Genomic DNA, 57,671 nt, shown 5'->3' with positions numbered 1-57,671 from the left:
CTTTCCTACCGAAACAGTTTACGGGTTGGGAGCAAATGGATTTGATGCTAAAGCAGTAGCAAAAATCTTTGAAGCAAAAAAACGACCATCTTTCGATCCGTTAATTCTACACATCTCTTCCACAGAGCAACTGGAATCCGTATTCAAAACTCCTGTACCAGCATTGATTACGCGTTTAGCAGAAAAGTACTGGCCTGGACCGTTTACAATTGTGGCTCCAAAATCAAGGAAAGTCCCAGCTATTGTTACTGCGGGACTTAAAACTGTGGCTGTAAGAATGCCGAAACATCCTGTTGCGCTTAAACTAATTAAACAAGCAGGTGTGCCGGTGGCTGCTCCCAGCGCCAATTTATTTGGACGGTTGAGCCCTACAGAACCTGAGCATGTAAGAGAACAACTCACTACAATTGATTATTTAGTGGAAGGCGGCAAAACCAACTATGGAATTGAGTCTACTATTGTCTCTGTAAATGGTAATAACATTGAGGTTTTGCGACATGGAGCCATTACTCCGGAACAAATTAAAACTGATTTTCCCGATACCAATGTATCCATATCCAGTACAGAAAACCATATTCAGGCACCTGGACAATTAAAGAGTCACTACTCTCCTCGAAAGCCACTCTATTTATTGGATGAAATGCCCGATGAAATTCCGGAGTATGTGCGATTAATGCTTTTTGAACCACACGAGGTACCAGAAGGAGTCGAGCAGCGAATCAGATTGCTCTCCGATAAAGGAGATTTACTTGAGGCTGCTTCAAATATGTTTACCGTATTGCATGATCTGGAATCTGATCCCGAGGTAGAACAGATTTATGCACTAAAAGTTAAGACGGAAGGAATTGGTTTAGCCATCATGGATCGGATGAACAAAGCGGCTTACAGGTACAGTACCCTAGCATCTGATGATGAAATTCAAATCTGATTTTTTTTGCATAGGTCATACAGTAGTTTATGGTAGAAAGGTGACAGGGAGAAATGGAAGCGGAAAACTGGAGACAGGAGTGTGCAAATTGCAAAGCCTTTGAGAAAAATGAATGCCGCCGTAGGTGGCAAATGTTGACAGAATAAATGTTTCGTTGAGAAAAAGCACGCCGGAGGTGTGCTTTTTAAATCACACAATCCACACAAGGTCAATGTTTAATGTTCTATGTTTTCCGCTCAATGTTTTCAAACCGAAAACCTTAAATTTAAAACCTCGAACCTCGAACTTTGAACCTCGAACTTCAAAACCATAACCTCAGAAATATTGAACCTATTGGTACTTCGCTGTGTCTAATTACCGGAGAACCTTGTCACCCTTGAACCTTCCAACCTCAAATAAACGAATCAGAAAGTGCATCCACCATTTTCTTGAATGAGCCGTTTTTGCTCATGAGCTCTTCATAAGAACCTGTCTCAGTAACTTGTTCTCCCTCCAGAACAATCACACGATCGGCCATCCGAATGGTTGACAATCGGTGAGATATGATTAACGCCGTGCGGTTTTCTGTAACCGAACGAATATATTTTAATAATTTAGCCTCAGAGAAGGCATCCAATGAACTGGTGGGTTCATCAAGGATGATGAGTTGAGAATTGTTGTAGAAAGAGCGCGCCAACGCAAGTCGTTGCCATTGGCCCGGACTCATCTGCTCACTCCCTTCAAAAACAGTTCCTAAGGTCGTATTATACCCCTTCTCGAAACCCTCAATCACGTTGTTGATTCCGGCACGGTTAGCAGCCTGTTTTATCAGATCATCATCGGCAGGTTTTTGAGCGTCTCCAAACCAGATATTCTCTCGTGCCGTAACATTATAGAGGATAAAATCCTGAAAAATAACGCTGATGTTTGCCACTCGTTGGGAATCTACTATTTTACTCAAGGGAATGTCATCCACCAATATCTCCCCTTCCACAGGCTGATAAAGACTGCACAAAAGCTTGACAATGGTTGATTTTCCGGTACCGTTAGCACCAACAAGCGCTATGGTTTCACCAGGTAATATTTTGAGGTTTAAATTTCGTAATATCCACCGGTTATTGGATGGATAATGAAACCCTGTGTTTCGAAACTCAATCCCGCTTTGAATGGGAGACGGAAATGAGAGTGACGCTTTACTCTCAACAGCCTTTGACTCTTCACGAAGATCAATAAACTCAAATAAGTTATCCAGAAACAGTGAGTCCTGATATAATGAAGAAGAACGGCCAAGAAACTCCTGTAAATAGGCATATCCTCTTTGCATGGCCAGAAAATATAGAACCACCTCCCCAATGGAAATCTGTCCGTCGAAGGCTTTCCAGGCTATCAAACCATAAACCAAAAAGAAACAGGTCGCAGCCAGAAGTTGCACAACTATTTCACGACGTGTTTTATTTACCAGCATCGAAAATTGAGTTTGCCTCCATTTTCTTTTCCTGTTAAAAAAACGGCGCCGAAACAAACCGCTCAAGTCAAAGGCTCTAACCTCTTTTGCAAATTCCGGAGCTGTAATTAAACGGTTGTAATAATTGACCTCCCGCTCAAGAAGGGTGTTATCTTTTTTAAACCGGAACAGATCTCTTGCATGTCTTAAACGAATCCAGGAAACAGGAAGTGTAATCAACAACAGGATTACAGAAACAGACCAATGAACCATTAACAATACGCCACCCATTACCAGAATGGTAATGAAATTCTGAATTACCCCAAGTACTCCGTAAAAAATACGCGAAGGACGAAAAGATGCCTCATTTAGCGCCCGATAGAAAATACTCTGATATTCGGGATGTTCAAAATAACCGTATTCCAGGCTGGTTGTTTTATCGTGAATCAGATTATCGAAAAAATCAGAAATGACATACGATTGTCTTTCTCTCACCAATAAACCCAGAGATGCTGTCAACGCATTGATTAAAAAAATGACGCCGGCTGCAATCAAGACCGTTAATAGAAGACTAAAATCCCTTTCATCCAGAGGCAATGCAGCAATGGTCTGAATCTCGTCAACGAGGAGTTTAACCAAATAGAGCAGAAGCAGTGGTAAAACTCCGCGAATCAAAACCAGAAGGATGTTCAGAACAGTCCACCCTGGTGAACTGTTCCAAACATACTTTAATATGGTGCGAATATGTTTCCAGGAATTCTTCAAATCTTATTGGGTTATACCTGGGTTTTCAAGTCCGTAACCTTGTAATTTATCCGCTTGTTTGAGCTTATATGCTAACCAGGCTGAAATCACCCCCAGCAAAGCCAGCATCAGAACAGGTATAGTGTAATCATAAGCTGCCGTTTCGGCTTCTATGTCAGATAATCGGTGACGATTTACAAAGTCCAGAAGAGCTCCAATCCCCCAGAAAAAAGCTGCAAGCCCCCAGTTTTGTAAAGTGAACATGGTGCCATATGCAGTTCCCAACCGGTTTTCGGCAACAATTCGCGCAACGGCAGGCCACATGGCTGCCGGTACCAGTGAAAAAGCAATTCCAAGGCTGATTAATCCCAAGTAACCAAGATATACGTGATTAAACACCGACAGGGAAAGGTACGCAAAAACAAGCAAAGCAGATCCAATCATCATAAGAGTGGCAGCTTTTCCTCGCTTATCTACAATGCTTCCGAAAATTGGTGTGAACAATATGGTTCCCATGGGAATTAAAGAGGCTGTTTTTGGACCATTCACCAGCCATTCAGAGAAAACATCACGCAGAATATAAACGTATCCCAAAAATAACACAGAGATTACCATAAAACTTAACAGCTTATGTCCATTTTTTTTCAATGATCGGGGGATCATTGAAAAACTGAGCCCGAAAATGAGCAACAGTACAAAAATGAAAGCTGTACCAAGTACGGCACTACCAAACATGGCAAATTCCCCTTGCGATCCCATTTCATAAGAAAACCCGTATTTATTGACCAACAAATCCGGTGCATATGCCAACAGAGGAAACACTGCCGAATAAAACACCATGCACAACAGAGCGATGTATATAAACGATCGGTTGGTAATCAGCTTCCTGAAATCCGCAAAACGGAACTTTTCTTCATCAACCTCTCCCTCCGTAACTATTCCTGATTCAGAACGCTGTTTGTCAATTTTTAAATCGAAAAAGATATAAATGATAAAAAACACCAATGATATGCCGATAAGAATGGCTGCGAAACTGAACGCCGGACTAATAGATCCACCTGCGGCCAAATCGGGAGCCACGGCCATTCCCATGGCCGTTCCTAAACGGCCAAATCCGATATTTAAGGCCATGGCCAGTGCCATTTCATAACCCATGAACCATTTCACAATGGTACGGGTTACCATCACACACACCACCTCCATTCCAATTCCAAAAAGAACCCTTCCGGTAATCGACCATATCAACATGGTTGATTTATCATCGCCAAACCAACCGGCCACAGCAGCGGCTGAAATAATTGCTCCTAAAAATGATAATCCCCCAAACACCAGACCGGCCAGACGTATTCCCCAACGGTCGAGAATGATTCCTCCCAGAATGATCATCCCAATAACATTGGCAAATGTGGTAGACGACATAATGCGGCCATACTCCTCACTGGAAATTCCCATCTCCCGTTCCATAAGACCTTTAATACCGCCATAAAAATCATAAAACCAATAAGTTGAAAACAGAAGACTGCTTATCAGAATCAGAACCAGCCACCTCAATGCAGCCGAATCGCGTAGTGTTTTTTGCATAAAATATTTAATTAATGACTTATTTACCTGCTTCCTTCAACATTGCAGCGAGGTACTCCCAGAACTTTTCGACGCTTGCAATATCAACCTTTTCATCTGGTGAATGCGGGAATCGGATGGTAGGGCCAAAAGATATCATATCCCAATGTGGATAAGCACTTCCCAAAATTCCGCACTCCAAACCGGCATGAATGGCTTTAATTTCAGGGGTTACTCCCCATTTTTGATTATAAACCTCCTGCATGGTTTTTAAAATACCGCTTTGCAAATTGGGTTTCCAGCCCGGGTAATGACCATCGAACCATATTTCGGCTCCAGCCAAGCGAAAAAGGCTCTCCAATGAAGATTCCAAATCCTCTTTGGTACTCTCCACAGAACTTCGCAACAATGCAAGGGCTTTTACCTCGTGACCTTCTGTTTTTACAATGGCCAGATTCAAAGAAGTTTCAACCAACCCCTCCATATCGGCACTCATTCGAATCACTCCATTCGGGCAGGCCTGAATTGCGTTGATTAAATCATCCTGAACAATTTCCTCAATGACAAAGGCTGGGATATCTGTTTCCTCAATTTTAAATAAAATATCTGGTTCGGAGGTATTGTATTCCTGACAAAACTGAACTTCAAAATTGTGTACTTCTTCAACAAATTCAACAACCTCCTCCTTTGGCACGGTTAACACGGCAAAAGCCTCACGTGGAATGGCGTTGCGAAGGCTACCTCCGTCAACATCAGCTAATCTGGCTCCCAGGTGTATAACAGCATGTTTGATAAATCTGAACAGTAATTTATTGGCATTGGCTCGTCCTCGGTTTATATCTAGTCCTGAATGACCACCCTTCAAACCTGTTAGTGAGATTCTGAATGCAACGTGATCATCAGGTACAGGTTCTTCTCTGAATGAGAAAATCATATTGGCATTGGTTCCGCCTGCACACCCTACATACAATTCTCCTTCATCTTCCGAATCAAGATTTAGAAGTATCTCACCATTCAAAAGACCCGGTTTTAAACGATGAGCACCAGTCATCCCGGCCTCCTCATCAATGGTAAATAAACCTTCCACAGGTCCGTGCTGAAGATCATCGGAGGCCAAAACAGCTAAAATTGCAGCCACACCAATGCCATTATCGGCACCTAATGTGGTTCCCCGGGCTTTTACCCATCCATTCTCAATGTATGTTTCAATGGGGTCGGTTTCAAAGTTATGGTTGTTATCGCTGTTTTTTTGAGGAACCATATCAAGATGCGATTGCAGAATCACTCCTTTGCGATCTTCAAAACCTGCAGTGGCAGGTTTTCGGATGATGACATTACCAACCTCATCAACTATGGTCTCCAAACCCAGTTTTTCTCCAAAATTCTTCACGTATTCCACCACCTTTTCCTCTTTTTTAGATGGACGAGGAATGGTGGTCAGGTTGTAAAACTGCTCCCAAAGCTTATCCGGTTTTAGAGACTTCAATGGATGTGTCATATTATCTGTTTTTTGTGGTTATTATTACCCCTGTTGTAACATGGAGGTATTATATTTTCAACTGTGATGCTCCGTGATTTCTCCTAATTACACGGAGAAAGCACGGTGATAAACTAAGTTATGTTTTCCCTCTGTCTATTCTCCGTGAAACTCCGTGATACTTTCTTACTAAATTGGAGCAAGCAACTATTTATATGAGATCCTTTTCAATGCGCCGGTACTCACGTCCATCTCAACAACCACATTGTTTGCATCCAACAGATCGGCCGGCATGCGCATCAATTGACCAAACTGAGCCAGATTCACCTTTTGCTCGTTAAGCAAAAGGGTTCTGTCAATAACCCTGACAACTGCCTCAACAGGATTACAATAAACCATCCCGCGCCGGTTTGGACTTTTGTCATGCTCATCCTTTAAAAAATTATGAGCGACCTGCTCATGAACATCGACTTCAATATAAACCGGAGTTCCACTCACATCCATCGAATCAAGAAATCCGTTCTGATGAGAGAAACGCAAAAGAACCATATTTAATGACCTGCCAGGTCTGGGCACAAATTCATACACTCGGCTTACCTTTTGAGTTCTTGTTCGTCCGGTAAACAGCTCTAAATATGATTGTTCTTTTCGGTCAATTTCAGCCATAACAATGGCATAAGAACCTTCATCGGGCGGCAACAAATCTACATCCCCTTCAAGAATATTAGAACGCATTTGGCGCAGTCTGTAAATCTCCCTTGCAACCTCCTCAGCCATGGCAGTACTGCTGGTTCTAATCAATTGGTCTTCGGTAAAAGGTACATCGTTAAAATTGATATCGGCCAGACTAATAACGGGTTGATCAGATTTTGCAGGTTTGGCAATACCATGAGCAACAAAAGGTACATTTATGCCATGTAAAACGCCGCCTTCAGAAAGAGTTAAAGCGGTAACCGAAGGGTTGCCGCTGGCTTCAACTCTAAACAGCCGGGTTTTATCAGGTCGTCCAATTGTAGTAACCTTCGCCCCCACAATGCGCCACTCTTCCTTATTCTCGGTAATCACATCCGAAACATTCAAAAATCTCTGGGAAAACCGGAAAAAAGGACCCGAACGGGCAACAGTTTTTTCTGCAATGATTTCAACTTGTATGACCGTTTCCGGTAAATAATACCACAATCCGTGTCCGGTTGGATAATCGCTGTTGACTTGTTCTACACTTCCATGGGTTAGAGTCTCTTTGGATGAGCAACCTCCAAAAAGTATAGCTATCAATAAAAATAATCCTATCTGCTTCATTTGAAAATAGTTAAATTGTTTTAGGGTAAAAATCAATTACTTTGTATTTATAAACGCTTTTCCAAGTGAATTTATGATGTCTGATGCAATTAAAGCCTCTTCACCTTCTGTTGAGCAAGCAATATCTCCGGCAAGGCCATGAATATACACCCCGGCCACAGCAGCTTTCCAGGCATCCATCTTCCGTCCCAACATAGCAAGAATTATGCCTGTGAGTACATCTCCGCTTCCTGCAGTCGCCATGCCTGCATTTCCGGTTGAGTTAAAGTAACAAACACCTGAAGGCAGCACAACAGTTGTATAGGCTCCTTTTAAAACCAGTATAATCTTATTTTGTGTAGCAAAATCCTTAGCCTTCTCCAACCGTTCAAATTCGTTGTTCCACTCCCCGACCAAACGCTTGAATTCTCCGGGATGTGGAGTCAAAATCGCATCAGGCGGGAGTTTCTCTTTCATATATGGATTTTGGGCAATGATGTTGATGGCATCTGCATCCAGAACCAAAGGAATATCACCTATGGACTCCAATAGTGCATCCAATGCTTTAACAGCATTGGATCGAACGCCAATTCCGGGACCCACACCAACTGCTGAGAAGGTAGAAAGTTCAGGAAACTCAGTGAACATTAAATCCGACCTATCGATGTTAACCATGGCTTCAGGAACTGCTGCATGCATAACCTGGCAGGTATCGTGAGGCACCTGAACTGTCAGTAGTCCCGTACCCGATTTGAGACAGGCACGCGCTGATAACACGGCAGCGCCCATTTTCCCATAACTCCCGGCAATCAACAAAGTATGCCCCATGATTCCTTTGTGATCGAAACAACTTCGCTGTGGAAGAAGTTCCCTGCAAATATCCCTGTCAATGAAATACCATGAATTGTTAAGTTCGGCGATTTTTTCAGGGTGCAACCCAATATCTATGATCTCCCATTGCCCGGTATATTTGTGGTTTTCAGGGAAAAGAAATGATAGTTTTGGAAATTGAAACGTAAAAGTCCTGCGGGCTTTTACTATTCCATCCGGGTTGTTACCGGAATTATCTTCACCCATCAATCCTGAAGGAATATCAATTGCTACAATCTCAACATTCAATCCATTCATCCATTGCACCAATTCCAATGCTTTTCCTTCTAATGGGCGGTTTAAACCAGAACCAAAAAGACCATCAACAATCACATGATTTGATGAGATGCTTGGTAAATCCTCTAAAGATTGGTACAAAATAACTTTAGATTGCCGAATGTGTTTTAATCTCTCAAAATTTAATGCGGTGTCGGTCGATAAACCATCCGTTTTTAGCAAAAGAATGGTTGTATCATACCCGGCCAGAAGCAACATTCTAGAGAGAGCCAGAGCATCTCCTCCATTGTTCCCTGCTCCTGCAACTACCACAAAAGGACGATCCCGGTATATTGAATCTATTTTATCAAATAACCGACGGGATGCTCTCTCCATCAGGTTTATAGACAGTATCGGTTCATTTTCAACGGTATATTGATCTATTTCAGCTATGGTTTTTACAGGAAATATCTTCATTTAATATTGATAATTTTATGATGCTTTCCAAAAACAGAAAATGATTGAAATTTTCAACATTAACAAATTTAAAAAGAATAGTTGACAGAAACATTATGAAACATAGATAAAACAAACAGTCCTGCTCCAAAAAAGGAGCAGGACTGTTTGTTTAGTTATATGCTAAAAGAGAAAGGCAATGATTAGATTGCAACAATCTGCTTATATCATTTCTATAATCAGGGATTATAATAAATGGGGCCTTGAATACCCAATGGTAAATTAAGCATGATCCAAGCCACAAACATTGGTATTCTTACAATCATAAATGCGATGGCGTATGGCAACATCATTGAAATAAGCGTTCCGATTCCCACATTTTTAACATACTTCTGTGCAAATACAATTACCAGAGGGAAGTATGGAAGCAAAGGAGTAAGTATATTGGAATATGAATCACCGATACGATATGCCGCCTGTGTAGTTTCGGGAGAATATCCCATCAGCATCAGCATAGGGACAAAAATCGGTGCCAATAAAGCCCATTTAGCTGAAGCACTTCCCATCACAAGGTTAACCAACGACGATATCAGGATAAAGCCAACCAACAGCGGAATTCCTGTAAAACCTATGGCTTGCAAACCATCAGAACCTTTCACTGCCAGAACACTTCCCAGATTTGACCAGTTGAAATAAGCTACAAACTGTGCTGCAACAAATGCAATCACAATATACAATCCCATGGTTGACATGGATTTGGCCGTCATATCGGAAACATCCTTATCGGTTTTAATGGTTTTGGCTACAATGCCATATACTAAACCAGCCACAAAAAAGATGATGAACATGATTGGCACCAAAGAACTATAAAATGGCTGAAAACTGTTTGTACCTAAAACTTCATCAAAGTCTCCTCGCAACAATCCGTTTTCTGGAGCAATGGCCAGCACAACCAGACCAATCAGGGCAAGCACCGAAATCATGGACCACATCAGGGCTTTTTTCTCAGTACGGGTTACATCATTGGTTTGCTCTTCCAGATCAAGTCCTTCTTCGGGTGTGTATAATCCCAAACGAGGAACAAGAATTTTCTCGGTAACCCAAGTTCCGGCAATACCAACCAATGGTACGGACGCAGCCATAAGGTACCAGTTAGAAAGGGGGTTTACAGTGTATGCAGGATCAATGAGGTTAGCAGCAGGCTCTGTAAAGGCTGCTATCATCGGATCCAGTCCGGTTGGCAGGAAATTGGCTCCAAAACCTCCGGAAACACCTGCAAAAGCAGCTGCAATTCCTGCGAGGGGATGCCGCCCCATTCCTAAAAAGATGGCTCCACCCATGGGAATCAGCACCACATAACCAGCATCGGCAGCAACCGAGCTGATCATACCGGCTACAACAATCGAAAAGGTTATTAAATATTTAGGAACCTTAGAAACAAACACCTTAAGAGCAACGGCAATCATCCCTGTGTGCTCAGCAACACCAATACCCAGCATAACCACCAACACCAATCCCAGTGGGGGAAAAGTGGCAAAAACATCCACCATGTTGGTAAACACCTGCTGTAAACCATCCTTGGTTAACAGATTTTTAACCTTGATGTATTCAGCTGCAACACCGGTATCAGCTCCGGTTCCAGGCTTCAATACTGAAGTTCCTTCTATTAGCCAGGGAATTCCGCCACCAAATATCCATGACAGAATCAAGACTATCCCCATCAGTATAGCAAATAAAGTTACCGGCTGTGGCAGCTTGTTACCTATCACCTCCACTTTATCGAGGACTCTTTTAAAGAATCCATCTTTCTTGGTTTCACTCATAACTATAATTTTCTTTTGCAGTTACTATATCAATAAAACCCTGTTTAATAACAGGATTAATACTTGCTTCAGGACAAACAAAGTTTCAAAAATAAGATATTTTTTGCAGCCTGATTCTAACAAATATCAGATTTAATCTCCATTATCCGCAAAAGAAAACAAAAAACTCACTACCGGGCATGCAGAATTACCATTGGGAATTGTGGATGCATCACCATTTTTTTTGTCAGACTGGGATGAAAAAGCCTCTCAAAAAAACTGTAGTTATGTCGAACCATTACAACCATTTCAGCAGCATTTTCCTCGGTAAAATCACAAATGCTTCGGCATACATCATCTCCATCCACAAAATGGAAGCTAAGTTTTACGCCTGGGAAAAAAGATGCCACCCGTCTTTCGGATGAGAGTCTGTCTATCTCTTCTTCCTGTATGGCATTGACAAAAAGCAGTTCGGAGTTAAACATATTGACCAGATCCAGAACAGGGGTTGCGATTTTCTGATCAATGGTCTTGAAATCAGTGACAAACACCACTTTATCAGGAGACCGGTATTGTGCTGTTTTAGGTACTGCCATCATTGGATTATGAACGTGCTTGATGACATCATAGGCGTTACTACCTAAAAGAAAATTTTCCAGGGCGCTTTCACCTCTACAACCAAAAACAATAAATTCAGGATCGATGCCATCTTCATGATTTTCTTTGATTAGCACATCAACCAATGGACCAAATCGACTGGCGAGTTCAACCCTGGCATTTGGGTAATCGGAGTGCAGTTCTTCGAGTTCTCTTTTAAGGCCACGTAGACTTTCCTCGGCCATTTCTTCCTTAACTTGCATCACATATGGGCTCCCTCCGAACTCGGCATCATAGGCATTGAGCAGATAAAACTGCACTTTGTGATTCTGAAACATCTCCAATGCATAACGACATGCATTCCTGGCTGTTTCAGAAAAATCTGTCAATAATAGAATTCGTTTCATAATGTAACAGTTCTGAGTTCAACTTACTTCAACTATGCTGTACTATTAATTTGCATAGCCGGGTCAAGCCATCGGGAAACCCCGTTTTACTGTTACTTAATTTAAGAAGAATTACGCAAAAATCAAAGAAAACATCAAGTTTTATAAATACTACTTGTAACGCTCCATCACAAATATTCCAGAAACCCCCTCCGCATCAATGGTACTTCCAACGATCTGACCAAGTTCATTGATAACTCCTTCTCGGCTTTCAGGCAGATACTCATCACCTTCCTTACCAAGTAATAATTTAGTTTTTAGATCTTTGAACTCAAGTTTATTCCCTTTTAAAGAACCTTCAAGATGACAACGCACCATGATGAATTCTTCGTTTTCATCCCACTCCTTAAACACCAGAATACCTGATATATCTTCTCCATCCTGAAACAGTCGCACCTCACCAACTTTACGACCATAGTCAAACTCTTCGTTAAACCTCCAAAAGCCATTGACATTTTCCATGACAAGAAACCTTTTTTAGACAACTAAATTTAATCACTTCTGTCCAATATCCCTTCGATAGAAGTCAATTATTTGCCGAATGGACTCACTGCAAATTTGTGAGTTATCAATTTTATGAGGTGCAATGAACTCGAATCCTGAAATATCATCATGAAACCCGATGCCATCAAAAGTCTTTACTTCACAAACAAACCCAAGGTCGATGGTAAAAACCGTGTACCCTGAAAAAACATACCGATTGGGCCACGAAACCAAATACCTTAGTGAAGTAACTTCCAGATTAAGTTCCTCGTCAATTTCCCGGATAAGAGCATCTTCAACCTTTTCACCTGGATCTACAAATCCACCCGGCAAATCAAGCATCCCTTTATTTGGATTCAATGCCCGACGTGTTAACAGAAGCTCTCCCTTTTCGTTTAAAATGAGCGCGGCCACTGCCGCTGCGGAATTCACGTAAAAATTAAATCCACATACCCCACAGGTAAAAGATTTTTTATCATCGGAGTAAAATTCCGATGATCCACATTTGGGACAATACTTAATTACGTCAACAGGATCGGTCATTACGAGAGATTCTTAAAAGATTATATTATTGACAATAGATCGTTTCCCGATGCATCGGGATTAGAAATTTAGATGCTAGACGATGGCATATGCTTGGTTATAAATATTTACGCACTTAGTCGATAGTTTTGCATATACCTGAAAATCAAATCCAGGCACTTAAAAGCCATTCAGATCCATGGTAACTGTTGGAATTAATAATAAGAATCCCAAAACGCCAAGAATAATGATCAGTGGAGCAATCCATTTAGCCCATTTCACATAAGGAATTTTTGCAACTCCTAACACGCCGATTAACACACCGGAGGTGGGTGTAATCATATTTGTAAAGCCATCACCAAACTGAAAAGCCATTACGGTGGCTTGTCGGGATAACCCTATTAAATCGCTGAATGGTGCCATAATTGGCATGGTAAGTGCTGCCTTTGCTGATCCACTTGGAATGACAACGTTTATGACCGTTTGAATGACGTACATAACTCCTACCGAAGCAACATCTCCTAAATCACTCATTCCGCCTGCCATGGCGTGTAGGATGGTGTGAATAATTCTTCCTTCTTCCAAAATAACAATGATACCACCGGCCAGACCGACAATGAGAGCTGCCGCCATGATGTCTCTGGCTCCATCAAGAAAAAGATTGGTAATTTGATCGGCTGTTTTATTCATGGCCAACCCGGACAAAATCCCCATTGCAAAGAATAGGGCCGCGATTTCCATAATATACCACTGATACCCCATCACCCCAACAATGAGGAAAACAATTGTATAAGCCAGCAGGTTTAGAACAAAAACCGGCGATGAAACCCTTAGGGATAAATATCCTGTAACAGCAAAAAGCACCGTGATTAAAGGGATGAAATACCATGTAAAACCGGAACCGCCACCAATTACAAGGGTGGTTTCAGGATGGGAAAATGAAAAAATAATCAACGCAATTAGGGTAATACCCCATGTAATCCAGGATGATTTATATGTAACAGATTCATCATTATCCACATCATTGATGTGGATATGCTCACGCCAATAAGCATCTTCTTCATAAACCGGAGAATTTTCGGGACGGCGCTTTACACGATTGGCATGCCACAGAATAAATGAGATTCCAACGATATTGATGACCACCCAACAAAACAAACGATATTCAAACCCCGAGAATAATGGCAACCCTGCCAGTCCCTGCGCAATGCCTATGGTAAATGGATTGAGAACCGCCCCGGCAAAACCGAGACCCGCAGCCACAAAAACCATTCCTACACCGGTAATCGAGTCATATCCCAAAGAGATAGCCAGTGGCACCAGGATAATTATAAAGGCAATGGTCTCTTCACTCATACCAAAAACTGCCCCGAAAACCGAAAACATCAGCATGATGAACACGATGATGATGTTGCCGGTTCCAAGCCATCTCATTATCCGGTATTTATCCAGTTGCGAGGTAAATTTCAGAAAAGAACGGATGCCTACATCAATGGCTCTGGATTCGTTAAGAATCCAGAATGCTCCACCAATCATCAGAATAAACACGATGATGCCTGCTTGCCGCTCAAAGCCCTGAAACATGGCAGCAAAAACCTCCCAGGTTTGTGGTTGATTATCGATGGATTCAAAAACCAGCATCCCCTCCTGAACAACACCTTGGTCATTCACAACTGGAACGTACTGTCCACCGGGAACAAACCAAGTTGCAACAGCTGAGATCAAAATCAGGGAAAAGACGATTACATAAGTATGGGGTACCTTTCGAAGCATAAATTATTATTTTTGAATTTCAAAAATAATAAAATTCAAACCAAACACTGATTTTTTCGTATATATTACGGGTCGATGGTTTTTGAAAAAGCCAGTTCAGATCAATTCATCAACTAAAACTTAATTATTTCATATGCGTATTTATACTTGTAAACCAGTCCTTTATTTTTTTTCACTGCTACTTCTGCTGCTGACTATTTCCGGCTGCGGTTCTAAAAGACACCTCAAACAGGCTCTGGAACTTGAAAATTCAGGTTTATTTCAGGATGCCGCAGACAGCTACATGCGTGCTTTGTCATCCAACCGCAACAATGTGGATGCCCGATTGGGACTTATGAGAACCGGACAATTAATGGTTGACACCAAATTAAGAGACTTCATGGCATTTCACAGAAATAACCAGCATGCCGAAGCCGTTAATGCCTTTATGGAAGTTGAAGCATACAGAGCCCGGGTAGCCAATTTGGGAGTGAGGCTGGACATTGACTCCGACTATCAGGTTTTTTTCAACGATTCAAAAGAGAGCCATCTGGAAGATTTATATCAGGATGGTCTGAGAGCCATTGATCTGGAAAACTTCTCTTCAGCTCGTTCAATTTTTCAGGAAATACTGAGCATTGATAACCGATACAAAGATGCTGCCGACCATTTAAAAACAGCAACATTTGAACCTGTTTATCGGGACGGTCTGGAATTAATGGCCAACGGTCTTTACAGAAGTGCCTATAATACTTTTCATTCCATCATTACCAGAACAGGCAATTATAAAAACGCATTACAACTGAGAGAAGAAGCTCTCAAGGAAGCCATGATGCACATCACCGTGATACCATTTATGGCTGTAGAAAGAGAGCACAGACCCAAAGCCAGAGAACTTCAAACCAAAACAATTGGTTCAATTAACCGGCTTGAAAGCCCGTTCTACCGGCTCATCAATGAGCCGGCACTGGCATCCGCCTTTCAAAATCAGAACTTCAGCGATCCTTTGTTGGCCATTGATTATATCAATCGCCGGGGAATTACAATCAATACCGATTACATTTTGCTGGGTAGAATAACCAGAATGTCAGAACAGACAAGCCCCGTACGCAGAACCACACAAAGAGCTTACCTTCAGCACAGCAGAGAAGTAGAAAACGAAGACGGAACAACAGAAAAAATCACTGAATACAGCAAAACAAGCTATACCAAAATTGAAAGAAGAAGTATCGCAAATTTGGGTATTGAGTTTTCTCTTGTTAACTTTAAAACCGGTGAAATTTTGATCAGTGAATCCATCAGCCTTGAAGAGAGGGATCAGATTGAATATGGCGATTTCAGCGGAAATCACAAACATTTAGTTCCCGGAACCTGGAGAGATGCCGATAAGGATCACGAATCCGACCGCGTTGAAACCGGAAGCAGAGCCATCAGGTCATTGCAGGAGCTTTTTGAGGCCAGGAAAGAGATCAAACCGGGAACCGCGTTACTTGAAGAACTTCTAAACTCATCAGCATCCACCATAGCCCGCGAGATAGAACGGTATAACCCCGAAAATTAAACTTTAAAAGACTCATAAATCATGCATATTGCTATGAGATCATCATGCTTTCTTATAACCATAATGCTCTTGGCATTATTAAACAGTTGTGGATCATCCAGAAAAGCCGAAGCAGAATTTGCTTCGCAGCCCGAATGGCTGCGAAGCCGTCCAATCGACAGACAATATTATCATGGAATAGGTTCTGTACCAAAAGCAGGATCACCTCAACTATACCGTGACAGAGCTCGTCAGGCTGCTCTGGACGACCTGGCGGCACAAATCAGAACTCAACTGACCTCTACTACCACTGTTTATCAGGCCGAGGATCGATTTGGAGCCAGAGAGTTTCTGCAAAGCCGCATCGAAACCGTAACCAATGAACACCTGGAAGGTTATGAATTTGTTGACAGATGGGAAAGTGCTGATTATATTCACAAATACTACAGGTTATCGGTATCAGAATACAGCTACCATCAAAACAGGAGAAGAAACGAAGCTTTAACCAGCGCCAGAACAAGATTTGAGCAAGCGGTCATTTATGAACATACCTTCAACTATGCCAGGGCATTTTCCCTTTATACAGAGTGCCTTGAATTGGTAAAGGATTATCTGCACACCGGCACTACCATTGCCATTACCGATGACACCTCCGTTGACATTGGAACTGAATCTTTATCCAGGCTTCATAGAATTTCCAGAAGTCTTAATATTAAAACCGAGACCGAATCAGCAACCGATCGGCAACGCACCGAACAAAACAACAGGCATTTCATCATAGTGAATGAAGATGATCAGCCCATTGCAGATATCCCTGTGCGTTTTGATTATACCGGGAGTTATTTATCAAGAAACCGTGCTGTGAGTAATCAACAAGGGTTGATTGCTTTTCCTGAATTAAGAACCATCAGGGATCGATCTGAGAGGCTAACAGCCACCATAGATCTGCGATTGATGGTGCGTCAGGCCACTTCTGATCTGGAAATCCGAAGAATGGTAGAGAACTGGCAGGGTGCATCTACCGAAATCGTCATCACTGCCGGTGATAACAATTAACGCCGGATGCTATGCCCTTTCATGGCATAGTAGAGAATATAGATGTATGCCGGGATAAAAATCCAGTATGCTCGCTGGTAATCCACTACAGTTGCTGCATCACCTATGGCGAATGCATCTACCAATACGCCGAAAATCAGCGGAAGAACCGCCCCTCCAACAATCCCCATCACAAGAAGTGAGGATCCTGTTTTGGTAAATCGTCCCAAGTCGGCAATGGCCAACGGCCAAATGGCAGGCCACATAAGAGAGTTTGCAAAACTAGCCAAGGCAAGTGCGTAAACTCCATATTCGCCCGGAAGCATGATGAGACAAAGTGATGCAACAATTCCGATGAGAGAGAATACAGTCAATGCTTTCGTCTGCGAGATAAATCGAGGGATGGCGATAACTCCGAAAATATAGCCAAGAACCAAACCAAGCGTCACATACACCGAGAAACTCTCCACAGCAACATCGTGACCAAATACCATTCGGGCGTAACTTACGATAGATGCCATAGGAAGTGTTTCTACTCCAACATAAAGAAATAAAGCCAATACGCCTAGAAGTAGGTGCGGAAACTGAAAAATAGAGGTTTTACCTGCTGCATAAGAAGAACCATCGGCTCCTTCCTCTTCATCCTCACCTTCAGCTTTCACCTCAGGAAGGGGAGCAAAAAAGATAAAAACAGCTAAAACCAACAGTATAATTGTAATCAGGTAAAAAGGTTGAACAACATCGGCCAGATTGGCATTGCTCAAATCCAGAAACATACCCAGAAACAGCGACGATATCCACCAGGCTGTTTTATTGAAAATCCCCATCAGACATATGCGCATCGCAGCACTATCCTGCGGCCCGATAATGGTGATGTATGGATTAATGGCCGTTTGCAGCAGTGTATTTCCCATACCGCCAATAAACAACGCCACCAAAAACATAGGAAAACTTAACATTCGTGCAGAGGGAACAAACAAAAACATTCCCAGAGCCATTAGCAAAAAAGCAACAGCCAAACCGGGACGATAACCTATCTTTTTAAGAATAAAACCAGAAGGTGCACCGAATATAACAAAGGCTGAAAAAATGGCGGCAGTAACAAGATAAGATTGCGCATTGCTGAGTTGAAATGCATTTTGCAGAAATGGAATGAGCATACCACTGATTCCGACACCAAAACCGGTTACGAAAAAAACGATGCTGATGATGCCCATGGCAATCAGAAAATTCTTTTTTATCATGTTCAATTCTTTTTTAAGAAATGTTATTACCTAATTTTGATCTTGGTATTAAAAACAATAGATCGTTTCCCGATAATATCGGGATTAGATTATTAGATATTAGACACAAGCAAGCTTCTTATTATCAGTTAATTGTGCGGCATGACAACAAATCCATATACATTTGACAATCAGATGAATAAAAAAGTTTAACGAACTATTAAAATGCAAATAAATTGATTATAATTTACGCCACTAAGAGTTTTTAAAGATATCCTCTTAGCCGATAAACTGCAATACCAACCCACTCTTTAAGAATCAACTCCCAGGAGCCAAAAACTCCTGCCGATGGCACAATGAACGTTGCCGGGGTGATTGGACTATTTGGATAAAGCGGATCGGCTCCTATTGGTAAAACATCAAAACCCTGTTTTTCAAAAACAGCCTTAGCCCTTTTCATATGCCAGGCTGATGTTACCAGAACGATTTCATTATCCCAACCCGAATCATTAAAAATTTGTGCCGTATAAAAAGAGTTTTCATAAGTATTTCTGGATAGTGAATCCACAACAATCTCCACTCCATCAAGGCTCAAATTCTTTATAAACTCCGACAGGAAAGCTCCTTCTCCCCTCTCCTTGTACATAACAGCAGCAGAACCTCCTGAAATGACTATTCGCTCAACAGGATTCTGATGAACCAACAAAAGGGTTTGCATCAACCGGTCGCCACTTTGCCAAAACCGAATTCGTTCCGACTCCTCATACCACGAACTCATGCCTCCAAGAACCACAATCTGCCTGATGTTTGCATCATTAACCGGCAATGGTTCAGGCGAATCCTCCCATAGAACAACAACTGTACGAAATATCAGCGGATTACTAAAAAACAAACCAACAAAAAGTGCGATATACCAAAGTTTTTTCCTCTGTTTTCGAAAGAAAAATGAAGCCAACAGACAGAGAAGAACCAGATTTAATGGAGACAATAGAAAACCCAAAACTTTGGATAATACGAAGAACATATTATGCAGATGTATTAAATATTCCGGCTGCATCATAAAATGATACAGCCGGAAATGTATTATTAGTCAGTTCTTTTCTGTCTAAAAATAATCTTCACCATACTTTTCAACCACAAAATCCATATCCTTATCACCTCGTCCGCTTAGGTTTACAAGTATGGAGGCTTGAGGTTCCTTTTGCGCCAGCTTTACGGCATAAGCCACGGCATGAGCACTTTCCAAAGCGGGAATAATCCCTTCCAGACGGCTCAATTCAAAAAAGGCATCAATGGCTGCTTTATCATCAATCACATCATAGGTGACCTTTTTCATATCCTTCAACATACTGTGCTCGGGTCCAACGCCCGGGTAATCAAGTCCGCTGGCTACGGAATAAACCGGAGCCGGTTCACCTTTCTCGTCCTGCAACATATAACATTTAAACCCGTGAATAACGCCGGGTTTACCTAAAGTCATGGTTGCAGCATGCTCTCCATTATCCATGGAACGTCCTCCGGGTTCAATTCCATATAGTTTGCACTCATCATCATCCAAAAATCCTGAGAAAAGTCCCATGGCGTTACTACCTCCTCCTACACACGCCACAACGCTGTCGGGTAATTCACCAGTCATGTCAAGAAATTGCTCACGTGCTTCAATTCCAACAACTCGTTGAAAATCTCTCACCATCATCGGGAAAGGATGTGGTCCAACCACGGAGCCAATGCAGTAAATAGTAGAAATCGGATCCTTCAAATAGGATTGAAATGCTGAATCCACTGCTTCCTTAAGGGTTCTTAATCCATGCGACACAGGAACAACCGTTGCACCCAGTACTTTCATTCGCATTACGTTTGGATGTTCCTTTGCAATATCCACTTCTCCCATATGGATTTCGCATTCAAGGCCAAAATAAGCTGCGGCAGTGGCCAATGCCACCCCATGCTGTCCTGCGCCAGTTTCAGCTATCAGCTTCTTTTTGCCCAGATACTTGGCCAAAAGCGCCTCTCCCATACAGTGGTTCAACTTATGCGCACCTGTATGATTAAGGTCTTCTCGCTTAAGATAGATGCGACCTCCATATTTTTCTGAAAGTCGGTTGCAAAAATAGACTGGTGTTGGACGTCCCTGGTAATGTTTCCGGATGCTTCGCAACTCTGAAATAAAATTGTGTGATTTACTGATGGCATAATAAGCATCATTGATTTTTTTCATTTCCTCCTCTAGAACAGGAGGAATAAATGCGCCACCATACTCTTTATAAAATCCATCCTTGGAAGGATATTTCTTGAAATAGTTCTCAGACATAATTTTAATGTTTTTTGATGCTTAAAAGTAATAAATAAAAATTAAAAAGCGTATTATTTATATCAAACAAAAAGCAAACCCCATGAATTACTATATAAAAACAAAAGGAGAAACCTGTAATGGTTTCTCCTTTTTGACTGCATTTAGATAATATTCTATGCTTCCTTATCCATCTCTTTCCATACAAGAGCACTGGCTCCGACGATGGCAGCATCTCCCGCTTTAAGTTTCGAAGGTAAAATCTTAATTTTATTCTTAAAGATTGGCAAAAGGTGCTGTTCCATGCTTGCAATGGTGGGTTTAAAAATGTAATCGCCCGCAGCAGTAGGCCCGCCAAAAAGGAAAATGGCTTCGGGTGCCAAATGGTGTACAGTGTCAGCAAGTCCCTGTCCAAGATATTTTCCGGTCAGTTCAAAAACCTCCTGCGCTACCTTATCTCCCTTCTCGGCAGCATCATATATCATTTTAGAATCAAGTTCCTTAAAAGATTTGTCAGCCAGTAAACTGTCAGCAGCATTATATTTGGCCATCAATTCAAAAGCTGTTCGTTTCATTCCTGGAGCTGAGCAATATGCCTCCAGGTGCCCCAATGCACCGCAACCACAGAGTCTTCCTCCTGGAATAAGGGTGGTATGGCCGCATTCACCGGCAAATCCATCGTGTCCGTAAACCAAATCACCATTAACAATGATTCCACTTCCTACGCCAGTTCCCAGCGTGTACATCACAAAGTTTTTCATTTCCTTTGCTCCGCCATAAATCATTTCACCAAGAGCTGCGGCATTGGCATCATTGGTAAGCGCAAGATACTTATATTCAGGAAATTGCGCTTTTAGAAGGTCAATCAGATGCACAACCCCTTTAAAAGAAAGGTTTGGTGCGTATTCTATGGTTCCACTATAATAGTTTCCGTTTGGAGCTCCAAGTCCAATCCCAAGGATCTCAGAATCAGGATTTGTAAGTTTTACAGACTTTGCCATCTCTTTAACGGCATCTGCCATCTCTTTAACATACTTGTCAATATCGCCATGCGATGGGGTATCAATTCCGCCTTTTACAAGCACATTGCCATCTTCATCCACAATTCCTATAGCGGTATTGGTACCGCCAATATCTATTCCTACTGAGAATTTCTTCATGATTATAGGGGTTTTAATGTGATTATTTCGAAAATTACCATTAAAGATAAGAATCTATCGGAACAGATTCAACAATTAAAAAACCCATCACCGCAATATCGGTGATGGGTTTAATTTTAAAAAAGTATTATGACATCGATGCCGGACGAATCTTGCTTCCTTTAACAGCGAAGAAGAAAATATATAGGTAACACAATGCAGGAACAATGTATGCATAAGTGTAACCATAGTTATCGGCAATTGATCCCATCAATGGAGGAATAATTGCACCTCCAATAATAAGTGCATTAATAATTCCGGAAGCTGAACCTAACTCACCACCTTTAAGGTCTTTAACTGCCAGTGAGAAAATATTGGGGAACATGATTGAATTAAATAAACCAATAGAAACCACAGTCCAAAGCGCTACATGTCCGGTTGTAAAGGTTGTTACCAAACCAAGAATACCGGCCATAAGTGCGAATATTGCCAAAGTACGTGCAGGTTTTCCGCAACCAAACTGCATAATAATAAAATTAACCAGCGCTACTCCGGTGAATATTCCACCAATCTGCCAGTTCCAGTCAGTTACAAAGGCTCCGGAAACCAAAGCCAGTATTAATACCAGAACTGCAAGCATATATTTTTTAGATTTTGCTGCAATATCGGAGAACATAATTGATCCGAAGAAACGGCCAACCATTGCTCCCCCCCAGTAAATAGCGGCATAAGTAGAAGCCATCTCGGCCGAGAGACCAAGGGTGCCACCTCTTAAGTAATTCACCATTAACCCGGCGTTACCAACTTCGGCTCCAACATAACAGAAAATACCAAAAGCACCCATTAAAACATGGGGATAACGGTAAACACTTGCTGGAGCAGTATCCTTTTTATCCACGGCAATAACAGGTAATTTGATCATGAATAAAACCACGGCAACAAAGGCCACAATCAGAGCCATTACAATAAACGGGAAAGGAATTCGTGTTGCAACCTCAAGTCCATAGACAAGTTCCTCGGCTTCGGTTGGCAGAGCAGGGAGTTCCAAACCCCGGAAAATAACTACTGCGATAAGCCAGGGTGCAACCATGGTTGCAATGGAGTTTAATGCCTGAGTTAGATTCAGGCGACTGGAAGCGCCGCTTTCAGGTCCAATGGCAGTAACATAAGGATTGGCAGAAACCTGAAGAAATACAACACCAGTTGCCAGAATAAAAGTAGCCATCAGAAATAAGGGGTAGGATGGGATTTTTGCAGCAGGTATAAATACCAAACTACCAATTGCCATTAAAATCAACCCCATGCTCACAGTCCATTTATACCCAATGCGATTAATCAACATCCCTGTTGGAATAGACATGATTGGATAAGCAATAAAAAAGGAGGAGGTTAATAACTGAGCCTGAAACTCAGTAAGGTTAAAAACCGCCATTACCGGCGCACTCAACTGAATAATAAACGTGGTGGCAAAACCAAAGATAAAAAATATGGCTCCGAATACGGACATGCCCACCAGAACATTGTTGCTCTTCTTTTCCATAGTAAATAATTGTTAGATGTGTTTTGCAATGATACTTTAAATTTAATTTTTTCACAAAATTTCAATATTGGAATTTCATTCTCTAAAAAAAAATAATCTTTTCTTAAATATAGCACAACACCCGTTATACAAGCGCTTCTTGTTATTGATAATGATTTAATTCAGGAACACCGCCAACAGCAATTAACAATATTTAACCACTAATTTTGAATTTACTTACTGTCTATAGCGATATTTGTATGGGGATTTAATAAAAACCTGAATTTAGTTAATCGGTTTTTTATGAAAGGATGATCATCGAAAGATGGCATCCTTTCTTTTTTATCAGATTATTAAGTTTAATTAACCTCATTTCAAAGATTTTCACCGATTTAGAGCATATATTTGTAGTAGATTTTTTTTCATAGATTTGGATTTGGTTAACAAAGGCTGATTTAAGGGGAAAGGACAGATTTTCGAATCTGTCCTTTTTTTATGCAAAACATCGACCTATCATGTCTTAATAAACTGGAAAAGCGTAATCACGCAGTTCCCTAAGAGATAATTATTTCCACTATTAGCGTTTTACCTTAGCTTGTCCTCTAAAAGGCATCACGGTTAAAGCTCCTATTTATAAAGCTCCAAAAGTGTTGAAATTTGATAGCGATTCTAAATGATATTTTGTAGATTTCGTGTTGTTCAATTTCTTATTTCAAAATTATTTTCAAATGAAAAACAGATACTTTGACATCCACGGCCCTGTTTTTTGGCCGGCAACCATCCTAATCATCCTCTTTATAGGCATAACTCTAATTGTTGGTGAGCCTATGGCGCAAATATTCTCCAGCACTCAAAGTGCTATTTCAAGCAATTTTGGTTGGTTGTTCATCATTGCCGTCAACTTCTTCTTCATCTTCAGTTTATACATTGGTTTTGGCAAGTATGGAAACATACGTCTTGGAGGAGATGATGCCGAAAAAGAATTTTCGACTCCGGCATGGTTTGCCATGCTTTTCAGTGCCGGGATGGGAATTGGAATCCTGTTTTGGGGAGTAGCAGAACCTGTTTTTCATTACATGAATCCGCCATTTGGAGAAGGCAGCACGTTAGAATCTGCGGAAAAGGCTATGAATCTTACTTTCCTGCATTGGGGGTTTCATGCATGGGGCATTTATGCTTTGGTGGGACTTTCACTGGCTTTTTTCGCTTTTAACCGCAAACAACCGCTTACAATCCGTTCTGTTTTCCTTCCATTGCTCGGAAAACGGGTAAATGGGCCTATCGGTAATATTATAGATGTTTTTGCTGTACTTGCAACCCTTTTCGGTCTGGCAACTTCTTTAGGACTGGGTGTAAAACAGGTTAGCGGAGGGTTACATCACGTATTTGGCACGCCAAATACAGTAGCAATGCAGGTTTTTCTGATCATAGGAATTACCCTTATTGCAACCATATCGGTGGTAACCGGTATAAAAAAAGGTGTACGCTTTTTAAGTGAATGGAATTTAAGAATTGCGGCCATCCTATTGCTTCTGGTTTTGATTGTTGGCCCTACATTGTTCATATTTAAGTCATTCATTCAAAACATTGGTAACTATCTTAATGAAATGCTCCTGGTTTCAACATGGACAGAGGCATACCGCGATCGTGGCTGGCAGGGTAGCTGGACGGTGTTTTACTGGGCATGGTGGATTTCCTGGTCGCCATTTGTGGGGATGTTTATTGCCAGAGTCTCCAAAGGAAGAACCATACGGGAGTTTATTTTTGGAGTGCTACTGGTACCATCATTAATTACCTTTTTATGGCTTACGGCCTTTGGAGGCTCCGCCATCTGGCTCGATTTAAAAGGAGTTGTTCCCGGCCTGGGAGAACGCATTGTAGCAGACGAGTCAACGGCTCTCTTCGTCTTTTTTGAGAATTTCCCTCTATCAACAATTGCCTCTATCATTGGAATTCTTTTGGTTATGAGCTTTTTTGTCACCTCATCAGACTCCGGCTCTCTGGTTATTGATTCCATTACCGCCGGAGGAAAACTTGATGCTCCTGTGGGACAGCGCATCTTTTGGGCCAACACCGAAGGAGCAGTAGCGGCAGTTCTTTTAATTGGTGGCGGACTAACAGCATTGCAAACAGCGGCAGTTACAACCGGTCTCCCATTTCTCATTATTTTATTGGTTATGATTTATAGTTTAAACAAAGGCTTAAAATCGGAAATGGCAAGAACCATCTACCTATCCAAAAGTGAAGACAAAAAATCGTATGAGAAGAAAATTGCCGGCATGATTGCCAAACGATTAATAAAAAAAGAGTCAAAAAAATAGATTGAAACATCTGTTCCCGCAATTCATTACGCGTATGCGTAATGAATTGCTGTCCATTATAGGAAAACCAAAAACATCAGAAAAATGAAGAATGCAAACATCGCCATATTAATCGACATGTCCGAAATGGACAATATCATACTGAACTATGCAAAACGGCTGGATGAAAGCCATCATTTCAACTCCATTCACCTGGTACATTTTGTGGAGGTAACAGAATTTCCCAAAGAAATTCTGGAAATGTATCCCGATCTTGACCAACCCATAGAAAACATGATTGCCGAAGAGATTGAAGAGTATAAAAATGACTGCCTTCCCCATTGTCAGGAAAAAATAAAAATTCATGTTCACGGAGGAGGCGATATGGAAACGTTTCTTGAGTGGATGGAAGAACATTCGTTCGATCTGGTTATTATTGGGAAAAAATCAGGCTCACATGGATCAGGTATATTTTCAGGAAAAATGGTTAGACTACTGAGCAGCAATACATTGTTTGTAACTGAAATGGCCAGAGGTGATATTCATAAAATCATGGTGCCCATTGATTTTTCGAACTACACCCAAAAAGTACTAAGTTTAGCTAAAACAAGCGCAAGTCTGATAAATGCAGAGTTGGTTCCGGTTCACGCATTAAAAATGAGCCTGCAGTACTATCCTTTTGTTAAAAACAAGGAAGAACTGGAAAAGATGCTTCAAAAAGAGGTCGAAAAAAAGTATGAGAAACTGAAACAAAAAACCGGGATTTCAGAGAGTTGTCTGGTTGTAAATGCAGGCGAACAGCACATATCCAAAGCCATTTACGATCAGGCCATATTCCAAAGCATTGATTTAATCATTTTAGGAAATAAAGGCAAAGCAGACGACAGCGACCTGTTGATTGGAAGTGTTGCAGAAAGAATGATCGCACAAGACAGAAACATTCCGGTAATGATTGTTAATAAGTGATTTTATCGAGTTAATAGTTTTTAGTTGATAGTTCATTCCTGTAAAACTATAAACCTTAAACTATTACCCATATCATATATGCCTTCTGTGGTAAAACCCAACCACGGAGTTCACAACGATTTACATAAAGTACGCAATGACTTTATAGTGGTCTCTGTGTCGTCTTTGTGCATATTGTGAACCTTATGTGCCGTATGTGGATTAGATTGTAAACCTACGGTGTGCCTTTTCACTTTGAAACATTCTATTCTATCGACATTTACCACCTACGACGGCACTAATTGCTCTCATAGGGTTCGGAAATTGTTACGCTCCGGTTCCGCTGTGCGGAATTCCATTCAGCAATACATCTAATGACCTATCAAACCAATTCACCCTACCAGGGGGAGTTGTGTTGCACTCACCTCAACTTTTAACCATCAGAACTTCACTGTACTCAGCAACAAAACCAAAACTATCAACAACCTCTATCTAAAGAGAATCTTCAACATTCCAAACATAAGCTCGGAGTCCTTGCATTTTTGTTTTAGAGTCAAGTTTTCTGAGAGTTTCCATAAGTTCCTTTACTTTTTCATCTGGAACAATGGTTAAAATTGTATCATTAAGAGCCGGCCAGGTATGTGTTCCCATGTGGGGTTCGCCATCTTCGCTTCCTCTTCCCTGAACCTGATTCCATCGTGTATAACCCCGAATTTTCATTCGGTCAAGAATAAACTCCACCTTTTCGGTTAAAGCCTGATTATATGCTATAAATACTGCCTTCATTTGACAATCTGTTTTTATCTGTTATTAACTATTGTTGATCTATTTGAGCCTGTCTCATAATTAAATTCCAGCTATCCTCATCCTTCAAATCGTAAATTCCTCCTAGATAATTCACCCCTAAATCCCCCAAGTGGGACTTTAAACCTCCCACTTGGGGGAGGTTTAGAGGGATGAATATGAGGCTGCTTATAATTTGGAAGTATTTAATATAGTATCTACTTCTTAAGCAGCCTCATTATACCCTTCTATTTTCTATTGAAGTTCCAACTCCATCATTTCCAAACGCTTTTGCTCACGCTTCATACGATTGGCTCCAAACAAGGTATAAACCACAGGAATAAGAATCAATGTAATAAGTGTAGAGAACATCAATCCACCAATGATACTTACCCCCATCGGTTGCCAAATTTCTGAACCTTCGCCAATACCCATTGCAAGAGGTATCATGGCCAATGCTGTTGTTAATGTTGTCATTAACACTGGACGCAGACGGGATTTCCCAGCTGTTACAACAGCCTCTTTCAATGGCAATCCTCTATCGCGCATCAGATTGGTATAATCTACCAAAACAATACCATTTTTCACAACAATTCCCACCAACATCACCGAACCAATAAGAGAGATCAGATTAAGAGTGTGCCCGGTAACAAACAGAGCCAAAAACACACCGGTGAATGCAAACGGCAAAGTGAGCATTATTATAAATGGTGAGCGTAAGGACTCAAACTGAGATGCCATGACAATGTAAACAAGAATGATAACCAGACCAAGTAATAGAAAAATATCTGCAAAAGCTTCCTGTTGTTCCTCAACAGTTCCTCCAATATCCATTCCTATGCCGGCCGGCACATCCATTTTCGCGAATTCGGCACGAATATCCCTTACAACATCGGTAAGTGAAGCATTGAAAATGGATGCCGTAACTCGAATAACCCGCTGCCTGTTTTCTCTTTCGATGGATGGAGGGGAGAAATATTCCTGCAAACCACCAATTTCGCTTAATCGGATAAAGACTCCCTGACTATTCGGGATCATAATGTTTTCAACATGATCCAAAGATGTACGGAACTGCTCATCGTATCGAACCACAATGTCGTACTCTTCACCATCTTCGCGAAACTGAGCAGCAGTTAATCCCTGGATGCGGTTGCGCAGTGCATTGGCAACCTGTGAAGTATTCAGACCATGCAACGCCATTTTTTCTCTGTCAAGAACCAACTGATATTCCACGCTTGATCGATCTCGACTGATTTCAACATCTCTGAGACCGTCCATATTATTCATGGCTTCGGCCATCTGGTCGGCCAAATCACCCGTAATATCAAGGTCAAAACCTGAGATAATAACTTCAACGGTGCTAGCTCCACTTCCCAGTCCACCACCACCTCCTCCAGGATCGACTCTAAAATTATCAATTTCGGGGATGGATGAGAGATCGGCGCGCATCAAATCACCTATTTCATAAATATCCCGGTCTCGCTCCGTACTGGGGGACATTCGCATGGTGAAATTGATGATGTGTGAGCCGTTGTCACTGAAAGCGGCAAAAATATTTCCGTCATCCGCCACTCCGGCACTGGTAGAGATAACCTCAACTTCAGGATACTTTTCAAGAAAAGTGTTTTCTATCTGCCTGGCAACGACCTTGGTTTTTTCCAGCCCAACGCCCATGGGCAACTCAACTGATACTTCCATTCTGGCATTATCGGCCGGTGGGAAAAACTCAACACCTACAATTGGTAATAAGAATAAACTTCCAAAAAACAGTCCAACGGAAGAAACCACTACCAGCCATCGTCGGCGAACAGCAAATCTCAATGTATTCTCGTAAATATCATCCAACCAACCGAGAAACTTCTCTATTTGATCAAAAATCACTTTTATTACACCCGTTTTCCTCGGAGGTTGGGCACGCATCATTTGCGAAGCCAACATGGGCGTAAGCGTTAAGGCTGCCAAAGTAGAAACAATCACCACCAAGGTCACAATCATCCCCAATTGACGAAACATAATTCCACTCAACCCCTGAATCAATGTCAACGGAAAGAAAACCGCCACCACAGTGAGAGTTGTAGCAACCACAGCCAATCCCACTTCATTGGTTCCGTAGATGGCAGCCTCACGTGGTGAGGCGCCTTTCTCAATATGAGAAGTGATGTTCTCCAAAACCACAATGGCATCATCAACCACCATCCCAATGGCAATAGATAAGGATGAAAGAGAAATGATATTCAGAGTATTACCTGTAACGTAGAGATAAATAAACGACACAATTAGCGACACCGGAATGGTGAGTATGATGATGAAAGTTGCTCTCCATCGTCCAAGGAAGAACAACACCACCAAAACCACGAAGACACCTGCATACAATATGGTGGTAGCTAAACTGTTAATGGAATTTTCTATAAATTCAGAAGTATCAAAAATCATATTCAGCTGTACGTCGGCAGGAAGCGACTCCATTAAAGATGGCAACATGGCATTCACCTCTTTGGCAATTTCAACGGCATTACCTCCCGATTGTTGCTGAATGATGATTCTGGCACCTTGTCGTCCGTTGCTCCGTTCATCAATGGTCATTTTGGCGATGGTATCCTTTACAACAGCCACGTCACGCATCCTTACGGTGCGTCCCTCAAAATTCCCTACAACTAAGTTTGCTATCTCATCGGCTCCTTTATATTCGCCTTCTACCCTGATGGGATATGAAAAGCTTCCGATATCCAAAGTTCCTCCTGGAAGGTTTAAATTCTCCTGCCTAATTAGATTTCCAAGCTGTTCAACCGACACATTATATGCTTCCAATTTACCGGGATCAACATTCACCTGTATTTCTCGTTTAGGACCTCCGGAAAGTGATACCGCTCCAATTCCCTCTACCCGGTTAAGGGGATTAACAATGGCATCGTCAAGCAATTTAGTCAATGCCGGATAACTCTCTTCGGCGGTTGCCGATAACATCATGATTGGAATCATGCTGGTGCTGAACTTAAAAAGAATTGGCTTATCGGCATCTTCAGGTAAAAAAGCCTCCGCCCTTCCAAGAACATCCCGAATATCATTGGTGGCTTCATCGAGGTTTGAGCCCCATTCAAATTCCAACATCAAGACGGAAATGTTGTCTCGCGATGTAGAAGTTAATTTTTTAAGATTATTTACCGTATTCAATTGATCCTCCAACAAACGTGTTACGTTTGTTTCTATATCAATGGCACTGGCACCCTGGTAGAAAGTAAAAACAGTAACTATGGGTGGTTCAATTTCGGGGTACAAATCAATGGGCAGATATCTCAATGAAAAGAGCCCAAAAATCACTACCCCAAAGAATATTAGTATTGTAGTAACCGGCTTTTTAACAGCCGTTTCATATATCCTCATGGTTCTATAATTTTATAATAACAGAATAAACCAGACCTATTCAAATCTCACAGAAGTTCCATCCAACAATCTGGAGTGCCCGGCGGTTACCACTTCTTCCCCATCAGCTATCCCGCTGATGATTTCGTAGGCATTACCAATTCTTCGTCCAACTCTTACTGTTTTTCTTACAGCTATTCCGTTTTCGACGACGAAAACAAATCGTTCACTTGTGCCTTGTTGTCGAAGCACAGCAAGGTCTGGTGCAACCACTCTTTCAACCTCTCCAAAACCTAATGTCACTCTGCCAAACATTCCGGGACGAATCACCTGATCTCTGTTTGGGAACTGCAACTCTACGGTAAAAGTTCTGGTAACCGGATCAATGGTTGGATGCTTTAAGTGCACAGAGCCATCAAAAGTTTTTCCGGGGTAAACATCCAAAGCCAGCGAAATATTTAAATCTTTATCAACTCTGGGAAAATATTGCTCACTCACGTTCACAGTCACTTTAACAGGATGAATCTGCTCTACAGTTAAAATGGCTGCTCTATTATCCACCACGGGAGAGCCGCTGAACATTTCTCCGTTCTCAAAGAATCTTCCGGTCACAACGCCATGAATCGGAGAACGTAACTGAGTGTTTTCCTGAAGATTTTCGAAGGCAGTTCTCGCCACTTCCAACTCGGTACTGATTTGATCGAGCTGCTGTTGAGAAACACTCCCTACTTTATACAATGTATCCAGTCTGGTAAACTCACGTTCGAGTATTTCAAGCTGAGCCTTTGCCTGGCGATAATTGGATGCATCCATTTGTACAAGCAGTTCACCTTTTCGTACCACATCACCCACTTCTTTGTAAATTCTGGAAACTCTGGAAGGAGTTGCAGGACTGATATAAGCCTTCTCGAAAGGTTCCACATTGCCTGTAAACTGGTCGCGTTGCTCAACTTGTTGCAATGCGACCCGCTCCGTTTTAACCAACACCTTTTCCTCACCTGCATCTTCTGAAGTTTCTGTACTGCTTCCACATGCCATCATAACAAACATGGACATGACCACTGATGACATTATAAAAAACTGCCTTACATTCTTTTTCATTCGTTTTCTGTTTAATTGACAGGTTTGACTTTCTTTTTGGCTGCACATTTTAACCAATAAGGAATAACCTTGTTTTCTGTATGTTAAATATGACTCTTTCATAATATCTTTAAGAGATTTGCTCCGTTCTGCATCAAAGAGGCCGAACAGTTAAAAATTATTATTTTCAATTCCTCTGATACATCCCTAATGATTAGCAACATCATCCATTCCTATAATTCTTCGATAGTCCGACTCAGCAGTTAGGAAATCGTACAACGACTGATTCAGGTTGAGATGAGCCTGTGTGAGTGCCATTTCGGCATCATTCAACTCAAGAAAGGTACCTGAGCCTGTTTGGTAACGAGTTTGTGCAATTACATATCCACGCTCCGCCTGTCTGACCCCTTCGCGGTTTGATTCGATTTGATCAAAAGCTGTTTCCATCTCATTATAGGCATTCTGTAACTGCATTTGAATATTTCTGTCCATATATTCCATCTGCATTTGCATCTGCTCAATGCCAATTGAGACCTGTTGTTCCTGATTTCGAATGGAAAAGCCATTAAAAACAGGTATCTGCAACTGAATCCCGGCCATAATCGGATTGGCCCACTGATAGTTGCTGAATCTAAAATCGTTGGCTTGTGTCATATATTGAAAATTACCAAATGCCGCTAGTGTAGGAAAGCGCTGAGCGCGTATAACCTGAAATTGTGTATGCATGCGATTGATTTCCAGATTCAGTTGACGCAAGTCTGGATTATTGGTCAAATCCAGCCCCGCACTGTTGGCATGCAATAAACTTCCTTCATTGTATGATTCCAAATCATCTTCCGTTACAATAACTACACCCTCGTCAATTCCCAATAGAACGCGTACCATCAACTCGGCCATACGTACTCCGTTTCGCGCCTGCAATAAAGATGGACGTAAATTCCGTACCTGAACTTCACTGCGAATAAGATCGTACTCAGCAACCATTCCCTGGTTAAACATCTTTCGAACATCTTCAAGATTTTTCTCAGCATTTTCCATGCTTTGGGACATGACACGATATGAATCTGCTGCCAACAAAAGACCAAAGTAAGCTTTCCGAACCTCTGATACCATGTTAACCCTTGAAGCTCTGGCCGATTCAATCGCAAGAGCCACGTCATGTTCAGTTAATCTGATGTTTTGATATATTGAATACGAAAACAATGGAAGCGAGGCCGTTAATCCAGCTGTATAACTGTTATCAAATCCCATTTCCATTGCACCACCTGAACCCGGACCAAATATCCCATCAGGAAGATACATAACTTGCTTTTTGAAGTTACGTGAAAAATTCCCCTCGGCATTTAAAGAAGGGAGTAATGCATTTCTGGCAGTTCGCAAGGAATAGTCCACTCTCTCTATTTCCCTATCCGCGATTTTTATCATCGGGTTTTCGGACAAAGCAATTTCAATGGCATGATCAAGTGTTAAAGGCAACACCTCGTCATTACCGGCAGCTGAATTCAGTGCCGGAACCATCAGTCCTAAAACAACCCAAAACGTGAGGCTTCGTCTCACGGATTTAATCCGGCAAAAGCATTTCATAAACGAAAATCTCATTTTTTTCATACTCATATTTATCATTACTTCAATTTCGACAATAATAACTCCTCAAGTTTTTTAATTCCGGCATAGGTTGAAATACCTCTTATATAATTTAAAAAAAGTGTCTCGAAAAGCTCGGCAGCAGGATATTCATGTGCTGGAAAAACATCTCTTCGATGCATGGCATTCATTTGTTCGATAAAAATTTTAGCAACCAAGGGAACATTTAACTTTTCCCGAAAGAATCCCTCTTGAATCCCCTGATTAACCAAGTTCTGAAAGTCATGATAGCTTTCCTGTTTCCGACGGTACATGGTCTCATTCCACAATTCCGGATAATAAAGTTCCAAATCCTCAAAATAGACAGGGTTTACTTCATTTATAGCTTTTATTCCAAACTCAAATGCCCCTACAATCAACTCCATACTATTGGCCGAACGTTCCTTAAGTTCATTCAATTCCAATTCATTCTTCGCTATTAAGTCTGCAATACTGGCTCTTAATATCTCATTTTTATCTTTAAAAATTTCGTATATGGTTCGCTTAGACATTCCCATTTTGCGGGCAATGGCATCCATCGTAACCCTGCGTATTCCCTCAGTAAAGAACATTTTACCGGCTGTATCCAGAATTCTTTCTCTTATTTCCATTATTCGATTTTTTGAACAATACAAAGCTATGATAGAAAACTCATAAAACCTATTCGGTTTTCTTGTTTTATAACTCTTTAACAATCGGCTTACAATGATCAATTCTGGTGGCAAATTAATAAACTATAGAGCATGAGGTAGCCTAACATCTGCACAATTGCACATATTTGATGCTGAACTGCAAATACACATCACTGAAATGGAAAATAATGAAAGTCCAGTAAAAAAAGTTTAATACTGAAAACAATAAACTTACCATTAACAATTTAGTATCTTTGTACCGGCAATCAATTAATATCTCATGAAGAAAAAGATTCTTTTTATTATAAACCCAATATCAGGCATTGGACGTCAAAAGTCTATGGAAGGAATCATTCATCAAGAGATGAACATGGATGAATGGCTCGTTGAAATCGCATATACCGAATATAAAAACCATGCCTTTGAAATCAGCTCTGAAGCCGCAGATTCTTATGACGTGGTGGTTGCCGTAGGTGGAGATGGCACAGTTAACGAAGTAGGGCGGGGACTAATTAATTCAGAAAGTGCTCTTGGTATAATCCCCACCGGTTCGGGGAACGGACTGGCAAGGCATTTGGAAGTTCCATTTAAGATAAACAGAGCCCTAAAAGCCTTAAACCAGTGCAACTTCCGTAAAATTGACGCCATAAAAGTTAATGACCATTTCTCCCTGAATGTTGCAGGAATAGGTTTTGATGCATTTATCAGTCATAAATTTGCAAAAAAGAAAAATAGAGGCCCACTGGCTTACATGCAGTTAATTTCGAAAGAGTTTGCCAACTACAAAAGCGCAAAATACAAAGTAACCATTGATGGCCAAACGCAACTGTGGGATGCTTTTTTGATAAGCTTCGCCAATTCAACACAATATGGAAACAATTTCCATATTGCCCCTCAGGCTCGTATAGACGATGGGTTAATCGATGTTTGCCTGATTCGTGATTTCCCGAAAGTAACAGCCCCGGCTCTTCTCATCAGCATGCTTGACCGAAGCATTGATAAAAACAGATATGACATCATTGTGAAAGCAGTAAAAATCAACATAGAGCATGACTCCAATCTGCTGGGACATGTAGATGGCGAGCCCGTCATTCTTGGCAATAAAGCAGAAGTAAAAATTCTCCCCCTGGCATTAAAAGTGGCCATTCCACCAAAACATTTAAAACAAACTCAGAACATCTTATCTCCGCTTCTGGAGATGCTGCCGGCTATAAAATAGCTTTCAATTTAAAGTATTAATTCAACACCTTTCCAAACTCATATGCCACCAAAAAAGATTGATGCGTCAATTGTATTGGTTTTTGAGATTAGTTGACAGGAGTTATTCCGTTCCTTTTTCACTAAAATATGGAAACACATCCATAATAGGGCTCTCGACAATCGCAGTAACCTCAAAATCCACTGTCATCCCCGATAACGAATCCATAAGATTTTCATACGCTTCTTTTAAATCGTTCCCCATAACAAGCATTTGAGATGAAACCTTCTTCTCTTTGCCGGCATTCTCATCAATGGAAACATATGCCACTTTACATTTATACCATCTGTCAGCATTATCGTTTGGGAAAATATCAGAATAGTCAGCCTTGCGAATATTGGTAACATGGAACTCTCCACGAATCATCTGCTCCAACTCCTTGTGAATTCTGCTTTCTGCCTCGGTAAAAGATACAGCGTCGACCAAATAGGGCTCAGACACTTTCTTCTCCTTTCCGGTAGTTTCGTCAATTTTAATGTACTTCACCTTACATTCAAACCAGGTATGCATGATAATAAATTTTGAAATTAAACGGTCAAAGATAAGAAGTCAAAGAATACAAATCTGATCATAAGAGAGGAAGTTATCAACAACATGAGCAAATCAGAAATTTCAAACAAACCAAAAAAAAATTCACATTCTTAATACGTGTCAAATAGAGTTTGATTGTCATATTATCAAATAACAGAAAACAAACAGATATGAATTGCAAAAACATAAGAAGGAATTTATACCGCGTATTAAGAAAGACCGGAGTTCCAAGGGAGAGAATAGCTGAGGATTCTTCATTCTCAATGGATTTGATGATGGATGAGATTGATATGACTTGTTTTTTATTTTATCTGGAAACCAGTTTTAATGTGAACATTGACAATGATGCGCTACCTCGCATCAACTCAGTTCCATCAACCATTGATTATTTGCAGCAACGCTGCGCATAGAATCTGTTCAATCAGCAAAAGGCAGCTCCTGCATTGAAGCGTTATGCATCAGGATATTAATCTTTTAATATCCCCGTGTTTAAGGTGGACTTTGCAGGATTTTTATATTCTTAATCCAACCTAAACACCTTCTCGAGGGTTTCGTCTGGCTGAATGATGTTATATTCCTTCCAAAATTCGGGATCAAAGTCCCCAAGATGCTCAGAAAGCACATAAGAGGGGCGAAAAGTTTCAGCCCAACGAATCCGATGTTGACTGGCTGCACGGGTATGATCACTTACCAACATTTCGGATACCGTATGGAAAACTGTTCTTTGACGTCTATTCCGATCAACTACACGCAAATTCACTTCGCCCTTTACCCTTGACAACACCCATAAATCACCCCATGGGCGATATTCGACTAGATACCTGGCAAACAAAGGAGTCGTCCGGAAACGACGCGCATCTCTCTGAACCAAATAACTTCGGCTCCGACGTATGGAAGCAGAGGTTAGTTCAAATTCAATGCTCACCAATGCATAAGATTCAGCATCAATTCGCATTTCTCCTTTATAAAAAAGGGACTCTGTATCGTTAATAGGTTCAAATCCCACCCGATAAACCATCCGATCAAATACAATATCAACACCGTTAAAAATATATTCGTATTGCGAATACCCGTCATCATTATAAAAGAAATCTCCATTCCTCACCACATCTAATCTTGAGAAATGATATGGCCCACCTACCAATCTGAAATTAATCAAATCCATATCAACGGTTTCTCTTCCCTTTCTTCCTCTGATAAAGCGGACTCTTTCCTGATCAAATACATTTTGATATGAAGGTTTTAAAATCTCCACGACAGCCTCCGAAACATCTACAAAACGGTCATCCTGTTGTATGGTTTCCCTGAAAAATGCTGTTAAAAAAGTGGGGAAACCCGGGTAGTTTTCAACGACCCTTTGTGATGCCAACCGCATAATCACATCAGCATCCTGATAAAGAATGTTAACTTCCGGTAAACTCACAGATGATGAGGCCAGGCTCACAACCACCATGGTGTCGCGAGAAGGAACTATTAATTTTTCGCCAATATATCCGAGGTGAGAAAAAACCATTTGTTCTCCTTTGAATTGTTCCGGCACCAGAAACTCAAAATAACCGGCATCGTTTGTAATTGTACCCATGGGTTTTCCGATTAGTCCAATATTTACCATGGGCATTGGTTCTCCGGATAGAGCCTCCTCAACTCTTCCACTAATTCTGACTGCCTCTGAGGAGAGAATCCGCCCCCTTCTGCGACCAATGATTACCTGGTTGTTAATGAGACGCACTTCAACACCATCACGGCCAAAGACCTCCTCTAACCATTGTTCCGAAATATTATAAGGTACTTCAATATTGCGTTTTTCTGATCCGTTAAGAATATCGGCATCGTAGGCGAAATCAAGAGAATGGATAGTGGTGAGAGAGTCGATTAAATCAGAGGTGGAAATATTATTTAAGATTATTAAGGAATCGCGTTGATGATCGCCGGACCAGACAGCACCAATTGAAAATATTGAGAGCACACAGATGACAATCAGTTTTTTTCGAAAGAAAAAACTGATTACGCCTAAAATCCTTATGAAGCTTAATCTTGTCACCCCATCACTATTCAATGCATTAATCGATTTGGAATTACAATCTTTATTTAGAAAATAAAAAGCCGAAAGTTAAAGAACCGGGATGCTGACCAAATAGGTTACAAACCTAATTTGCATTTAGCCTCTTTACCAGGACAAACTCATCGGACTTTACCTGGGTCAGGTTAAAAGTTAAACACACAACATCCAGGATGTAATCAAAAGTATTCTGAGAAAATGAAGCAACCAGTTTTTCATCCAATATTGAGGGGTCTTCTGTCACAATTCTGATATGGTATGTTTGTTCAAGAGCATTAAAGACCTCATACAATGAAACATCATTAAACCTTAGTTCCCCTGTTTTCCATGCCAGATTATTGGGATATAGCGATCGCTTAACAATTGTCCCGGATGGAACATAAAAATCGGCTCCATCTCCTGCTTCCAGTTTTAACGGGTCTAAATCAGACAACAATGAAACAACTTCGACAACTCCTTTGTTTACATCGACCTGGCAAAGTTCAAGATGTTCGTATGAACGAACATTAAAAGAGGTACCCAACACTCTTACTTCAAACCCCCCAGCTTCAACAATAAAAACATTTTGCTTGTCAGAGGTTACTTCAAACCAAGCTTCTCCTGACAACAAAATCCGTCGCTCAGTGTCACCAAAGTTTTCCGGATAACTGATGCTGCTACCACTATTTAGCGCTACAAGCGTCCCATCAGGTAAAACAATCTCAGAACTGTCTGAATGAGTTATATATGTAACCTGTTCAGCCTGCTGGTATGATGCCGGAAGCAGGAAATAGAGCAGCCCCCCAATCAGCACGATTGCAGCAACAATTGCAGCGGCGTATTGATAGATAGCAATCAGTCGGTTTTTAGAAGTTGGTTTAGCCTTTATTCTGGCACTAACTTGTTGCCATGCATTGTCTGTATTGATTTGATCGCATTGCGCAGCAGTTCCGGCAAGCATCCATGACTCCCTGAGTTCATTCCATATTTTATGATTCCCCTCATCAATTTTGAGCCAGGCTTCCAGAAAGTCCATGTCTTCACTGGTCGCCTCATCCGACAACACCCTGCATAACTGATTGTAATTTATATTGTCTGAAAATTTCATTTGCAATAATTCTATAGCATTCCTGTTATATTGACAACTTTAATTGGAAAAACCCTTACCACTCTCTTTAATTTTTATCGGCAATTGTTCTCTCAGGAATTGAAGAGCTTTTCCCATCTGAGCTTCAACAGTTTTAACAGAAAGACCTAATCTCTCTGCGATCTCCTTATATTTCATTCCTTCGAAGCGACTCATGCGAAAGATCTTTTGCCTCTGTTCCGGCAGCATTGATATTACTGATTGCACTTCTGCAATCAGTGATTCATCCGGAATATCCTGATCAACCTCGGGAATCTGAAAATCATCCACATCATAAAACAATTTTTTGGATTTCAACTCATTAAAACACCGATTTGTGACAGCTCGCATGAGGTATGCCCGGGGATTATCCACCTTTAAAGCCTCCCTTTTTTCCCAAATGCTGACAAACATTTCCTGAACAACGTTTTCAGCAATCTCCCGATCATTCAAATATTTCACAGCGTAATTCACCAGCATAGGGTAAAACAACCGAAAAAGCTTTTCGAAAGCTTTTTCATCTCCATTGGCTATTTGCGCGAATAGTTTTTTTTCAGGATATGGAGGTTGTTGCATATATCAGATTATTGATCGTCCCATTTAAAAGAAACAACAACTGCTGCATGATCAGAAGGGAAACCTGGTTCAAACTGATCTATAACACGACTCCAGGATGCATTAAATCCGGGGCCTTTGTAATAGATAAAATTAATCCTGTCCTGCATGACTTCTTTATATCTGGGTGACCAGGTAAAACCGGGATTTTTTACTTCATTAGGATAAATATAACGAAAAGCATCTATAAAACCAGCATCCTCTATGGTTTTACTCACAGGATGCTCTATAACAAGACCAAACCGGTTCTCACGATTAGCTTCTGTCCAGTCGAGATGTGACCCTGAGTTAAAATCACCTGCTAATATGATGGGATAATCGCTGTACGAATTTTGGATAGATTGCATTTCCCACATAATAAAACGAATTTCGCTTCCTCTTGATTGCATTTCCCGGATAATTACTGAATCCGCTCTGGCGTGACCAGACATAATATAGGGACCAAGATTGGGAAGGTAGCTTAAGGCAACGGGAACCATTACAATCTGGTTATCCCTGGGAAGATTTACCACAACAGCCCCAGAGTGTCTTGGACGATAAACATTGTAAGTTCGTCCAAACGGATAACGACTTAAAATGCTCAGACCAGGACTTCGCTGATAGTAATAAAAGCCAAGTATGTCTGCAATCATTTCGCCACTGTCGAAGGCTTCCTGCAAAGAAATAATATCGGCTCCCGATTCTTGAATGATCTCTGCAACCCTTTGTGGCCCTGCAAAAAGACCATCAGCACGACCACCATTCCATATATTCCAGGTCATAATTGTTAACGAATCGGGTCTCGCTTCTCTTCGTCTTCTCGTTAAATGCCTTTCATCACCGCAAAGAGTTTTAATCTGCTCAGGAGTTAACACCCTGCTCCATATGGTAAATTCATCTATCAACCCATGAAAAGCATCTCTAATTGGGTTGGTCGAAAAAGGATGACCACCTATATAAATGTCTCCCTTGAATATATCAAGGTTGAAATTTTGCAAACAAAACACAGCGACATTCTCTCCATTGTAATAAACTCTGGCCTCTTTTCTGGCAAAATCAAGTGTATAACCAAGCAGATGCCATTCGTCGTTAGCTACAGGTTGACGAATGCTGGTTGGCTCGTAAACAGCCTCGTTAAGACCATCGGTTAACATCCATCTGTATGAACCGGAAGTTGTTTTCCCGAACAGCCACCCTTGGGGCGCCAATTCATCATCGGCCAGTTGAGAGATAATGGTATATTCATAAGGATCACCCGGATGAGCCTTAACCCAAAAAAAGATCGATAATCCAGGGTAGTCGTTGAACGACTGCCCATCACCTTTTACAACAACTACAGGTTTACGAAATTTTGCAGCCGATGTCAGATCTAAGGAATAATTAGAAACTCCGTCATTAGAGAAAGAGACATTTTCGTCGCCTCTGAAAGTTACAGGCAAAACCCCTTCATTGGAAATTTTGTTATCAAATTCAAGATGGATTAACGGCATAGACGGCACTTCGGTAACAGGAATTCTGTTGCAACCAAAAAGAAGCACCAAAAACAGAAGAAAACGAGAGATCCATAGTACACAGAGCAATTTCTTCATATGATTAAATTTCAGTTTATTAAACAACAGATTGTCAGCTATCAAAGTCTAAATAATAGTTTGCACCCATCTTTTGGATTAACAGCATGCAAAAGTTTTACGAACTAACCAAAAGCTGATACAAATACCAGATCAACTATTTAAACATCGAACGACAATCACAATCATTCAAAATGTGCATCATCTCATATTATTGTAATTCTGATATGTGCTCTAACCGTGTTACCATTTCTTTAACCTGCTCCTTTAATTCTCCAGCCAGCTTTACAAACTCATCGGACTGGCTTTTAAATGCGCTTTCTGTTTTAATGGCCAAATCATATAAGTCCGTCGCGTCCATCGTTCCCACAATTCCTTTGAGAGAGTGGAGCAACCTGTAAATACTGTCGTTGTCATTTTCACCCAACAGATCATCAAGACTACTGCCAAAGTTTTTATAATCATGGCAAAACCCTTTAAGCAAACGTTTATAAAGATCAGACCGTCCACCCATACGACGAATGCCATGATGCACCTTAAGACCCTTTATATCAGGGAAGTCAAACCTCTCCATAGAATCTTCGGCCATCACCTGTCTGTCATTTAAATCATGCACGCCAAAAACCAAACCATAAATTACCCGGAATAGGTCTTCAGGATCAATTGGTTTTGCAACCATTCCAGTCATTCCTGCCTGCAGACACAGTGATTCAACATCACCAAAAGCTTCAGCGGTCATTGCAGCCACTGGCACCTCTTCCCATCCGGGCATTTTTTTCAATCTTCTGGTGGTGGCATACCCATCCATTCCCGGCATGTTAATATCCATTAAAACAAGATCGTACGGACAATCACTATTGAATCGCGAAGCAAGTTCCAGAGCTTCGGGGCCACCTGTAACCACTTCAGTTTTAATGTTTGCCATATCGAGTAATTCTACTGCCAGCATCCTGTTGCTGGCAGTATCATCAACGACAAGAATCTTCAACGGAGATTTCTCCTTAAGCAGCTCTCTGTATATTTTTCTCTTGCCAGCCGAAGCTGTTGTTCCAATAACATCACCTCCCAAAACATCCATAAAACAGTCAAATAGAGAAGAATAGTTCGCAGGTTTATTGAGCCGTGCGATTTTCTCATTGTTGACAAAAAAATCGGCGTAACGATTTTCATTAAATGGTGTTGTAAGAAAAACCAAATGTTCAAATTCTCCTGTGCTCTTAACTATTTTCTGTATTTCGATGTCAGAATGTGTTTTAAATATCTCCGGATCAAGGAATAAAATTCCAAATGGAGTAACCATTTCAGAACGCTCTAACTCTTGCCAAAGGGCTCTTGAAGAACTACATCTTTTCACACTAAATCCAAAATCCTGTAACATGTGCTGCAAACTTTTTGCAGAAGCCTTGTTTCCATCGGCAATTAAAACGGTATCACCTGTACCTTCAAAGGCATTGCGCATCTGTTCCTTTTTCTGGGTAGATTGCATCCCCAGTGATACCGTAAAAGAGAAAACACTTCCCACTCCATACTCACTCTCCACCCAAATTTCGCCTTCCATCAAACTGGTCAGTCTCTTGCATATCGCCAATCCAAGACCGGTACCTCCATATTTTCGGGTTATGGAAACATCGGCCTGTGAAAATGCTTTAAACAAGTGGTTTTTCTGTTCTTCTTTTAAACCAATACCGGTATCGGAAACTGAGAACAAAAGTTTTACCTGATCACCATCTTTTCGTTTAACCCGAACTTTGACAACCACCTCTCCCTTATCGGTAAACTTAATGGCATTATTAACAAGGTTAACCAAAACCTGCTCAATCCTTAAAGGGTCGCCCACAAGGCTTAAAGGAACATTTGGAGCGTAATCGAAAACCAGATCAAGGCCTTTTTCGTTTGCTCTAAACATGACAATATCGGCCAGGTTTTGCATGACCGCCTCCAAATCAAAATCAATTTCCTCCAATTCAAGCCTACCGGCTTCTATTTTCGAGAAATCGAGAATATCATTAATAATACCCAGAAGTGATCTTGACGAGGATTGAATTCGTTTGAGGTAATCAGAATGTCCGGGGATATTCAGTTTCTCCAGCCCCAAATGAGTCCAGCCGATGATGGCATTTAATGGAGTACGAATTTCATGGCTCATACGAGCCAGAAAATCGCTCTTAGCACGAGTGGCAGCTTCGGCAGCCTCCTTGGCTTTCTGCAGTTCAATGGCGCCTTCGTTTCTGGCCAGCACAATTCCAAGTGTTCCTGCAAATGCCTTAAAAAGAGTGTTGTGAGATTCATTCCAATCGCCGCTTCTGGTTCCCAATCCAAACCCGATAAATCCCCAAAATCGCTCATGAACAAATACCGGTATAAGCATTGCTGATGCTGATTTCATGGTTTTGAGAAACTGCATTTCTCCAGGCTCTGCATTTCTTTGAGAAACAACGACCTCCTTTTTTTCGCTTAACCTGTAAAACCAGGTGGTGGATATTTCCTCATAGGACACATTATCAAACTCATTGCGGCTAACTGGTTCCAAAATAATCCTGTCCCATTCCACAATATGACGTAATATCAACTTCCCTGTTTTAGGAGATTTCTCGTTGGTAAAAGCAAAAGCTCTGTCAACTGCCGCTCCCTGCCCCATCACGCGCAATGCTTTTAGCAATGCTTCTTCAGGCTCGGCAGTCATGATCAGCTCTTTGACGGCTTCGGATACCCCTTCAAGCAACTTATCACGAAGCATCAACTCAGTCATGGCTTCTTTTTGTGCGGTAATATCTATGATTACACCCTGCAGCGTTACTTTGGTTGATTCCTTTTCATAGACAGGCAAGCCTTTCTCATACACCCACTTTCGATGGCCAAACAAATCACGAATGCGATATTCAATCTCATAAGGACGCTGTCTGAGCACTGCACTTCTGATGGTCTCCCGAACCTTTTGAACATCTTCATTGTCAACAAATGGCATCATTGACTGTCCTTCTGCAATGAAAGCATCAACACCCAGACCAATTAGTTTTTCAACCCCTCCACTAATAAAAAGCATGGTTCTTCGGGTATCGTTCTGGCAGTGATAAACAACACCGGGAACATTGGATACAATGTTCCGGTAGTTTTCCCGGCTGAGTTCCAGCTCCGATAAAGCCTGACGTAAAGGAGTAATATCTGTGGAAACACATACAAGAGAGGTAATTTCCCCATCGTGGTTTTGGATTGGGAATTTATTGGAGAGAAAAGTCCGTCTTTTGCCCGAGGATGGCAAAAACTCCTCTATTTGAACCGGCTCTCCTTTTCTCAGAACATCCTGATCATTTTTCTGTAGTGCAAGTGCATACTCAGAAGGAAAAATCTGATCATCAGCCTTCCCTATGATTCTGTGGGCTTCCATGCCCAGAATCTCCTCCATCTGTTGATTAATGAGGGTATATTTCCCACGCAAATCTTTTACATAAATAAGAGATGCACTATTGTTTATAATATCATTCAAAAGTTTTCGATTCTCCTGCAACAGTTGATCTTTCACAGCGCGGTTTCTCTCATCCTTATCAACTTTACGCATAAAGATATATGCCATCCAAAACCCAACAATAATGGCCAGAGCCATGATGGTAATTAGTGCATACAAACTATAGAGCGATAGCCGCTCCATGGCTCTGTTTTGTTGATCGTTGGCACGCTCACCGGCATTCTGAATGGCTTCAGCACTGCTGATCATCAATCCCTGAGCACTATGTAACTCATGTATGGCAAAAACCAATTCGTTTATTACGGACTGATAAGAAGCAAGATCTGTTTTTAATTGTCGTATTGTCTCTCCCGCTCGGGTACCGGGAGGAACAAGATCAGATGGAGGTAGTAGTCTACGGATTCGCAAAAATATCATATCCACAGAATCCCGATGGACGATCTCAAGCGGAAAATTCCATATTCGTTTTTCCAGCTCCTTGAGGTGTAGAAGCTGAAACAAAAGATCGTTGTGGGTATCTGCTCCAGAAACCTGCGCTGCTCCACGAAAAAGCCTCGGAAAAGGTTCCCTGGCATTTATGAAAATTTGTTGAAACAAGCGATCCATTCTCTCCTCCGCATCAAACCTCTTTTGTTTTAAGTCAATAAACATTAACCAATATTGGTTGAACTCCTCCATCCAAACGTTCACGTTCTCTAATTCACTGCGGCTTTTTGAGTATAGTCTGCTGTTCTCTGCTGCATACAAAGCATTGCTTATTTCAATGGCCAAACTATCAACCTGTGATGCGTGGGTGGTATCACTGCTTAAGCTAAAACCTTTGGCCTCTATCCGTGCAAGATATATTTGATGTAGTAGTTTATCTACCTTTTCGGTACTATCAATCCATTCATGCAAACGCTGAACCCCCCAAACCGTTGCACCTGAAACCATTACCAATAGTAACAAATTGACAATGTATCCCCGGAACACCCGCTTGCTAATTGAACTGTTATTTTCCTTATGGGTAAAAAACGACATTAATAACTGTTAAAGTCACGACTTAATTACAAACAACAAAAATCGCAAAAAAATGCGGAACTATATCATTTTTGGTTCCAATTAATTTATACATGCTTTATAACATTAGGTTGCGTTTTTTAACAAAAACAAAAAGCCCTATATTTTTGTTTGTAAATAGTTAAATAACGATTGTTCATAGAATATAAGTGATTTAGAAATGCCCCACACTCAACGAAAAAAAAAGGATCTAAACCCCAGCCTTATTCTTGGCAAAAAGGAAATTGCTGATGGCGTATTCACCATTGATACAGAGAAAAAGTTCAGTTTTATCCCCGGGCAAGTCATTGCATTAGCGCTTAATCCCGAAGATGAGCCCCGCTTATACAGCATTGCATCGGGGAATGAAGGAAAAGCTCTGCGTATTCTTTTCGACATCAACCCGGAGGGTCAACTTACTCCTGCGCTGTCCAAATGTCGGATTGGTGATACAGTATTTGTTTCAGAGCCTTTCGGGAAGTTTATCGGAACTCAGGAACAGGCATTCTGGATAGCCACAGGAACAGGCATTGCGCCATTTATCAGCATGCTGGAATCCGGTTTGGCTATAAATAAAACACTATTGCATGGAGCCAGGTACATCTCTCAGTTTTACTATGCCGACAAATTTGAACAAACAATGCACCAGAATTATTTAAGGTTCTGTACTGCAGAAGAGAATGACATGGTAATACATGGTAGAATAACCGATTACCTGAAGAAACATGAAACCCTTTCGCTCGAAATAAAATATTACCTTTGCGGAAGTGCCGAGATGGTGGTTGAAGTGAGAGACATTTTAATAAATAAAGGAATTCCTTTCGATAACATAGTAGCAGAAATATACTTTTAAAGATGCAAAATGAGCTTTTATACGGGAAGACGTTAAATGAATTAAAAGAAATTGTAAAACAACACAATTTGCCCGGCTTTACAGCCGGACAAATTGCTGATTGGCTATACAAAAAAAGAGCTGAGTCCATCGATTCAATGACCAATCTCTCAAAAAAAGCACGCCAGTTATTATCTGAAAATTTCGAAACCGGTGTTACCCTACCATCAAAAGTCCAAGAATCGGTTGACGGAACAAAAAAGTATCTTTTTCCGGCACACAAGCACTTATTTATTGAAGCTGCATACATCCCGGAAGACAATAGAAAAACGCTCTGCATTTCTTCACAAGTTGGTTGTAAAATGGGATGCCTTTTTTGTATGACCGGTAAACAAGGCTTTCAGTCGCAACTAACAGCCGGTGAAATTCTAAATCAAATCAGGAGCATTCCCGAAAGTGAAGAATTGACCAATGTGGTTTACATGGGTATGGGAGAACCTCTGGATAACATTGAGGAAGTTCTTAAAAGCCTTGACATACTCACATCTGACTGGGGATATGGATGGAGTCCGAGAAGAATCAATGTTTCTACCATCGGAATTGTCCCAGCCATGCGAAGATTTATTGAAGAGAGCGAAGCCCACCTTGCCATCAGTCTTCATACCCCTTTTAATGAAGAACGGCAAAAACTGATGCCAATTGAACAGGTATATTCCATTGAACAGGTTATTGAAACACTTCGTGAATATGATTTTGGTCGCCAGCGCAGAATTTCTTTTGAGTACATCATGTTTGAAGGGATAAATGATACACCTGCACATGTAAAAGGCCTGACTAAAATCCTTAACGGCATACGATGTAGGATAAATCTGATTAAGTTTCACCCCATTCCTGATTCTCCTCTTAGAGGAACTCCACACAAAACCATGCAATGGTTTTGTGACCAACTCAACAACAAAGGCATAACCACCACCATACGCCGTTCTCGTGGAGAAGATATTTATGCTGCATGTGGTTTGCTTTCAACCAAAGCTCTTCTCAACGATGATAAACCAAAAGATTATTAATCAAACAATCGTATAAAAGTAATTTTCAAGCCTTAGAAAACCATAGCAAAACCACTTACAATAGAACCTGACCTCAAAACATGATCCAGTCTTGATTGGAGATAGTTTTCCCTTCCTTAACAATTTAGATTACTACAAAAAAATTGAGACAAGGCATTATTTTCACCACCGGATCTGCATAAAAACAAGAAAATCACAACATCAGAATCTCACATATCCATGCCATGGTTCATTTTTAACACCATAAAAGTGTTAAAAATGGGTCTTCAGAATCCATCATACTTTATATTCAGCAGGTCGTTCCGGAGACATATTAATAATTGGATGAACATCCTTCGAGTATATAAAAAAGAGGCTGTCTTAAAAGTAAATTTAAATTTTCCTTAACTTTCAAATCGTAAATTACACGTTAATAATTCACCCCTAAATCCCCCAAGGGGGACTTTAAGCCTCCCACTTGGGGGAGGTTTGGAGGGGTGAAAGCAAAGTCGTTTTACAAATTGTAAGTATTGAATATCATTAACAGACTTTTTAGACAGCCCCTGAAAGAAAAAACCTGATTTTGATTCCCGTTATTTGTTTTTTCTATTTTTTAATCACAATTCTTTTGGAAACTCGTTCTCCGTTATAATCGGTTATAACTAAAACATATACTCCATCATTCCATCCGTAAGTGTTAACACTTAGAGAAGAAGAATTTATGTTCCCTGTTTCAAACACACGTACTCCGGCTAAGCTATAAACAGTAATATCCGCAATATTTACTTCTGAATAAATAATAAAATTGTCCGAAGCAGGATTAGGATAAACTTCTGTTCTCAACTCTGAAGCAACAGGTAGATTTGTTGCATTTTTCAACTCAAGAGAAACATCATCAATATAAACCGATGTTATCAAATTATCACCACCTGTACTACCCATCTCAAACACCAATTTACCAACAACTTCTACATTTTCCTTGTTTATTGTGATTGAATAGGTATCCCACTCAGTGGTGATGTTGAATTCTTTCGGACTCATAAATTCAATAAACCATGGAGCAGCATCCAAACCTTTTCCAAAGTTCACATTAAGAGTTCTTGGAGCATCAGCCCTCGCTCTAAAAGTAAGAACATATTCACCATCAGGGGTATCAAGATTATCTTTGAACAACTGAACCGACCATGGCTGCCATCCGGCATTGGTTATATTAACTGTAGCTAAATGCTCAGACGGAAATGTAACTGATCCTTGTCCACCATCTCCAAACCAATATTCCCAATTACCCTGATCTCCTCCATTGGGATCGCCAATTTCACCTGAACCATCATAAAGATTCGGGTTTTCAGGATCAATTCCGGTGGTATAAATAATATCATCAAAGGCAATATCGGAGATGGATGTACTACCAGGCCCCTGGGTCACTGAGAATGGAATAGGAACTGCAGATAAATCAACGCTCGCAAAAGAGCTAATCGGAATTCTAACTCTATGCCATTCGCCATCACGCTCAAATCCTTCAGGATCTGAACCGGTCACAAAATCAAAAGATCCGGAGGTACCTGAGGCACCTGTGATGGTGACTCTGAAACTCTCCTGAGAAGATGCTTTTACTGAAAATGCCAAATAACCATTCTCAAAATGAGAAAGATCTGCCGCCTTATCGTCATGAATTCCAAAACCCCACCAACCGGCACCAACCGATGTGAAGGCCAGATATTCTTCGCCATCATATGGCGAAGATTGGATATTATTTAACGTTCCTTCCCAAATGTAAATGTGAGCATCAACATCATTAATGAGTAAGATTTCTTCAACATTAGGATTTTCAGTAAAGATTCCATAATAATCTGCTACAATCTTGTTTTCAAACAGTTGCAGATCATCATTCCTATTGGGATTTAACTCACTATTCATCAAAGGCTGCCCATCAACTGACAGATAAATATCGTCCACAAGAATATTGGAAATTGCGCCATCCCCTCCAAGCATGAAAATATTTCTAACATCAGATAAATCCAACCCTGCTGCAACCAATTCCGAAACAGGAATAGATAATTCGTACCATTGTCCGTCCCTTTGAAATCCGTAGGGATCGCTCCCTTCAATAAAATTTATACGCCCTTCGGCAGCACCTCCCATGCCAATCCAGAAATCATTATCCGATGAAGTGCGTAAAGCCAAATGCAGAGAACCATTACTAAAATGCGAAAAATCCATACCGGCAGCAGCATTAATTCCAAATCCAAACCAGGTTCTTGCAGGGTAACCATAAAAACTTAAAACCTCGGCTCCATCATAAGAAGGTGCGTTTTCTAACGGCTGCAATGAATTATCCCAAACCTGCAATGTATTAGAAAAGTCATCGAATACGAATCGCTCAGATATAGAAGGATTTTCCGTGAAAATTCCGAAATAATCTGCCTGAGGTGTTTGCGGCTCAGAAACAACAAGAACTCCTTCGCCCTCTCGTTGGTATACACGAATGTAATCCACAAACATCTGAGCTGGAAGAGGAGCTGTAATGTCATCAGGATTTGTTATCCCCGGGAATGAACCTCCCACTGCCAGATTTAGAATGAAATAGTGAGGCCAGTCACGAAACTCTTCTGCATCTTCTCCGGTAATATCCATGGCGAAGTAAGGAGTTGGATGATCATTAAAATACATCTCAATTCTTTGGGGCGTCCATTCCATTACAAAAACATTATACTCATATAAAGATGCCCCTTCGGGTGCAGTCCATTGCGGTCCATATCCGGCATAATTACCTGCGTGTTCCCAGTGTAATGCACCATTAAAAGTTCTATCCTGAGTTCCGGCGTCGATACCTTCCCTGTGTCCAGCCTCCATAATATCAATCTCACCACTTGCAGGCCAAGTATTCTGAGTTCCCAACATCCAAAATGCAGGCCACAAGCCATCTGCCAAAACTGGCAATTTAATTCTAGCCTCAATGCGACCATATAATGCAGCAACTTTGCCGGAAGTATTGATTCGTCCGGAGGTAAACTGATAATCGCCAAAACTTTCACGTTTTGCGGTAATAATCAGAGCATTATTTCCTTCACCATCAGGGCCTACTTCAACATTTTCAGCACGATAGTGCTGAAGTTCCTGATTGGCTCCCCAGTTCCAAACGCCAACTTCTGTCTCATAATTCCATACACTGGTATTTAATTCTGCTCCTTCAAAATTTTCTTCCCAAACAAGTTGGTATTCCTGTGCTGTTGCTGACATGATAAAGGCAGCAATGAACAGCTTAAGTAAAACAATGTAACACTTCTTCATTCTTTCAAGATTTAAGATTAATGGTATGATAAAATGATTTTATAATCCTTAAATGAATATTCCTTCGGTTTATTTTGAAAACGTTTCCCAACGACACATCGTTGGGAACGCTTTCAACAATAAAAAGTCAGGTGTGAAATTAGGCTCATAGCTTATGAACACATCAACAGCAAAAGTATATACAGATGTTAATTTTTGAATAAATGTCATTTCACAATAAACTCTTTTATAAAAATCCAAACCTCATAAAAACCTCATCAATCAAATCTTTTACACTTGATTTTATACACTTTAAACAACCCACAAACCCACATTTAATCACCACACCAACCAAAACCACTTTAACAAAAAGATCAAAAAGAGTTAAACCCACATCATTTTATTCGATAACGGAAATAAAAAAAGGATTCCGGTTACCCGGAATCCTTTTCTTCATTAGAATGAATTTAAAAAGTCACCTTCTCTTTATAGAGGCAGCCCAACCGCCGCCTGTTGACATATTAACAGTCATCGTTGTACCTTTATCAACTCGCTTTACCTCACGTACATAATCCTGCCCGTTACGGTCGGCATTAATTCCATCTCTGAAGATTACTGCATCGTATTCACCCTCTCCCAGAAATGAAAAGTCGATGGTTATCTCACGCTCGTCCCAGTTTGTCATGGCGCCCACATACCAATTTTTCCCATTACGGCGGGCGATGGCCACATATTCTCCTAAAACACCATCAAGCGCAACTGTTTGATCAAACACCGTGGGAATTGAAGCAATAAACCTGGTGCTCTCATGTTCCCTTTTATAGTGAGTGGGGTTGTCGGCCATCATCGAAAGAGGTGATTCATAAACAATATACATAGCCAATTGATGACACCTTGTACCCTGACTCATGGGAGTTGCATGCATCGCTCTCCAGTTCCAGCGGTTCGAATTAATCATGGCGCCAGGCGTATAATCCATGGGGCCGGCCAATGCTCTGATAAACGGGATGGTCACATCATATTCCGGCATATCCAGATAATCTGTCCACTTAACATTCTCCAAACCATAAACACCTTCGAAAGTGATTACGTTCGGGTATGTGAATTGCAAACCGGTAGGCTTGTAAGAACCATGAAAATTAACCAACTGCTGGTATTTGGCTGCCATTTCTGCTACCTTGTAGTAAAAATTCACAACCGGCTGATCGTCCCGATCCATAAAATCTATTTTATATCCTGCCACGCCCATTGCTGAATAGACCCTCATCACCTCATCCATTTCCTGGTTCAAAGGCAACCAACCTGCCCAGAGAATAATGCCGACCCCACGATCTTTTGCATGTTTAATGATACCTTCAAGATCTATATAAGGCTTAATCTGAAGCAGACTCTCCTGTTCAGACCAGCCCTCATCAAGAATAACATACTCTATACCATATTCGGCCGCAAAGTCAATGTAGTATTTGTATGTTTCAGTATTTACACCTGCCCTAAAATCCACATTATAGATATTTAGGTAATTCCACCAATCCCATGCAACCTTTCCGGGCTTAATCCACGACAAATCACCAATGCGGTTGGGGGATGCCAAACGAGCCACCAGGTCATTATCAAGCAGCTCCACATCTTTATTACTAACAGCTACAGCTCGCCAGGGGAAGTTTCTTCTACCCTCTGATTTGGCAATATATTCGGCGCGTTTTGTTACAATGGATTGCAGATTATTATGTCCGCCACGCTCCTCTGCAAGAGGGTAAGGTGCAAACCGGGCAGAATAGCCGGTGCGTTCGTTATTCACAGTAAGAAACATTCCGGGATAATCTTCAAGGTCCACTTCTGTAATCACAATCTTCCTGTTTTTCCCGGCTTCCACAAGCAGTGGCATGATAATTAACGAATCTGCCACAACCTCATCCAGGGTAAGCAAATCGTAAGTACTTTCAAAAGAAGTACTGTATGGATCAAATTCCCTCGGAACAATGTATGGAACCCAAGCTTTTTCGTGCGTGGGAAATACCATATTGACTTCTTCATCTAAAATAACTATATCACGACGGAATGAAGTGGTTAACCGATATGCAGCCCCATCATCATAAACTCTGAAAACAATACCAAGACCGTCTCTCAACTCAACCGTCATTTGATTATAGTGATTAATAACCTCACTTTTTCTATAAACAGGCGTGTTGATGATCTGGTTCTCGGATTGCCGGGTAACCCGACGAACCCTTGTATCTCGTCCCAAAACACCTTCTCTTTCGAGTGTAAGTGAAATGGTAGAAGGCCCCATCACCTTCTCTCCATCCATAAAGAGTGACCATGATACATAATCAGTTACTTCAACCTCGATTTCAAGATTTTTTCCGGGTGATTGCAACTTAAGTGCCTCGCTATATGAAAGAGAGGTAATCAGAAGTGCCGTTAAAAGAATAACAATCTGTTTCTTCATCTGTTTATAATTTATGTTAGTTATTCCCGAAGCCTCGGGACTCATTTCAATTGCATACAGCTAAAGCAACCATAAATCTATATATCTGCGCTCAACCATCTCAACATTACCACCCTTAAAAATCTAGTCGCTAATCTGAAGATGAGAAATCAGAACATTTCTGAATTCATTTGGTATGATATAAAAAAGCCACTTTCAATTCTAAATATACAAAATCAGGGCTTCACGTTAAGTGAAGCCCTGATCAGCACTCAACTATTTAACATCAAAAACGGAAACGTTCAATTTGGTTCGCCTACCAAAAGGATTTGACACCAGTTCTGCTTTCCCATCTCTTTTATTTACAACAACTTCTTTAAGCATATCATCTGCAGGCAAGCAGACCTTGCCTTTTGCAGTCGTCTCATCTGCACTAAATACTTTCAGTTCAATATTTGACCAGTCCATATATTTTGTAGCCTGAGCAAGTCCAATGTGTGGAATAACCGCCCCATCACGCACCAAAATTACTGCAGGAATATGTGCCGTTTCAATCCTGTTCCATCCGGGATTGTAAACTTTTCCTGTTTGATAATCTATCCACTTATGATTTCCTGGTAAATAGACATCTCTGGCCTCCAGATTTTCAAAATGAGGAGCTACCAACATGTCAGACCCGAAAAGGTACTGATCATCAACCAACCAGGCACCCGGGTCGTCAGGATACTCAATAAAAAGAGCCCGCATCATAGGGAGACCGTTTTCCACTCCATGCTTCGACTGAGCATAAATATAAGGCATCAACTTATACCGCATGTTAACAGCATCCCTGTAATCGTTCAAAAACTCTTCACCATATTCCCAAGGCTCTTTTGGTGGATGACCATGAGCACGTGTGTGAGAAGACAGAACCCCAAAGGCCAGCCAACGCTTATAAACATCTGCCGGCGTAGGATCAACGAAACCTCCCACATCATGACTCCAGAAAGTAAATCCACTCACCCCCATGCTTAACCCGCCACGCAATGTTGCTTTCATGGCTGAATTGGTCGGAGCCGGATCTCCTCCCCAATGGAGAGGATACCTCTGGGAGCCAGCCCATGTACTTCTTGCCCAAATGATATTTTCACCTTTAATTTCTTGAGTTAGTTCGGCCACTATTTTATTATAACGAAGGGGATACAAGTTATGCTCATACCATCCGGTACGACCGTTATGATAAATTCCATATACCGGAGCAGCTTCTCCAAAATCGACTTTTATAGAACCTACTCCCATTTCAAGCAAACCTCGTATTTTATCCTCGTACCATTTAATGGCAGCTGGGTTGGTGAAATCAAGAACTGCATCTTCGTATGGAATATTTCCTTTTGTATTTCTCACAAACAATCCTTGCTCAACGATCTCCTGAAATAATCTGTTCTTCGGCACAAAATATGGCAACTGCCATAAACATGTATGAAAGCCATCTGCCTTCAGGTCTGATATCATCTTTTCAGCATCATCAAACCGCGATTCTGCAAATTGATAATCACATCGCCAGTCAACTTCAAACCAACCGGTATCAAAATTGATGACATCTGCCGGAATCCTGTTTTCGCGCAACTGCCGGGCCGCTTCGCGGCCTTCTGCTTCTGAGAAATAGGTTATGCGACTCATCCAGAATCCAAAAGACCACAACGGAGGCATGGTAGGTTTTCCTGTAACGTTGGTATATTCGTTAAGAACATCTCTAGGGTCTCCTATAAATATAAACAGATCCAGTTCTTCATCTCCAATCATAAGAGAATTTACACCACTGAAATATTTACCAATATCGGCAGTGATAGGTGTGGATGTATGAATAAACATACCATAGCCTCTGCTGCTTAAGAAAAATGGGATAGGTTTGTAACTTGTTTCATTCTGTGTGCCATTTGCGTCATTTACCCATAACGTAACACTTTGGCCTCTTTTATTGAATTCGGTATATTGTTCGCCAAAACCAAAAATTTTCTCTCCGGGTTGAAGGTTAAAAGCTGCATTAAAACTTCTCGAATAATCTCTTGCTCTTCTTACCCAGGAAAAAGGCAGAACCGGAGTATAGGTTGAGGTATTATCCTCATAATTATTGGTACTTGTTAATATGCGACCATTTTCGTCGTAGACAGTCACGCGCCATGGTTGTTCAGTAATAACAACAGACCCATAAGGGCTGGTGTACTTATGGCCTTCATCCACTTTGGAATAAACCCAATTCTTACATGGCGGCATATCGTTATTGATCAGCATCAAAGACTTCTGTGCTGCAACCTGAGGAGCAACAACACCGGATTGTGCACGAATTCTAACCGCGCGGGGTGAGATAAACTCCAGTGAAAAAGGCAGCGCGGGAGAAACTTCGTATTCTCCTGCCGGGAATTCATTTGGTTCAGCCGGAGCAAGCACTCCCAACATGTTACTGAAAGCCTGACGAGTTTCGTAATTGTATCGTTCGTAAACAATTTTACCTGTAGCTGTTTCAGGATTAAAGTCTGCTAAACGATCAGCCACAAAGTATGTATTCCGGAAAGATCTGAAATCCGGAGTCAGTTCCTGGGGTTCATTCAGCAACTGCATTCCCTGCATTTGTCCTTTAACTGGAACCGACAGTAAGACTACTGCCAAAATGAGCACTGTTTTCTTGTTGAAAACATGCCAATTATATTTTTTCATAACATTGAGATTTTATAAACCGATTAATAAATTGGCATATGCAAGATATGCCTACCACTACCAACCACACAAATACTTTATTGTCATAATCTTGTATTATTTTAAACCATATTATCAAACAACTGAACGTTCGGATAATACTTTTGTCCCCGGGTTTTCCAATAATCTGGTTTGAGAATTTATGATATAAGTTGAATCTGGCTTCTGCAATTTCTATGATTTAAGGGGTTTCGATTTGCAATCAATTGAAAAGAGAATTTTCTATATGCCGAATCCTTATGCGATTCGGCATTTAAGAAAAACATAATCATTATAAAACAAACCACAATACAAAACTCATCATTTCACAACAGGACTCATATCAGATTCCAAAGCAGTGATCACAATATCATCACGCTTTAACCCTTCTGATTTGGCTGAAAGAATAATATCACCTGCCTCTCCTGTGCTCTGCACAAGAACTTGTGCCAAACCGTTAAACACCCTTCGTCTCCATTGATTAGCAGGAATTTCAACACGCACCAATCCAGGATCGGTATTTTCACTGTTCCAGACATGTGTCTTAACATAAGGATTAGCGACCATTGTTACCACATTGACTCCAGTCCTAAGTTCGGATGCCGAGAGGTCGAACTGGTGAAACGGAACATCTCCGGATAGATTTTCTCCAACAAGAGTGCCATTCACATAAACTGACTGATTGTGTCCAATACTTTTATACATCCACTGAATTTTGCCTTTTAGAAGTTCTTCATTACTTAGGTTAAAAGTCCCTCTGACAACCATTGGAACGGACTCTGTGCCGGGCGCAAGACCATCTCCCTGCAACCCGGGCTTCCAGGATGAACAATCAAAACCTGGCGCCAAAACCCTTCTCATGCGCACATCAGAAAGCGGTTTTTCTCGAATATTCTCAATCTTGAATGCCTTAATCGTTTCTACAAACTTGCATGGCTCGTGAGAAACCGGATCGCCATTTCCAACTCCAATAATTCGTCCGGGGCCTGAAATATCAAAAACAACATCATGCATCGCATCAGGAATTAAAGCACCGTTCTCATCTTCCACCCGCACAGTGATAACAGACAGATCTGCCCGGTCGCCACGAATCTCAGTTCTGTCGGCAACCAGCGCGACAGTAGAAGGAGCTCCGGTAGTAGAAACTTCAGTTGTCATGGCAACCTCACCGTTCTCGTAAGCCACTGCTTTTACTGTGCCGGGCTGGTACTCTACCATCCATGAAAGATAATCATTGGGTTTCATAGTCTGTCTTCCCAGACTTTCTCCGTTTAAGAATAACTCTATCTCCTCAAAGTTGCTGTAAACCCAAACATCAATCTCCTCTCCTTCACGGCCGGGCCAGTTCCAATGCGGAAAGACATGCAAAACCGGATCATTGGACCACCATGACTTCAAATAATAGACATTATCTTTGGGAAAACCGCACAAATCCATCATACCAAAATAAGAAACAACTGATGGGAATTCAAATGGCGTAGATTCTCCTCTATAATCAAACCCGGTCCAGATACACATTCCGGCTAAATAATCACGCTCTGCGTAATGCTTCCAACCATCGCGGATTCGTATAAAACCATTTGTAGGACGATCATATGCAGCTAAATGCTGCTTTTCAAAATCGTCGAAATAAATACCCCGTGTGGTGTTGGTAGATCCTTCTTCAGTTCCCAAAGAAGCCTGCCACGGATTTGCGGCGTAATGCTTATCGGTATCTCCATGGCGCAAATAATTATACCCCATA

At 41.1% G+C, this 57,671-nt stretch carries 39 protein-coding genes (2 of these 39 running past the window's edge); 9 read left to right on the top strand and 30 right to left on the bottom strand.

What is annotated here, in order from left to right; genetic code table 11:
* Positions 1–928: the 3' portion of an L-threonylcarbamoyladenylate synthase gene (locus B5X70_RS04285; protein WP_079556644.1), read on the top strand. It extends 65 nt beyond the left edge of the window; 928 of the gene's 993 nt are visible here — the last part of the coding sequence; the start codon falls outside the window, past its left edge; it ends in the stop codon at positions 926–928.
* Positions 929–1,319: 391 nt separating this feature from the next.
* Here the strand turns inward: B5X70_RS04285 and B5X70_RS04280 are convergent, their stop codons facing one another.
* The 10 genes from B5X70_RS04280 to B5X70_RS04235 form a co-directional block, all read right to left on the bottom strand.
* On the bottom strand, positions 1,320–3,116 hold the full coding sequence (locus tag B5X70_RS04280) for an ABC transporter ATP-binding protein (protein WP_232468305.1): 1,797 nt from the start codon (positions 3,114–3,116) through the stop codon (positions 1,320–1,322).
* 3 nt (positions 3,117–3,119) lie between these two features.
* Complete coding sequence (locus tag B5X70_RS04275; RefSeq protein WP_079556643.1) at positions 3,120–4,676, bottom strand: MFS transporter; 1,557 nt, start codon at positions 4,674–4,676, stop codon at positions 3,120–3,122.
* A gap of 19 nt (positions 4,677–4,695) precedes the next feature.
* A complete protein-coding gene (locus tag B5X70_RS04270; protein ID WP_079556642.1) occupies positions 4,696–6,153 on the bottom strand; it encodes an aminoacyl-histidine dipeptidase in 1,458 nt (485 codons plus the stop codon).
* A 186-nt stretch (positions 6,154–6,339) separates the two neighbouring features.
* Entirely contained in the window at positions 6,340–7,431 is a 1,092-nt protein-coding gene (locus tag B5X70_RS04265; RefSeq protein WP_079556641.1) for a DUF4831 family protein, read from the bottom strand.
* Positions 7,432–7,467: 36 nt separating this feature from the next.
* Positions 7,468–8,973 (bottom strand): NAD(P)H-hydrate dehydratase, encoded by a 1,506-nt coding sequence (locus B5X70_RS04260; RefSeq protein WP_079556640.1) that lies wholly within the window; start codon positions 8,971–8,973, stop codon positions 7,468–7,470.
* Between the two features lie 218 nt (positions 8,974–9,191).
* Entirely contained in the window at positions 9,192–10,775 is a 1,584-nt protein-coding gene (locus tag B5X70_RS04255) for an AbgT family transporter (protein ID WP_079556639.1), read from the bottom strand.
* A gap of 170 nt (positions 10,776–10,945) precedes the next feature.
* On the bottom strand, positions 10,946–11,758 hold the full coding sequence (locus tag B5X70_RS04250; protein WP_079556638.1) for a universal stress protein: 813 nt from the start codon (positions 11,756–11,758) through the stop codon (positions 10,946–10,948).
* A 150-nt stretch (positions 11,759–11,908) separates the two neighbouring features.
* Positions 11,909–12,259 carry a hypothetical protein gene (locus tag B5X70_RS04245; protein ID WP_079556637.1) on the bottom strand — a complete coding sequence of 117 codons (351 nt, stop codon included), beginning with the start codon at positions 12,257–12,259 and terminating at the stop codon, positions 11,909–11,911.
* A 33-nt stretch (positions 12,260–12,292) separates the two neighbouring features.
* A complete protein-coding gene (locus tag B5X70_RS04240) occupies positions 12,293–12,823 on the bottom strand; it encodes an NUDIX domain-containing protein (RefSeq protein ID WP_079556636.1) in 531 nt (176 codons plus the stop codon).
* A gap of 159 nt (positions 12,824–12,982) precedes the next feature.
* Positions 12,983–14,575, bottom strand: a complete 1,593-nt coding sequence (locus B5X70_RS04235) for a YfcC family protein (RefSeq protein WP_079556635.1) — start codon at positions 14,573–14,575, stop codon at positions 12,983–12,985.
* Between the two features lie 133 nt (positions 14,576–14,708).
* Here B5X70_RS04235 and B5X70_RS04230 point away from each other — a divergent pair, with 133 nt between their 5' ends.
* Together B5X70_RS04230 and B5X70_RS04225 are read left to right on the top strand one after the other, a co-directional pair.
* Positions 14,709–16,115 carry a hypothetical protein gene (locus B5X70_RS04230; RefSeq protein ID WP_079556634.1) on the top strand — a complete coding sequence of 469 codons (1,407 nt, stop codon included), beginning with the start codon at positions 14,709–14,711 and terminating at the stop codon, positions 16,113–16,115.
* 69 nt (positions 16,116–16,184) lie between these two features.
* On the top strand, positions 16,185–17,150 hold the full coding sequence (locus tag B5X70_RS04225; RefSeq protein WP_157666509.1) for an LPP20 family lipoprotein: 966 nt from the start codon (positions 16,185–16,187) through the stop codon (positions 17,148–17,150).
* Here the strand turns inward: B5X70_RS04225 and gluP are convergent.
* The 5 genes from gluP to B5X70_RS04200 all read right to left on the bottom strand — a co-directional run bounded on the left by gluP (position 17,147) and on the right by B5X70_RS04200 (position 23,321).
* Entirely contained in the window at positions 17,147–18,373 is a 1,227-nt protein-coding gene (gluP, locus tag B5X70_RS04220; protein ID WP_079556632.1) for a glucose/galactose MFS transporter, read from the bottom strand. The genes B5X70_RS04225 and gluP overlap by 4 nt on opposite strands.
* A gap of 244 nt (positions 18,374–18,617) precedes the next feature.
* Positions 18,618–19,376 (bottom strand): YdcF family protein, encoded by a 759-nt coding sequence (locus tag B5X70_RS04215; protein ID WP_157666508.1) that lies wholly within the window; start codon positions 19,374–19,376, stop codon positions 18,618–18,620.
* 81 nt (positions 19,377–19,457) lie between these two features.
* Complete coding sequence (trpB, locus tag B5X70_RS04210; RefSeq protein WP_079556630.1) at positions 19,458–20,663, bottom strand: tryptophan synthase subunit beta; 1,206 nt, start codon at positions 20,661–20,663, stop codon at positions 19,458–19,460.
* Positions 20,664–20,818: 155 nt separating this feature from the next.
* Positions 20,819–21,802, bottom strand: coding sequence for an ROK family protein (locus B5X70_RS04205; protein ID WP_079556629.1), 984 nt, complete (start codon positions 21,800–21,802; stop codon positions 20,819–20,821).
* Positions 21,803–21,929: 127 nt separating this feature from the next.
* Positions 21,930–23,321: a sugar MFS transporter gene (locus tag B5X70_RS04200; RefSeq protein ID WP_079556628.1), complete on the bottom strand. Its 1,392-nt coding sequence runs from the start codon at positions 23,319–23,321 to the stop codon at positions 21,930–21,932.
* A gap of 707 nt (positions 23,322–24,028) precedes the next feature.
* Between B5X70_RS04200 and B5X70_RS04195 the strand changes: the two genes are divergently transcribed.
* Together B5X70_RS04195 and B5X70_RS04190 are read left to right on the top strand one after the other, a co-directional pair.
* A complete protein-coding gene (locus B5X70_RS04195) occupies positions 24,029–25,621 on the top strand; it encodes a BCCT family transporter (protein WP_079556627.1) in 1,593 nt (530 codons plus the stop codon).
* Between the two features lie 84 nt (positions 25,622–25,705).
* Positions 25,706–26,566 (top strand): universal stress protein, encoded by an 861-nt coding sequence (locus B5X70_RS04190; RefSeq protein ID WP_079556626.1) that lies wholly within the window; start codon positions 25,706–25,708, stop codon positions 26,564–26,566.
* Between the two features lie 471 nt (positions 26,567–27,037).
* Here B5X70_RS04190 and B5X70_RS04185 read toward each other — a convergent pair whose 3' ends face one another.
* The 5 genes from B5X70_RS04185 to B5X70_RS04165 form a co-directional block, all read right to left on the bottom strand.
* Positions 27,038–27,331: a PG0541 family transporter-associated protein gene (locus B5X70_RS04185; RefSeq protein WP_079556625.1), complete on the bottom strand. Its 294-nt coding sequence runs from the start codon at positions 27,329–27,331 to the stop codon at positions 27,038–27,040.
* A 252-nt stretch (positions 27,332–27,583) separates the two neighbouring features.
* Positions 27,584–30,709 (bottom strand): efflux RND transporter permease subunit, encoded by a 3,126-nt coding sequence (locus B5X70_RS04180; RefSeq protein WP_079556624.1) that lies wholly within the window; start codon positions 30,707–30,709, stop codon positions 27,584–27,586.
* 36 nt (positions 30,710–30,745) lie between these two features.
* Positions 30,746–31,789 (bottom strand): efflux RND transporter periplasmic adaptor subunit, encoded by a 1,044-nt coding sequence (locus B5X70_RS04175; RefSeq protein ID WP_079556687.1) that lies wholly within the window; start codon positions 31,787–31,789, stop codon positions 30,746–30,748.
* A gap of 186 nt (positions 31,790–31,975) precedes the next feature.
* The gene (locus B5X70_RS04170) at positions 31,976–33,325 is read right to left on the bottom strand and encodes a TolC family protein (RefSeq protein WP_159449982.1); all 1,350 of its coding nucleotides are present in this window, start codon (positions 33,323–33,325) and stop codon (positions 31,976–31,978) included.
* A gap of 65 nt (positions 33,326–33,390) precedes the next feature.
* Positions 33,391–34,002, bottom strand: a complete 612-nt coding sequence (locus tag B5X70_RS04165; protein WP_079556623.1) for a TetR/AcrR family transcriptional regulator — start codon at positions 34,000–34,002, stop codon at positions 33,391–33,393.
* Between the two features lie 301 nt (positions 34,003–34,303).
* Here B5X70_RS04165 and B5X70_RS04160 point away from each other — a divergent pair, with 301 nt between their 5' ends.
* A complete protein-coding gene (locus tag B5X70_RS04160; protein ID WP_079556622.1) occupies positions 34,304–35,242 on the top strand; it encodes a diacylglycerol/lipid kinase family protein in 939 nt (312 codons plus the stop codon).
* Between the two features lie 102 nt (positions 35,243–35,344).
* Here B5X70_RS04160 and B5X70_RS04155 read toward each other — a convergent pair whose 3' ends face one another.
* Positions 35,345–35,791 (bottom strand): DUF4494 domain-containing protein, encoded by a 447-nt coding sequence (locus B5X70_RS04155; RefSeq protein WP_232468304.1) that lies wholly within the window; start codon positions 35,789–35,791, stop codon positions 35,345–35,347.
* A 191-nt stretch (positions 35,792–35,982) separates the two neighbouring features.
* Here B5X70_RS04155 and B5X70_RS04150 point away from each other — a divergent pair, with 191 nt between their 5' ends.
* On the top strand, positions 35,983–36,222 hold the full coding sequence (locus B5X70_RS04150) for an acyl carrier protein (RefSeq protein WP_079556620.1): 240 nt from the start codon (positions 35,983–35,985) through the stop codon (positions 36,220–36,222).
* Between the two features lie 110 nt (positions 36,223–36,332).
* Here B5X70_RS04150 and B5X70_RS04145 read toward each other — a convergent pair whose 3' ends face one another.
* The 5 genes from B5X70_RS04145 to B5X70_RS04125 all read right to left on the bottom strand — a co-directional run bounded on the left by B5X70_RS04145 (position 36,333) and on the right by B5X70_RS04125 (position 45,621).
* On the bottom strand, positions 36,333–37,853 hold the full coding sequence (locus B5X70_RS04145) for a carboxypeptidase-like regulatory domain-containing protein (protein ID WP_143255024.1): 1,521 nt from the start codon (positions 37,851–37,853) through the stop codon (positions 36,333–36,335).
* 106 nt (positions 37,854–37,959) lie between these two features.
* On the bottom strand, positions 37,960–38,958 hold the full coding sequence (locus B5X70_RS04140; protein ID WP_079556618.1) for a FecR family protein: 999 nt from the start codon (positions 38,956–38,958) through the stop codon (positions 37,960–37,962).
* Between the two features lie 39 nt (positions 38,959–38,997).
* Positions 38,998–39,552 carry an RNA polymerase sigma-70 factor gene (locus B5X70_RS04135; RefSeq protein WP_079556617.1) on the bottom strand — a complete coding sequence of 185 codons (555 nt, stop codon included), beginning with the start codon at positions 39,550–39,552 and terminating at the stop codon, positions 38,998–39,000.
* Between the two features lie 8 nt (positions 39,553–39,560).
* Positions 39,561–41,159 carry an endonuclease/exonuclease/phosphatase family protein gene (locus tag B5X70_RS04130; RefSeq protein WP_079556616.1) on the bottom strand — a complete coding sequence of 533 codons (1,599 nt, stop codon included), beginning with the start codon at positions 41,157–41,159 and terminating at the stop codon, positions 39,561–39,563.
* Between the two features lie 190 nt (positions 41,160–41,349).
* Positions 41,350–45,621, bottom strand: a complete 4,272-nt coding sequence (locus B5X70_RS04125; RefSeq protein ID WP_079556615.1) for an ATP-binding protein — start codon at positions 45,619–45,621, stop codon at positions 41,350–41,352.
* A 199-nt stretch (positions 45,622–45,820) separates the two neighbouring features.
* On the opposite strand from B5X70_RS04125, the gene B5X70_RS04120 reads away from it, so the two are divergent.
* The gene (locus B5X70_RS04120; protein WP_079556614.1) at positions 45,821–46,492 is read left to right on the top strand and encodes a ferredoxin--NADP reductase; all 672 of its coding nucleotides are present in this window, start codon (positions 45,821–45,823) and stop codon (positions 46,490–46,492) included.
* Positions 46,493–46,494: 2 nt separating this feature from the next.
* Positions 46,495–47,538, top strand: a complete 1,044-nt coding sequence (gene rlmN / locus B5X70_RS04115) for a dual-specificity RNA methyltransferase RlmN (protein WP_079556613.1) — start codon at positions 46,495–46,497, stop codon at positions 47,536–47,538.
* Positions 47,539–48,123: 585 nt separating this feature from the next.
* Here the strand turns inward: rlmN and B5X70_RS04110 are convergent.
* The 4 genes from B5X70_RS04110 to galA all read right to left on the bottom strand — a co-directional run.
* On the bottom strand, positions 48,124–50,808 hold the full coding sequence (locus tag B5X70_RS04110) for a family 16 glycosylhydrolase (RefSeq protein ID WP_079556612.1): 2,685 nt from the start codon (positions 50,806–50,808) through the stop codon (positions 48,124–48,126).
* Between the two features lie 454 nt (positions 50,809–51,262).
* A complete protein-coding gene (locus tag B5X70_RS04105; RefSeq protein WP_079556611.1) occupies positions 51,263–53,236 on the bottom strand; it encodes a glycoside hydrolase family 97 protein in 1,974 nt (657 codons plus the stop codon).
* Between the two features lie 255 nt (positions 53,237–53,491).
* The gene (locus B5X70_RS04100; protein WP_079556610.1) at positions 53,492–55,909 is read right to left on the bottom strand and encodes a glycoside hydrolase family 31 protein; all 2,418 of its coding nucleotides are present in this window, start codon (positions 55,907–55,909) and stop codon (positions 53,492–53,494) included.
* A gap of 339 nt (positions 55,910–56,248) precedes the next feature.
* A protein-coding gene (gene galA / locus B5X70_RS04095; RefSeq protein ID WP_079556609.1) for a beta-galactosidase GalA crosses the window boundary here: on the bottom strand, positions 56,249–57,671 show its 3' portion. 1,457 nt of this gene lie beyond the right edge of the window; 1,423 of the gene's 2,880 nt are visible here — the last part of the coding sequence; the start codon falls outside the window, past its right edge — the gene reads right to left on this strand; it ends in the stop codon at positions 56,249–56,251.

Origin of the sequence: Alkalitalea saponilacus, from assembly GCF_900168165.1 — a bacterium.
Classification (GTDB): Bacteria; Bacteroidota; Bacteroidia; order Bacteroidales; family Marinilabiliaceae; genus Natronoflexus; species Natronoflexus saponilacus.
The sequence above is the reverse complement of the archived record's forward strand: the minus strand, read 5'-3'. Positions and strand labels throughout refer to the sequence as shown.

Coding starts and splice junctions, on each gene's coding strand:
- B5X70_RS04275 (WP_079556643.1), bottom strand. CDS start 4,676: ATGCAAAAAACACTACGCGATTCGGCTGCATTGAGGTGGCTGGTTCTG.
- B5X70_RS04270 (WP_079556642.1), bottom strand. CDS start 6,153: ATGACACATCCATTGAAGTCTCTAAAACCGGATAAGCTTTGGGAGCAG.
- B5X70_RS04265 (WP_079556641.1), bottom strand. CDS start 7,431: ATGAAGCAGATAGGATTATTTTTATTGATAGCTATACTTTTTGGAGGT.
- B5X70_RS04260 (WP_079556640.1), bottom strand. CDS start 8,973: ATGAAGATATTTCCTGTAAAAACCATAGCTGAAATAGATCAATATACC.
- B5X70_RS04255 (WP_079556639.1), bottom strand. CDS start 10,775: ATGAGTGAAACCAAGAAAGATGGATTCTTTAAAAGAGTCCTCGATAAA.
- B5X70_RS04250 (WP_079556638.1), bottom strand. CDS start 11,758: ATGAAACGAATTCTATTATTGACAGATTTTTCTGAAACAGCCAGGAAT.
- B5X70_RS04245 (WP_079556637.1), bottom strand. CDS start 12,259: ATGGAAAATGTCAATGGCTTTTGGAGGTTTAACGAAGAGTTTGACTAT.
- B5X70_RS04240 (WP_079556636.1), bottom strand. CDS start 12,823: ATGACCGATCCTGTTGACGTAATTAAGTATTGTCCCAAATGTGGATCA.
- B5X70_RS04235 (WP_079556635.1), bottom strand. CDS start 14,575: ATGCTTCGAAAGGTACCCCATACTTATGTAATCGTCTTTTCCCTGATT.
- B5X70_RS04230 (WP_079556634.1), top strand. CDS start 14,709: ATGCGTATTTATACTTGTAAACCAGTCCTTTATTTTTTTTCACTGCTA.
- gluP (WP_079556632.1), bottom strand. CDS start 18,373: ATGATAAAAAAGAATTTTCTGATTGCCATGGGCATCATCAGCATCGTT.
- B5X70_RS04215 (WP_157666508.1), bottom strand. CDS start 19,376: ATGTTCTTCGTATTATCCAAAGTTTTGGGTTTTCTATTGTCTCCATTA.
- trpB (WP_079556630.1), bottom strand. CDS start 20,663: ATGTCTGAGAACTATTTCAAGAAATATCCTTCCAAGGATGGATTTTAT.
- B5X70_RS04205 (WP_079556629.1), bottom strand. CDS start 21,802: ATGAAGAAATTCTCAGTAGGAATAGATATTGGCGGTACCAATACCGCT.
- B5X70_RS04200 (WP_079556628.1), bottom strand. CDS start 23,321: ATGGAAAAGAAGAGCAACAATGTTCTGGTGGGCATGTCCGTATTCGGA.
- B5X70_RS04195 (WP_079556627.1), top strand. CDS start 24,029: ATGAAAAACAGATACTTTGACATCCACGGCCCTGTTTTTTGGCCGGCA.
- B5X70_RS04190 (WP_079556626.1), top strand. CDS start 25,706: ATGAAGAATGCAAACATCGCCATATTAATCGACATGTCCGAAATGGAC.
- B5X70_RS04185 (WP_079556625.1), bottom strand. CDS start 27,331: ATGAAGGCAGTATTTATAGCATATAATCAGGCTTTAACCGAAAAGGTG.
- B5X70_RS04180 (WP_079556624.1), bottom strand. CDS start 30,709: ATGAGGATATATGAAACGGCTGTTAAAAAGCCGGTTACTACAATACTA.
- B5X70_RS04175 (WP_079556687.1), bottom strand. CDS start 31,789: ATGAAAAAGAATGTAAGGCAGTTTTTTATAATGTCATCAGTGGTCATG.
- B5X70_RS04165 (WP_079556623.1), bottom strand. CDS start 34,002: ATGGAAATAAGAGAAAGAATTCTGGATACAGCCGGTAAAATGTTCTTT.
- B5X70_RS04160 (WP_079556622.1), top strand. CDS start 34,304: ATGAAGAAAAAGATTCTTTTTATTATAAACCCAATATCAGGCATTGGA.
- B5X70_RS04155 (WP_232468304.1), bottom strand. CDS start 35,791: ATGCATACCTGGTTTGAATGTAAGGTGAAGTACATTAAAATTGACGAA.
- B5X70_RS04150 (WP_079556620.1), top strand. CDS start 35,983: ATGAATTGCAAAAACATAAGAAGGAATTTATACCGCGTATTAAGAAAG.
- B5X70_RS04140 (WP_079556618.1), bottom strand. CDS start 38,958: ATGAAATTTTCAGACAATATAAATTACAATCAGTTATGCAGGGTGTTG.
- B5X70_RS04135 (WP_079556617.1), bottom strand. CDS start 39,552: ATGCAACAACCTCCATATCCTGAAAAAAAACTATTCGCGCAAATAGCC.
- B5X70_RS04130 (WP_079556616.1), bottom strand. CDS start 41,159: ATGAAGAAATTGCTCTGTGTACTATGGATCTCTCGTTTTCTTCTGTTT.
- B5X70_RS04125 (WP_079556615.1), bottom strand. CDS start 45,621: ATGTCGTTTTTTACCCATAAGGAAAATAACAGTTCAATTAGCAAGCGG.
- B5X70_RS04120 (WP_079556614.1), top strand. CDS start 45,821: ATGCCCCACACTCAACGAAAAAAAAAGGATCTAAACCCCAGCCTTATT.
- rlmN (WP_079556613.1), top strand. CDS start 46,495: ATGCAAAATGAGCTTTTATACGGGAAGACGTTAAATGAATTAAAAGAA.
- B5X70_RS04110 (WP_079556612.1), bottom strand. CDS start 50,808: ATGAAGAAGTGTTACATTGTTTTACTTAAGCTGTTCATTGCTGCCTTT.
- B5X70_RS04105 (WP_079556611.1), bottom strand. CDS start 53,236: ATGAAGAAACAGATTGTTATTCTTTTAACGGCACTTCTGATTACCTCT.
- B5X70_RS04100 (WP_079556610.1), bottom strand. CDS start 55,909: ATGAAAAAATATAATTGGCATGTTTTCAACAAGAAAACAGTGCTCATT.